We start from the raw sequence: 57,671 nt of genomic DNA on the forward strand, positions 1-57,671 counted from the left end.
AAGCCGTGGATCGGCTCGACAGGTTGGGCACTCGCCTCTACGCGGTGAAGATGCGTGCGGCGAAGCTCACGGCTCGCTTCCGGCCTCTTTTGTCCCAATTGCCTAACTTCGCGCTCGTGATCACGATCGTGCTCGGTGGCCTCACCGCGATTAACGGCGGCATCTCTGTCGGCGAGTTTGTTGCGTTTACGGCCTATTTGACCTCGATGACGTCGCTGATGAGCATGCTCACCAACACCTACGTCACCCTGCAAATGGGCATGAGCAGTGTCGATCGTCTCGACGACGTACTGCGCCTCACGCCCGAGCGCGAGGACCCCACCGACCCCACCCCGCTTGGCGACGAGCCCCTCGGCATCGCGTTTACCAACGTCACCTTTTCTACCGACGGACACCGGGTGCTCAACGATCTCTCGCTGCGCGTCGCCCCGGGCGAAACGGTCGCGGTCGTCGGTGGCCCAGGTGCGGGCAAGTCCATGGCGGTGCAGCTTGCCGGCGGTTTCTACACCCCGGATTCCGGCAGCGTTGCCCTCGTCGGCACGCGCGATTACTCCTTTGACGAGCTGCGCCTGCGCGATGTCCGCGACCGGGTCACCTGCGTCTTTGACGAGGCGTTCCTCTTTTCCAGCTCGATTCGCGACAACATCACCATGGGCCTTGAGGTCTCCGACGAGGAGGTCGCCCGTGTGGCCGGGCTCGCGCGTGCCGACAAGTTCATCGAGAAACTCTCCGATGGCTACGACACCATCGTCGGCGAACGCGGGTTGACGCTGTCAGGCGGTCAGCGCCAGCGCATCGCGATAGCGCGCGCGTTGCTCTCGAAGCCGCAAGTGATGCTTCTCGACGACGCCACCAGCGCCATCGATGCCGAGAACGAGCGCATCATCCTGGCTAATTTGCGCGCCGAGCTGCGCGACACCACAGTCATCGCCGTTGCACACCGTCAATCCACGGTCGATCACGCCGACCGCGTGGTGATCATGGAACAAGGCAGCGTCGTCGCGGATGGTCCGCGTGCGGAAATCGTCGATACGCCTGCATACACGGAGTTGATGAACCCCGCTGAGGACATCGCGGGAGCAGAAGTCCAGTCTGAGAACTTGCCTGAGCCATCGCATGAGGAGTTGTGGCCCGAGATAGCTGAGGTCGATCAGGGCCCGGCGATTCAGACGACGGCCACGGGACCGCGGGGGCACAGTGCGGTGCTGACCGAAACCGAGGACCTGAAGGAGCGCCTAGCCAAGCTCCCTCCCGCCGACGAACAACCGCGCCTCGATTCTGCGCGGTTGAGGGAGGCGAATCGCCCCTTTAAGATTCGCAACCTCTTCGCCGCCGTGAAGTGGCTGATCGTGGGCGTGATCGTGTTGCTCATCATCGGGGTGCTGGCCGACTTGGCCTTCCCCACCCTGATTCGCTTCGCCATCGACAACGGCATCAGCGCCCAGGATTCGACCACGCTGTGGCTTGTCGCAGGTGTCGCCGCGATCGTCGTTCTGATCTCCTGGGCATCGAATGTCGCGATGACCATTTTGAGCTCGCGCTCCGGTGAACGCCTGCTCTACGGGCTGCGTCTGCGCAGTTATGCGCACCTGCAGCGCCTGGGGATGTCCTATTTCGAGTCGAACCTGTCGGGCCGAATCATGACACGCATGACCACCGACATCGATACGCTGTCGAACTTCCTCCAAACCGGGCTGGCCCAGGCCATCGTTTCCATCGGCACCCTTGTTGGTGTCAGCGCCATGCTGGTCGCCACCGATGGTTCGCTAACCCTGCTCGCGTTTATGGCCGTGCCCATCATCGTGGTGGTCACCATCGTCTTCCGCAGGTTATCGAAGCGCTATTACACCGAGGCCCGCCAGCAAGTCTCCGTGGTCAACGGGCAATTCTCCGAGCTCATCGGCGGCATCCGCACGAGCCAGATGCACACCATGGAGTCGGTAGCGCACGATTCCTTCACCGCACAGTCAGAAAAATACCGCTCGCTGCGGATGCGCTCCCAGATTCTGGTGGCGTTCTACTTCCCTGGTATGCAGGCGATCTCGCAGATCATGACGGCCATCGTCGTGGGTGTGGGAGCAACACGCGTTGCAGAGGGTTCGCTCTCAGTTGGTGTCGTCGTCGCGTTCACCATGTACTTAGGCCAGCTCTACGGCCCGATCCAACAGCTCGGCCAGATCTTCGATTCTTGGCAGCAGGCCACCGTCAGCTTCACCCGCATCGCGGAACTGCTGGGCACGAAGACAACGGTGCCCGATCAGGGGGTAGCCCCGGGGGCGAAGCAGGCCGCTGCTGGTGAAGTGAGCCTGCGCAACGTGGACTTTGCTTATGAGGGTACCGAGGACGCCGAAGTCCTGGATAACCTCTCGCTGACCCTCAAGCCACGCGAAACCGTCGCCCTCGTTGGGCCTACGGGTGCTGGAAAATCCACCGTGGTGAAACTGCTCGCCCGCTTCTACGATCCCACCTCGGGACGCATCGAGGCCTCCGCCCACGACATCTCTCAGTTCCCGCTCGCCGAGTGGCGGCGCGCCATCGCCCAGGTCCCCCAGGAGTCCTACTTCTTCCCTGGCACCGTCGCCGAGAACATCGCCTACGGCGTGGATAACGCCTCCGACGAGGATATCGAGCAAGCCGTGCGTGCCATCGATTCCTTCGACGTGATTGCCACCATCCCCGGCGGCTTCAACCACGTCGTCGGCGAACGCGGACGCGGACTCTCCGCCGGACAACGCCAGATCATTGCGCTCGCCCGCGCAGAGATGCTCGACGCACCGATCATGCTTCTCGACGAAGCCACCGCCACACTCGACCCAGCGTCGGAAAAGAAGGTGCTCGATGCATCCTCTCAGGCCACGAGTAAACGCACGTCGGTGATTGTGGCTCACCGCTTAGCAACGGCACGCCGAGCTGATCGGATACTAGTTATTGACGAGGGACGTATCATCGAGGATGGATCCCACGATCTACTTCTTAAAAGCGGTGGAAAATATGCCCGGATGTGGGCAGTCAACCGCTAACGGGGGTAGGTATACTCCGATAAGTGGATTACTTCGATTCAAGTTTACGCTTGAGATTGATAGACAATTAAAGTCGACTAAACACCATTAACAAACGCACCAAGAAATGAGGCGAGCACCTGCCGTGAGCAGCGCAAGTACATTCGGCCAAAACACCTGGCTGGTTGACGAGATGTTCCTGCAGTACCAGAAGGATCCATCTAGCGTGGATCCTGAATGGCGAGAGCTTTTCGAAAAGAAGGGCACTCCGCCAACCGCGAAGGAAGCACCCGCAACAACCGCCGCCTCTACTTCATCCGCACCAGCCGGACAGCAGCGCGAGGCACAGGCCCCTACCCAGTCCACCGCTCAGTCTTCCGCTCAGGCTTCGAAGCCAGAAACACGCCTAGAAGAGGCCGTGCAGAAGGCATCCAAGCCTGCAAAGAAGACCCCGAAGCCAAAGTCGAGCCCACTCGATCGCATCGGGGAAGCCCCAGAGCCAAGCGAAATCCAGCTCAAGGGCACCTTTAAGGCTATTGCCAAGAACATGGACGAGTCCCTGGAAGTCCCAACGGCAACCACCGTTCGTGACATGCCAGTCAAGCTCATGTTCGAAAACCGTGCACAGGTCAATGACCACCTCAAGCGCACCCGTGGCGGCAAGATCTCCTTTACGCACATCCTCGGTTACGCCATTGTGAAGTCTGCAATGATTCACCCAGACCTCAACGTGCGTTACGAGCTGCGCGACGGTAAGCCATTCAAGATCCAGCCTGAGCACATCAACCTGGGCCTAGCTATTGACCTTCCTCAGAAGGACGGCTCTCGTGCTCTCGTCGTTGCTGCGATCAAGGAGTGCGAGAACAAGAACTTCAAGGAGTTCATCGAGGCTTACGAAGACATCGTCGCTCGTGCGCGCGTGAACAAGCTGAAGCTCGATGATTTCTCGGGTGTGACCATGTCGCTGACCAACCCAGGCGGCATCGGTACTCGTCACTCCATCCCACGTCTGACCAAGGGTCAGGGCTCCATCATTGGTGTCGGTGCGATGGATTACCCAGCAGAGTTCGCTGGCGCTTCGGAAGACCGCCTCGCAGACCTTGGTGTGGGCAAGCTGGTGACCCTGACTTCCACCTACGATCACCGCGTGATCCAGGGTGCAGAGTCCGGCGAATTCCTCCGCGATATCTCCCAGTTGCTGATCGACGATAAGTTCTGGGACGAGATCTTCGAAGCAATGGAGATCCCTTACGCTCCAATGCGTTGGGCTCAGGACCAGCCAAACACTGGCCTGGATAAGAACACCCGCGTGATGCAGCTCATCGAGGCATACCGCTCCCGCGGTCACCTCATGGCAGACACCAACCCAATTCGTTGGGATCAGCCTGGCCTGCCTAAGCCTGACTCCCGCGACCTGCAGATGGAAACTCACGGCCTGACCCTGTGGGATCTGGACCGTACCTTCCACGTCGGTGGCTTCGGTGGCAAAGAAACCATGACGCTGCGCGAGGTGCTCACCCGCCTGCGTTCCGCTTACACCCTGCATGTCGGCGCTGAGTACAACCACATCCTAGACCGCGACGAGCGCGAATGGCTCCAGGCTCGCCTCGAGACCGGTATGCCAAAGCCATCCAACGCTGAGCAGAAGTACGTTCTGCAGAAGCTCAACGCTGCTGAAGCGTTCGAGAACTTCCTGCAGACCAAGTACTTGGGCCAGAAGCGCTTCTCGCTTGAGGGCGCCGAGACCCTGATCCCTCTGATGGATTCGGTCATCGACACCGCTGCAGGCCAGGGCCTCGACGAGGTTGTCATCGGCATGCCTCACCGTGGCCGCCTCAACGTGTTGTTCAACATCGTCGGCAAGCCAGCCCGCACCATCTTCACCGAGTTCGAAGGCAACATGCAGTCGGCTCAACAGGGTGGTTCCGGTGACGTGAAGTACCACCTCGGCTTCGAGGGCGAGCACATCCAGATGTTCGGCGACAACGAGATCAAGGTCTCGCTGACCGCTAACCCTTCGCACCTAGAAGCCGTCGACCCAGTCATGGTCGGCATCGCTCGCGCGAAGCAGGACATCCTGGACAAGGGCGCAACCGAGGAAGGCTACTCCGTCGTTCCTCTGATGCTGCACGGCGATGCTTCCTTCGCAGGCCTGGGTATCGTTCAGGAAACCCTGAACATCTCCAAGCTGCGCGGCTACGACGTGGGCGGCACCATCCACGTCGTGGTGAACAACCAGATCGGCTTCACCACCACCCCAGATTCTGGTCGTTCGACCTACTACTCCACTGACTTGGCAAAGGGCTTCGACGCCCCAGTCTTCCACGTCAATGGCGATGACCCTGAGGCTGCTGTCTGGGTGGCAAAGCTTGCTACCGAGTACCGCCGCGAGTTCGGCAAGGACGTCTTCATCGACCTGATCTGTTACCGCCTGCGCGGTCACAACGAGGCGGACGATCCAACCGTGACCCAGCCAAAGATGTACGAGAAGATCCACAACCACCCATCGGTACGTACCAAGTACACCGAAGACCTCATCGGCCGTGGCGACATCACCGACGAGGAAGCCAAGATCGTGGCACAGGACTTCAACGAGCAGTTGGATTCCGTCTTCACCGATGTCAAGGCACACGAAGGTGAGCCTTCGGAGCAGACCGGTATCACCCACTCTCAGGTGCTGACCACTGGCCTGGACACCTCCATCTCCCAGGAGTCCTTCAATGCTCTGGCTAACTCCTACGCGGAGCTGCCAGAAGACTTCACCCCGAACAAGCGCGTGGGTTCTGTGCTGAAGAAGCGCGGCAACTCCGCTACCGACGGTGACATCGACTGGGCATGGGGCGAGCTGCTCGCGTTTGGTTCCCTGGCTGCAGACAACGGCAAGTTCGTTCGTCTGGCCGGCGAGGATTCCCAGCGCGGTACCTTCACCCAGCGCCACGCAGTTCTCTACGATCCAGAGACCGGCGAGGGCTACAACCCGCTGCACCAGAACGCAGTGGACGCCGGCAACGGCGGCAAGTTCCTGGTCTATAACTCGTCCCTGACCGAGTACGCGGGTATGGGCTTCGAGTACGGCTACACCGTGGGCAACGAAGATGCAGTCGTTGCCTGGGAAGCTCAGTTCGGCGACTTCGCCAACGGCGCCCAGACCATCATCGATGAGTACATCGCTTCCGGTGAGACCAAGTGGGGCCAGCTCTCCAGCCTGATCCTGCTGCTGCCTCACGGCTACGAAGGCCAGGGACCAGACCACTCGTCGGCACGCATTGAGCGTTTCCTGCAATTGGTCGCTGAAGGTTCCATGACCATTGCTCAGCCAACCACCCCGGCAAACCACTTCCACTTGATTCGTCGTCAAGGTCTCGGCGAGATGAAGCGTCCTCTGATCGTCTTCACTCCGAAGTCCATGCTGCGTAACAAGGCTGCGGTTTCCCAGGTCTCCGACTTCACCGAGACCAAGTCCTTCGCGTCCGTGATCAACGACCCGAACTTGGTCAACGCTCACAACGAGAAGGTCGGCGACACCGACAAGGTCAAGACCATCATGCTGTGCTCCGGCAAGGTCTACTACGAGCTGGAGAAGCGTCGCGCGAAGGATGGTCGCGACGACGTTGCGATCGTTCGTATCGAGATGCTCCACCCAATCCCATTCAACCGTCTCCGCGAGGCATTCGAGAACTACCCGAATGCTGAAGAGATCCGTTGGGTCCAGGATGAGCCTGCGAACCAGGGTGCATGGCCGTTCTACAACGAACACCTGCGCAACCTGATCCCAGAAATGCCTGAGATGAAGCGCATTTCGCGTCGTGCCCAGTCCACCACCGCTACCGGTGTGGCCAAGGTGCACGCTCAAGAGGAGCAGCAGCTTCTCGACGAGGCCTTTGCTAAGTAGGCTTCGAGCCGGTTAACGCCTGAAAGGAGGCCGACCCCCACTGCGGGGGTCGGCCTCCTTTTTCGCTTGGTAGTTAGTTTTTGTAGCTAGTTGTCGTCGTTTGAGTCATCGCCCTGATTGACGGTGGAATTGTTGGTGCTGCGCCACGTGGACACTGCGTTTTCGACTGTCTCGCCGCTATCAACATCATCGACGATCTCCTGCAGCTCCTCGGCGACGAAACCGCGCGTCCACAAGTTCACGGCACCGCGCTCGCCACGGTCAAACAGTCCTTTGGAGAATACGGGCACGATGCTTTGGGCGAGTTCTGGGTGCTCTGTATCCGCGCATCCCCCTGCTGGCGAGGGGTCGGTTGTTTGCATATCTCCGGGGAGTGATCCCACCAATTCGTCGTAGGTGCGCTGCACTAGGTTAAAGCTAGTGTCGCCGGCTTGCTCCGCGGTGGTGATTTCGGTGGCGAGTTCGCTCGTCCCTGTGGGATTGAGTTCCGCCAGCAAGTCTCCCGTGCAACCAATTACGAAGTTCGCCTCAGTGGTCTTAATCCGTTCCACGGTGTTGGGATCGTCGCCCGGCTCTGGATGAATAACGCGGGTCTTGTGATCCATTTCCTCTAGCTGTTGCCGGTAAATCTCGGCGAGGACCGCCTGCTCTGGCGAGTCGGCGTCAATCGAGATCACCACGGGATAGACCACTTCACCCGATTCAGTGGTGGGGCCTGCCTCCGACGACTGAGACGAGGCTCCATCTGTCGCAGGAGCTGAGCAGCCAGAGAGCACAAAACCCGCGGCCGCCACAAGGGCGATCCCTCGGGATACAGTGCGTCGTGATAAAGCTAATCGATGCATGGCGTATCCAGGAGATCCTTTCGACCGCGGGTTCTGAAGGTAATTAGGGGCTAAGTCTACCCCGAACCAACCCGTGATTAAGCATCATTGGATGGGCGTGGGTCGTTCTCAGGATGAGACTGACCCTGGTTGCCTCGTGGCATCTGGTCCTGTGGACGCGCGGTACCAAGCGAAGCGATGATATCGCGTGCTTCCTCAGCGCGAGCCGGGGTACAGATGACGTCGTAGCGGCCTGCGACAATATTCGTAGTGGAGGTGAAGTCTCGAGCACCGCCCGTGGCACCATACGCGATCGCTGCGAAAATGAGACCGAAGATGGCGCCAATGACGATACTGCTCAAGATGACAGCCCACAGGGCTGGGGTGAACAGGCCGAAGAGCAAGCCGATGAACAGGCCCCACCATGCACCTGCAAAAGCGCCTCCGCCGAGGACGCGACCCCATGTGAGGCGACCGGTAACCTTTTCCACTTGGTACAGGTCAACGCCAACGATGGCGGTTTCTTCGACGGGAAATTCGCGATCAGAGAGTGCATCCACCGCGTTCTGAGCCTCAAGATAAGTATTGAAGCTGCCAACTGGCCATCCATCAGGACGGATTCGCTGGGCGCGGTCGGAATTAGGTGTCATGTCGATTAACTACTCCTTATATTGATGGTCTTTGCGACAATTGAACGTGTACCTAGCGATTGTAACTAGAGAACCTGCAGTTATGCATGATAACTATTAGATATTACCTAGGTGTGGCGCTCAGATATTTCACAGAAAAGGTGCGCCTTAAGAGCTCTTGACTGCGTGAACTATACTGATTTACCACTATGACAACTCTTACCGAAGCTTCTGTTCGCAGCGCGTTGTCCCGCGTAGAGGACCCCGAAATAGGCAAACCCATCACGGAATTAGACATGGTGAAATCCATCGAACTCGATGGCAACAATGTCTCTGTCGAGGTGTTGCTCACCATTGCGGGATGCCCCATGCGCAACACAATCGAGTCCAATACTCGTGCTGTCTTGGAAGAGCTTGAAGGCGTGGGCACCGTCAACGTCACCCTGGGTGCGATGACCGACGAGCAGCGCCGCAACCTCCGCCAGCGACTGCGCGGCGACGCGGAAGAACCAGAAATTCCGTTCGCTAAGCCAGATAGCACCACCCGTGTTTTCGCAGTAGCGTCCGGCAAGGGTGGCGTCGGAAAGTCCTCGACCACAGTTAACCTCGCGGTCTCCATGGCAGCACGCGGACTGAAGGTCGGCATCATCGACGCCGATATTTATGGCCACTCGATTCCCACCCTGATGGGTTCCGTGGGCCAAAGCCCCACCATGGTCGATGACATGATCATGCCTCCAATTGCCCACAATGTGAAACACATTTCCATTGGGCAGTTCGTGGAAGGCAACTCCCCTGTCGTGTGGCGTGGGCCTATGCTCCACCGCGCGATCCAGCAGTTCCTCGCCGACGTATTCTGGGGCGACTTGGACGTCCTCTTCATGGACCTCCCACCCGGAACCGGCGACGTGGCTATCACGGTCGCACAGTTGGTCCCTAACGCGGAGCTGCTGATTGTCACCACGCCACAGTCCGCGGCGGCAGAAGTCGCCGAACGAGCAGGCTCCATCTCCCAGCAGACGCGTCAGCGCGTCGCTGGTGTGATTGAGAATATGTCCGGGATGATCATGCCTGACGGAAGCGTCATGGATATCTTCGGCTCCGGTGGCGGCCAGCAGGTGGCCGAGCGATTGAGTGTTCTGACAGGTGGCAGCGTTCCGCTTCTGGGCTCAATCCCGCTGGACCCTCAGCTGCGTGAGCACGGCGACGACGGTCACCCCGTTGCTCTCTCCGAGCCTGAATCTTCCGCAGCGAAAGCGATCAGCGCCATCGTCGATAAGCTAATCGTGCGGAAGGATTCCCTTGCAGGTAAGTCCTTGAACTTGGGAGTCACCCGCAAGTAGCAATAAAACCCGTCCTGGTGGACGGGTTTTTTCAGTAGCGCTACAGGGCAACTGCTCTAGGTGATGTCTGCCCAAGAGAAGCCACCACCGCTGGAGTAGTCGCCCTTGTCCTTCCGAGCTTCTGGCTGTGGCGCAGGAGGGGTGGCTGGCTGGGCGGCCTGAGGCGCGGAACCACCTTGCTTCGCCTGATTGCGCAGTTGATTCTGACCCGCCGCTGGAGCAGGCTTTTCCTCCATCATGTTTTTTGGATCAAACTGATCGAGGTATTCTTCCTCTTCATCAAAGAGCACCTTGGCAATCGCACGCTTCGGCCCCATCGCCGCATACTCGCTGACGGTATTGATGGGTTTACGGAACTCCTCGAAATCATCTCCGAAGTCTCCGTTGAGTTCTTCCTTTGCGTTATTAATCGCACGACGAGCCGCGAAAATAGCAGCGCGCACGTCTTGGATTACCCCGGGAAGCTTCTCCGGTCCGATAACAATGATGCCGATAACAATGATGAAAAATATTTCGGCCCAGCCAATACTGTCAAACACACCTTCACCTTAGTACGCACGGGCTGAACTGGCTTGCTTGGATGGCAGCCCCGGAAATTTTCGCTGCTAACTCTTCCGGAAAAGTGCTTTCAAACTGTGCTCACGCTGCGCTTCCTTGCCCTCATCAGCAGAGGATTCGTTGTCTGCGTCATGCATGGGCGCGAGATCTGCAATCTGAGAAAGCCGCGCCACCAAATTGCGTGGGGCACGAACGCATTCTTCCAAGTTTGACCCGCGCACGGCTTCGGAAGCATGACGTTGAGTGTGTACTTCATCCCGACATTCTCGGCAATGAACGACGTGCACCCGCGCACGATGTAAAGCACCATCGCTGAGCTCTCCATCAACAAAAGCCGCAATGGCTTCAGGACTCAGGTGTTCAACAATGGCCAGTTCCAAACGCAATTTTCGCCGGAGGGAACGACGTTCCGGAATATGTTTTTTCAGAGTCACGCGTTCTCCTTCCGCTGATAACCGCCGCGACATTTTTACTGAAGTTGCTTCCAGCCTACTCAATTTCTGTGGGTCCGGGCTGGACACCACACCTAGCGCGTTCTCAATAAAAGGCGAACGTCTTCGTCGCTTTTAGCCTGAGATTCCAAAGAAGCACGCAGCTGCGAACGACCCCGGTGGATCCGCGAGCGCACCGTACCCATCTTCACTCCAAGAGTTTCTGCGATTTCTTCGTAGGACATCCCGACGACGTCACACAGAACAACCGCGACACGGAAATCGGGGCTCAGTTCGTCGAGTGCACGCTGGAGTGCTGGGTCTAAATTGGAGACGTTGTAGGCCTGCTCCGGGGTCATGTCAGTGCCGGGAACACGCTCGTAATCTTCCGGCAATGCTTCCATCCGAATCTTGTTACGGTGCCGCACCATGTCCAAGAAGAGGTTCGTGGTGATACGGTGCAGCCAACCCTCGAATGTGCCTGGTTGGTACTTCTTCAGGCTGCGAAAGACCCTCATGAACGTTTCTTGAGTAAGATCTTCGGCATCGTGCGGGTTACCCGAAAGGCGGAAGGCAAGGCGGTAGACGCTGTCCGCGTGTTCTGCGACTAATTCTGACCACGACGGCATTTCAGCTTGTCCTGCATCGAATGCCGCTGTTCCGGAAAGCTCTTCGCTTTCGGAGGCAGGAAGCACGTCATTTTCGTTGGAAATTGCCGATTGTCGCTTCATGCATTCCATTTTCGCTTATTTAGGTTCCGAAAGCCAGAACTTGAACTGGATATACTCTGTGAATGCGAAGCCATACCTCAGCATCTCAACAAAACTTCACCGTGGCTTCCCCACCTGCACGATTTTCCTGCCTAGAATTGACGGCGTGAGTGACACAGCATATTCAGCCATCCAGCGCTACATCGCGGGCAAAACCGAGCTTTCCGAGGCTTTAGCAGCGGCGCGTGCCGATGCCGAAGAATACCGGCTTAACGTCCCAGACGAGGTCTCCGGACAGTTGCTGACCAGCCTCACGGCCTCCTCCGTCCACCCGAATTCAGCAGGAGCAGTAGCTATTACCCCTGCTGCCGGCGTAGTTGGACTCTACTTGCTCGCAGGCCTCGCCGATAAAACAACGGTGACCTGTATTGACCCCGAGGCCGATCACCAAAACCGTGCCCGCCAGGTTTTCCGCGATGCCGGCTATTCCCCTTCGCGGGGTCGCTTCTTGCCGTCGCGCCCGGCAGATGTATTGAGCCGCCTCGCATCCGAGTCTTACCAATTGGTCTACCTCGATGCAGCACCCCTGGATCTGCCGACCTTGATTAAGGCTGCTTATCCGTTGCTGACCGTCGGAGGGTCGCTCTTCATCATCGATGCGCTGCTCGACGGCACGCTTGCCGACGATACCCGCAAGGACCGCGACACCGAGGCTGCACGGGAGGCCGATGCGCTCGTCGATACGCTCGACAACGCGATTGTCACCCGCCTTCCTCTCGGCGCCGGGCTGACGTTGGTAACCCGCAAAGCTTAAAGCCACGCAGCGATAAGACGCGCGAACGGGCTGGTCGAATTCCCTAAAACTAGGGAATTCGACCAGCCCGTTAAAACACTCAGCGCAGTGTGGAACTAAACCACTTCGTTCTTTCCAACGACAACGACGCCACCAGGAGAGACCTTGTAACGGGCCTGATCACGAGGATGATCAACGCCGACGGTCTCTCCGTCTGAGATGTAGACGTTCTTGTCCAAAATCGCGTGGCGCACAACTGCACCGCGCCCCACTCGAACACCTGGAAGCAGAACCGAGCCTTCGACCGTTGCGCCCTCTTCGATGCGCACGTCTGTAGAGAGCACGGAGTTGCGCACCGTTGCGCCAGAGACAATGGAACCCGGGGCCACCATCGACGACTGCGCGATGCCACCCTGGACGAACTTCGCAGGTGGCAGGTTGCTGTCTGCGGTGGAGTGGATCGGCCATGACTTGTTATACAGGTTGAAGATTGGGTGCACCGAAATCAGATCCATGTGTGCTTCATAGAAGGAATCGATGGTACCTACGTCGCGCCAGTAGCCCTTGTCACGCTCGGTGGCACCTGGAACTTCGTTGCCGGAGAAGTCGTAGACGTTGGCTTCACCCTTGCCCACGAAGTACGGAATGATGTCGCCGCCCATGTCATGGTCAGAGTCTTCATTCTGCTCATCTTCGAGCAACGCCTGGACGAGTGCTTCGGTGGAGAAGATGTAGTTGCCCATGGACGCGTAGGCCTGCGTTGGGTCATCTGGGGTACCAGGAGGATCCGCTGGCTTCTCCAGGAACTCGGTGATCGTGCCATCTTCATCCGCCTGGATGACGCCGAAAGCAGTAGCTTCTTCGCGAGGCACGCGAATGCCCGCAACGGTTGCGGACTTGCCGGAAGCAATATGATCGTCCAGCATCTGGGATGGGTCCATCCGGTAAACGTGATCGGCGCCGAAGACGAGGACGTAATCAGGCTTTTCGTCGTAGATCAGGTTCAGTGACTGCACGATGGCATCAGCGGAACCGTTGTACCAGCGCTTGCCGCGGCGCTGCTGAGCTGGCACCGAAGCGACATACTGAGGAGTTGGGCCCGACACGTTCCATGCCGTGGCGATGTGGCGGTCTAGGGAGTGCGACTTATACTGCGTCAACACTGCGATTTTTAAGAAGCCTGCGTTCACCAAGTTTGACAACACAAAGTCGATCAAACGATAGTTGCCACCGAAAGGCACGGCGGGCTTCGCGCGGTCAGCAGTGAGAGGGAAAAGACGCTTTCCTTCACCGCCCGCTAGGACAATTGAGAGTACATTTGGCTGAGTCTTCACACTGCCCAGCATATTGTTTTCCACAACACTTTGCAGGGGAATAATGCTTGGTCACCTAAAACTTAATCTTAAGTTTGCAGAAACTCGGAAGAAATCACGAAAAGCTCTGCCAAGACCGCTTCTGTATGCTTCTCCGGTGCACGCTCAGCGCGTGGATGTGAAGTCCCTGCACAAATTCTGAATCGTGACTAATCTCGTGGTTATGAGAGTCGGAATGATGACAAGAGAGTACCCGCCCGAGGTCTACGGTGGCGCCGGAGTGCACGTCACAGAATTAACTCGCTTTATGCGCGACATCGTTGAGGTCGATGTTCACTGCATGGGCGCGCCCCGCGATATGGACGGCGTGTACGTCCACGGGGTCGACCCAGAACTCGAGGACGCCAATGGCGCAATTAAGACCCTGTCCACTGGCCTGCGGATGGCCAATGCAGCCAACAATATCGACGTGGTGCACTCTCACACGTGGTATGCGGGCCTAGGCGGTCACCTTGCCGCCAGGCTCAACGGCATCCCGCACGTAGTCACCGCTCACTCCCTTGAGCCCGATCGCCCGTGGAAGCGTGAACAGCTCGGTGGCGGCTACGATGTCTCTTCTTGGTCCGAGAAGAACGCCATGGAATACGCCGATGCGGTCATCGCCGTGTCCGCGGGCATGAAGGATTCCATCCTTCAGGCATATCCGCGTATCGACGAGTCAAAGGTCCACGTGGTCCTCAACGGCATTGATACTGAAAAGTGGTACCCCACCGAAGGATCCATCGCGGAAGAGATCGGCGTTGATACCTCCAAGCCGATCGCCGCTTTCGTTGGACGCATTACCCGCCAGAAGGGTGTCGAACACCTAGTCAAGGCTGCTCGCCATTTCGACCCTGAAGTGCAGCTTGTACTGTGTGCCGGTGCCCCTGATACGCCGGAAATTGGTGCGCGCACCAAGGCTCTCGTCGAAGAACTCAAGGCCACCCGCGACGGCGTCTTTTGGGTCCAAGACATGATGCCTTCCGACAAAATCCGCGAGGTGTACTCGATCGCGGACGTGTTTGTATGCCCATCGATCTACGAGCCACTAGGCATTGTCAACCTTGAGGCAATGGCCTGTGGCACCGCGGTAGTTGCCTCCGACGTTGGCGGTATCCCCGAGGTTGTCGTTGACGGTGAAACCGGCACCCTGGTGCACTACGACGAGAATGACACCGAGAGCTTCGAGCGCGATATTGCGACAGCAGTCAACGCTACCGTCTCGGACTTGGACAAGGCACGCGCTTTCGGTCAGGCTGGCCTGACACGCGCTAAAGACAAGTTCTCTTGGGCCACCATCGCTCAGCAAACCGTAGACATCTACAAGTCCTTGGTTTAGGCGAACTTTTAACCAAGGACGCGAACAGCCGACACCAGTATAGAAAGGGTCATATTGTCTTCCCTCCGCCCTGAACTCCACGTCACCGCCGAGTCCGGAATTCTCGAAGCTGCGGCAGGCATGCTCCGCAACGGGGATACCTGGCACATGCTCTACCAATACAGGCCTGCCCCTGACCAACCTTCGCGTTGGGGGCACCAGTTGTCTCAGGATGGGCCTTTTGACTGGGCAATCTACCCTGACGTTCTCGCTGCAAAGGGCGGGGAAACGAAGGTGCTGGCGGGCTCTGTGGTGTCCAACAATGGCGGTGCCGACCTGTTTTTTACGTCCGTGACGGCAGCCGGAACCTCCATCCAGTTCGCCCGGGTGGAAGACATTAACAACTTAGCGGAGATTACCGACGACCCACTCGCGCTCGACCCTTCGGTGCACCGCTCCGGCGTGGTCATCTCGGACACAAAGGAATTCGCGCGATTCCGCTCCCCCTGCGTCGTACCTGACTGGCAGTCCGTTGACGATCGCAACCAGGGCCACGACGGGTGGCTGATGCTCACCAGTACCGGCGAGCCCGACTCCCCAGTCCCTGTGATTCTCGAGTCCGGCGACGGCAAGGATTGGGACTTGCTCGGTCCACTGACGTTTAGTGGTGACACTGGCCTTGACGACGATGCCATCCTGGTCGCGCCACGACTCATTCGCCTTCGCGACGAAGTTGACCAGGAAATTTACGACGTTTTGCTGCTCACCATCGAACGACAAGACGGTCTCGACCGCTCCGGATACATCGTTGGCAAGTTGAAGCAGGCGAACTTCGAGGTGTCCTCCCCGTTCCAGCGCATCGACCACGGCCATGACTTCACTCGTCCGCGCAACACAAACTACACCCGCGACACGGTGGACAACGAAGAGCGCTACTCCAAGGGCTACCTCTTCGGCCTGTTCAATGGTGTCGGGCGTGGCGACGACGCGACAAAGCAGACCAGCTGGAAGAACGAGGGCTGGGCGAATTCCCTGTCGCTTCCGCGCTCAACCACGCTGCAGGGAGGCAAGCTTTTCCAAACTCCAGCCGCAGGACTTCCCGATGCGGTCGAACAATCTGAGAATGCGAAGTTCTGGAGCGCTCTGTGCGAAATTCCGCATGGGTCAAACGTGGTCGCGGAAATCGCCGATAAGTCTGGCGAAGTAATTGCGACCGTGACTCATTCTGGCGACATGATTTCGGTGGATCGCCACATCGACGCTCCAGCCCGGGCGCGTCTCGACGAGGTGGACGAGGACAACATCTCGATCGTCGTCGACGGCAACACACTCGAGGTCTATGCCGGAGGCGGAAGCGTAGTGATGTCGAGTCGCATCATCCCAAAGGAAGGCGTCTCGGAAATCCGCGTCACGGCGAATGAGGACGCGACCATTGAAACGGAATGGCGCCGCGGGCGCTAGCGTTAAGCGCGAGCCAACCTAGTCAGGTGCCCCCGCGCCGTCACGGTCATCGTGTCTGGCAAAGCTTGTAGTTTGGCTGCAAGCTCGCCAGGTTCAATGTGGCGCGCCGACGGGCTCATTCCGACTTGAGCCGCAATGGAGGCGCGGTCAAGCGTAATCGGGAACTCAATGAATTCTGGATCCTGCACCGGGGCGAGGTAGCCCTGAGCTTGCTCAAGCATGCGGTCTACTTTGCCGTCTTCGACTGAGAGAATGCCCAGGGGCTCCCGCAATTCGTCAAGGTGACCCTTGTCAGCCGTTAAGACAATGACCTGACCCGAATCGCTGAGCACTCGGGCGAACTCCGCTGGATTACGGGGAGCAAAAACTACCGTCAGGGCGTCAATGACACCGTCCCGCACGGGCAGATTCTCCCAGGCATCGGCGACAACGGCGCCCAGGCGTGGGTGCGCTTTCGCGAGGAGTTTCGCCGCCGGCACCGAGATATCCATGCCGATACCTCGAGCACCGTCAATAGAGTCGAGGGTGTGCGCTAGGTAGTAACCGGTGCCGGCGCCTACCTCGAGGAGGTTGGGCGCCCGGTTATCGTCGCCAAGCGAGGCGTCGACCGCGTCGTTGACGGCATCGGTGACGGCCTCGACGAACCGTGAGAAGTGTCCTTGAGACAAGAAGGTTTCGCGATCTGCCACCATCTCGGCGCTATCGCCGTGATGTTTAATGCCGGCGCCCGATGCGAGGGTGACGTAGCCTTGGCGGGCAACATCATAAGAATGGCCACTTTCCGAGACAAGACGCGAAAAATCGTCTGCCCCGACGAGCGGGGAACCATCTACGGGATCAGCAAGCAGGTGCACGATATCTGAAAGCATGCCTGAAAGCCTACCCCGTAAATGGCTAAACAGACGATTTACGTGGGTTTATTACATGTATTTTGCAAGTCTCGCCTTGAAGGCAATGAATTAGTCGGCTGCGACGTTGATCAGCAGCTGCCCCAACTCTGCTGCTTCTTCTTTATTCATTTCGACGACCAGACGTCCCCCTCCATCGGAAGGGATCCGCATAACGATCTTTCGGGACTCTTCCACCGCTTCCATAGGGCCGTTACCGGTGCGCGGCTTCATTGCTGCCATTGACCATTCTCCTTCACTGCAAACGATTGACCTTACCTATTTTACCTCTTTTTCGTCGCTACTAGGCGAAAAAAGTTCATTAGTGCTGGTCACAGAGTTTTGGTCTGGGTGGTGCGGATGAGAACCCCGGTCGGATTGTGTGAGCTGCGCAATAATGGCGTCCACCTGATCCTGGCGATACCCGCGGGGCACGACCTCGATCGCGATGTCATTGAAACGCCCATCGCGGATCGCTTCCGCATTCGCTGCGATTACGTCGCGGGATTCTTCCATCGGGGGCAGCATTTCCCCTCGCCCGAAGAGATGGCCAAAAGCCCACGTGCCAACAACAATCAGGGCAAGCAGGACAATGATCAGGAGAATCCAGGACAACATGTGTTCATCCTATCGGTGGTTTAGTATCCGTGGGTTTAGGTGAGTGTGTTCCACGCAGGCCGCTGCGCAATGATGAGTTCCGGGGTCGGCAGTACACCAGCCCTCCCCAGGATCGTACGGGCAACAATGTCGGCCATGGGAGCGAGTTCCGCAAGAGGCCGGTTCCGGTGGACGCGCTGGCCAACGTTGACCTGCTTCAACGCCCCCGGGCCGAAGCGAGTGGCGATATCGATAATCAGACCGGCTTCGACGCCATAGCCTGCGACGAACGGCAGTTCGAGGGCAGTCTTGCGGCGCAATGCGTATTCCCCGCCGAGTGGCTGACGGATGTGGCTTACTTCTGGAAAATACGTGGTCAGAAGCGGTTTTGCGGTCAGCTCGGTGACGCGGCCGCCCCCAGTGGGTTCGCCGTTGAACGTACGAGAATAATCGGCTTTGACCATGTGGACATGAGGGTCCGCGAGTGGAGCGCACAGGCGCGAGACCAAGTTCGCCGGGACGCTGTGTAAATCGGCGTCGACGAAAACGATAACGTCTCCGGATGCGGCACGGACACCACGCCACATGGCCTCGCCCTTGCCTGGGCGCGTGGGGATTTCCGGGGCAATCTCCCGCCACGAGATGACCTGTGCCCCGGCGGCGCGGGCATTGGCGGCCGTCGCGTCGCTGGAGTCGGAATCGATCACGATGATTTCGCTCGGATTGTCTTTCGCTACCGCGTGCACAACTTGTGCAACCGTGGATTCCTCATTCAAGGCAGGAATCACTACCGACACATTCACGCGAGACCTCGCACAGTATTCAGTGGGGCGACCTCGCCCTTGATCGCCGCTGTCATCCGGATGACATCCACCGTTTCTTTCACTTCGTGGACACGGAAGGCCGCGACTCCTTGCGCTGCCGCCCACGCTGTGGCGGCAAGGGTGCCCGAAACTCTCTCCCCGACCGGACGATCAAGGGTTTCCCCAACGAAGTCCTTATTAGACAAAGCCATCAACACCGGCCACCCGGTAGCGACTAGTTCGTCGACGCGGCGCAGCAGCTCTAAACCGTGAAAGGAATTCTTCCCGAAGTCGTGGGCGGGGTCGATGAAGATTTTCTCCTCAGGGACCCCGGCGTTGACGGCACGCTCGGCGAGGGCGGTCGTTTCTGTAATTACGTCGGCGACAACGTCGTCGAAATGCACACGATGCGGCCGTGTCCGTGGTGTCACACCACCGGTGTGCGAGCAAACATAACCCACCTTATGGGCTCCGGCGACCTCGATGAGTTCTGGGTCGAAGCCGGCCCAGGTGTCGTTGATCAAAGTGGCGCCGGCAGCGATGGCTTGCTCGGCGACATCGGCGCGCCAGGTATCCACCGAGATGGTCAATTGCGGGTAGCGCTCACGGACCGCTGAAATCATGGGGACAATCCGGTCGATCTCCTCGGCGGCATCGACGTTGTCGCCGGGGCCAGCTTTGACACCGCCGATATCGACGATCGTCGCGCCCTGGGACACGACTTCGTCGCAACGCGTCAATGCCGCGTCAAGGCCCCAGGTCTTGCCCTTGTCATAAAAGGAATCAGGGGTCCGGTTCACAATGGCCATCACCTGGGCCAAAGGCTGCGTTTGGGAGGGTTGAGAAGGCTGGGACACGGACGCTACTCGTGGTCCTTCGCAGTCTTGCAGGAAAGACGTCCATCCGATAGGACTTTGTGGGCGTCCACGATGTGCGCGATCGCCTCATCGACGGAGTCAGTCACCAGAAATAGATCCATATCTTTCGGCGAAATCAAGCCCTTAGCCTTGAGCTGGGATTCAAGCCAGTCAACGAGGCCGGACCAAAACTCGGTGCCCATGAGCACGATTGGGTAGTTGGTGACCTTGCCGGTTTGCACCATGCACAGAACTTCAAAGAGCTCATCCAAAGTGCCGAAACCGCCGGGCAGGGTAACGAATGCCTGGGAGTACTTCAAGAACATGGTCTTACGCACGAAGAAATAGCGGAAGTTCAAGCCCAAATCGACCCAGGCGTTCAGGCTCTGCTCGTGTGGAAGTTCGATGCCGAGGCCGACGGAGAGGCCTCCTGCCTCGTACGCGCCGCGGTTCGGGCCTTCCATCAGGCCAGGACCGCCGCCCGTGATCACGGCGTAACCGTTGTTGACGAGTGCCTCGCCCACTTGGCGGGACATTTCGTATTCTGGAGTGCCCTCATTCAAGCGTGCTGAGCCGAACACGGTGACGGCCTTAGGGAGATCAGTCAGGGCGTCGAAACCCGAGACAAACTCGGATTGGATGCGCAGGATGCGCCACGGGTCGGCGTGCTTCCAATCGTGATCGGCACCGAGCTCCAGCAGGCGCTGGTCGAAGGTTGATCCACCTTCGCCCTCGTCGTGTCCGCGAACCAGAAGCGGGCCACGGAGCAAGCGGTCTTTTTCAGGCCTAGGTGTAATTTCAGGTGCCACGACTTGTTGCCCTTCCTTATTTCCTTGTTGCTAAGAGGTTTGTACGAGGTTTTTAAGTGGTTTTTTAAGAGGTGAGGTATGCGCGCAAACTCGCCGCTACCTGGTGAATCTGGTCAACCGGACATTGCTCATCAATCTTATGGGCAAACCCTGGATCCCCGGGACCGTAATTCACAGCTGGAACTCCCAGACTAGAGAACCTTGCCACATCCGTCCATCCGAACTTGGCACGCACTTGACCGCCCACAGCTGTAATCAAGCCTTGGGCAACTGGATCGTCGAGGCCGGGAAGGGCGCCGGGCACGGCGTCGTCGTAACGCAGTTCTAAGCCTTTCTCCAATCCAAGGGCCTCCTCGAAATGGGCCTTTGCTTCCTCGAGGCTGCGATCGGGGGCGAAGCGGAAGTTCACTGCAAGCGTGGCCTCGTCGGGAATCGTGTTCGTTGCCACTCCCCCTGAAAGGCCTACGACGTTGAGGCCTTCGCGGTACTCGCATCCGGCAATGGTGACGCGGCGCGGCGCATAGCTGGCGATACGCGAAAGCACTCCTGCGAGGTCGTGTGCGGCATTGTGCCCCAGCCACGCGCGAGCCGAATGGGCGCGCGTGCCCCGCGCAATGATGCTCGCTCGAATGGAGCCTTGGCAACCGGCCTCAACGACTGCGCCGGATGGCTCTCCGAGCAGCGCGATGTCTGCTTCGAGGAGCTCAGGGTGATCGCGCTGCAGGTGGGCCAGACCGTTGTACTCGCTTTCGACTTCCTCTCCCTCATAGGCGATCAATGTGAGATCGAAGGACAGGTCGGGATCATTAGCCAGCTCAGCGAAACACTTGAGGTAACAAGCAAGACCCGATTTCATGTCCACTGAGCCGCAGCCATAGAGCACGCCGTCGCTCAACGTATGAGGCACATTGTCGGCGATGGGCACGGTATCAATGTGTCCTGCCAACACGACGCGTTGGTTTAATCCCCGATTGGTCCTGGCGACGAGAGTGTTGCCGAAGCGGTACTTTTCTACCCCCTCCAACGGCTCCAGGGAACGCTCGATCAAATCGGCCAGTTCGCGCTCCTGGTGGGAGGGACTGGCTACGTCGATAAGCGCTGCGGTGAGTTCGACTGGGTCGGCAGTGAGATCGAGGATGTGCACCCGCCCAATAATACGCATGTCCCGCTTCACCAGATGCTTTAGCAGGGCGGACACAGTAATGTAATCGCTATGACAATCGGAGCGCATGCAATTGGGATTGCCAACATCGGTATGGATGGGTCCGTCCTGGACACTTGGTACCCGGATCCCGAATTGATCGAAGGCGAAGCAGCCGTTGGCCTCGAATCAGGCTCGCATCGCCTCGGAGCCAATCACCTGCCGGCCCGCCTCCTCCAGCTCGTGCGTATCGACGAGGACCGGATGGTCGAGCAGGTGGCGGTTCGTACCACGATCGCCGATCTCAATCAGCCCCCGATTGACGCGCACGACGTCTACTTGCGTCTGCATCTGCTCTCTCACCGCATTGTTCGCCCGCTGGAGCTGAACATGGAAGGCGTTCTCGAGCACTTGCTGCCGGTGGTGTGGACGAACAAGGGACCTTGCTTGCCCGATAACTTCGAATTCGTACGCGCAGCGCTGCGCACTCGCGGCCTGATTCACGTTTACGGTATCGAGCGCCTGCCGCGCATGGTGGACTATGTCGTGCCTTCCGGGGTCTCCATCGCCGAGGCCGAGCGAGTCCGTCTCGGCGCCTACCTGGCACCGGGCACGAGCGTGATGCGCGAGGGATACGTTTCCTATAACGCCGGCACGTTGGGTGCAACGCGGGTGGAGGGGCGCCTGTCGTCGTCAGTGGTCATTGAAGGTGGCACCGATGTCGGTCTCTCGTCGACGATCATGGCTGTGCGCAATGGCGGGCATAACCGTACGCCACTGCACATTGGCGCGAACTGCGTGCTGCGCACGTCCTCGGGTCTGATCGGCATTGAGATGGGCAATAATTGCAACCTGGGTGTCAACGTCATGCTGGAGCCCGACTCCATGATCCATGACCAACACTCCGGCGACGACATTCCGGCGATTGAACTCTCGGGGCGCTCAGGGTGGAGCGTGAAGAACGAACCAGGATTTAGTATTCCGGTACTGCGCTGGGCCTAAGGCCGGGCCAGCTGGCGGGCCTCTAACCGCCCGCCACCTCCTAAAATACTATTTCCTATGAAACTATCTTTTGTCTCCGTAGCACAGGTCAATAGAAACTGTGGAAGTGCTGTTGATTACAGTTGAGAATTGTTCATGTTTTCGATTCAGCATTCACCTTGTGATGAAAGTGACCGCACGTGACAGAGAAAAGTAATACAAACCTTGGCTCGGGGTTGAAGACCCGTCACCTGACCATGATGGGACTCGGCTCCGCCATCGGCGCAGGCCTCTTCCTTGGCACCGGCGTTGGCATCAACGCCGCCGGGCCCGCCATCCTGATTGCCTACGTCATCGCCGGCATCATCGTCGTGCTTGTCATGAGCATGCTCGGCGAGATGGCCGCTGCACGGCCTTCCTCGGGCTCGTTTTCCACCTACGCCCGCCAGGCCTTTGGCCACTGGGCGGGATTCACCACCGGCTGGCTGTACTGGTTCATGCTGGTGATGGTGATGGGCGCCGAAATGACCGGTGCCGCCGCCATCATGGGCTCCTGGTTCGGCGTTGATCCCTGGATCCCCGCGCTGATCGCCGTGGTGTTCTTCGCCGTGGTGAACTTCGCGCGCGTGCGTGGCTTTGGCGAATTCGAGTTCTGGTTCTCCTTCATCAAGGTTGCCGTGATCATCGGCTTTATCATCATCGGTGCACTGCTCTGGCTGGGCCTGCTGCCCGGCCACGACTTCGTGGGGCTGACAAATATCCAGGAATCCGGTTTCGCACCGAACGGCATCACCGGTATTGCAGCCGGCTTGCTCGCTGTTGCCTTTGCTTTCGGCGGCATCGAGATGGTGACCATCGCAGCGGCCGAGTCCGAGAACCCATCGCGCTCCATTGCTACTGCCGTGCGCAGCGTCATCTTCCGTATCTCGGTGTTCTACATCGGTTCCGTTCTCGTGATCATCCTGCTCTTGCCGTACGACCAGATCCAGGGCGCCGACACCGCAGCGGAATCCCCGTTCACCGCCGTGCTCTCCATGGCAAACATCCCAGGTGCCGTCGGCTTCATGGAGGCGGTTATCGTCTTGGCACTGCTCTCCGCCTTCAACGCGCAGATCTACGCCACCTCGCGCCTGTCACATAATCTCGCGCTTTCCGGCGATGCGCCGAAGATTCTGGCCAAGACCAATCGCGATAACGTGCCGATCAACGGCGTGATCTTGTCCATGTTCTTCGCCTTCGTGTCCGTGGGCCTGCAGTGGTGGAACCCAGAGGGCTTGCTCGACTTCTTGCTCAATGCGGTCGGCGGTACCCTGATGGTGATCTGGCTGATGATTGCGTTTAGCTACATCAAGCTCCACCCCATCCTGGTCAAAAACAACGAAATCTCCACGGTGCGCGTCGGCGGTTGGCCATGGCTGCCGTGGGCCTCCGTGATCGCTCTTGTGGCTCTTGTCATACTGATGCTTTTCGACGATGCTTCGCGCGCGCAGGTCATTTCGGTTATTATTTTGACGGCTGTCGTGGCACTTCTTTCACTGACCACGAAATCCAATTCCGCTCGCACGGAACTTAACTCGCAACAATTGAAGGAATCGCACTAAATTCATGACTTCTGCATTCGCCCGCGGCCTCGCAACAGTGACTCACGACGGAACCGTTCTCGATGTGTGGTACCCAGCCCCCAAAATCGATGAAGCCGTCTCGTCCACCGGTACGGAGCGCCTGGATGACACTCCGCAGCAGTTTAAGAATCTGGTTGGTCCTGACGAAGACCGTGGCGTGGCACGCATCGCGGTGGAAACATCGATCGAAGATCTCTCCCACCCGCCTGTCGATGCCTACGACGGCTACCTGCGCCTCCACCTGCTCTCGCACCGCCTGATCAAGCCTCACGGCGCGAACCTCAACGGACTCTTCGGTCTGCTGGCCAACGTTGTGTGGACAAATTACGGTCCCTGCGCCGTCGCCGATTTCCAGATGGTCCGCGGCCGCCTCGCAGGCAAGGGTCCCGTCACCGTGTTTTCGGTGGATAAGTTTCCTCGCATGGTCGACTATGTCGTTCCATCTGGCGTGCGCATCGGCGATGCCGACCGCGTCCGTCTCGGCGCGCACCTCGCTGAAGGCACCACGGTCATGCACGAGGGCTTCGTCAACTTCAATGCCGGCACCCTGGGCGCGGGAATGGTCGAAGGCCGCATCTCCGCGGGTGTCACCGTCGGCGACGGCACCGACATCGGTGGCGGCGCCTCGATTATGGGCACGTTGTCGGGTGGCGGCAAGGAAACCATCACCATCGGCGAGCGCTGCCTGCTCGGCGCTAATGCCGGCGTGGGCATTTCGCTTGGCGACGATTGCGTGGTCGAGGCTGGCCTCTACCTCACCGCGGGTGCGAAGGTCACCGTCTTGGGTGACGTAGCCAAGCAGCTCGAGGTCGGTGACTCCTCACGGCTGAAGGCCGCAGAGCTCTCCGGTCAGAGCGGCATCTTGTACCGCCGTAATTCCGTGACCGGTTCGGTTGAGGCGACTCGCTCCCCTGGAATCTCCTTGAACGCGGAGTTGCACAACAACTAGCGTCGCGCTTTTCCTTAACGCAGCCCTGCACCTACTGCAGGGCTGCGTTTGTTATTGGGTACCGCAGTAGACCTGCCCGCTCCCAGTGGCGCCATCATCGGCCCCATCCCGGTGTGTACCCCGCCTAGGGCTCCGTTTCGTTGTCCGGACGATCCGACTGAAATGCCCGCTGGAACATGTCCCGCGAATTGCGGGGCCATGGCAACTCCCGCACCGAGTGCGCCCACAATCCCCGGCACGTGCCCGAGCGCGCTGGACGGCGCGACAATGCCCCCGGTTAGCCCAGCCGCCCCACCGACACCTGTCAGGGAGGCAGCCCCAGCCCCGCCGACCGACGCCGTATCCGTGGACGCAGTATCGAGGGCAATGGCCTCCGGTTCAGCGCCAGTTCCGTCCACGTCTTGTACGGTTGGTTCGCAGCAGCACATGCGAGCAGCCACGTTCTCGGGCCACACCAATTCAGGCAGCCCCGCCACATCCCACCTGGAACCCACAGCATTCAGCAAACTGGCAAACGGGGCGAGCGCGCGGGAGACCAGTGCTACAAGGTTGTCTGGCACCGCATCCAGGAACGACCGCTCTACGAGTCTGCGCACTTCTTCCGGCAAGCCAGCAAGGCCAGTGTCCAAGAGCCCGAGGGCACCGCGCAGAGCGTTGACGATCCCGGTGACAATTCTGACCAAAAATTCCATTACCTGAGCCGAGGACGCGATCGCTTCGGCGAGGCCCGCGAACTCGCGCAGGGTCTGCGTGCTGGCCTCCACAAGGGTTCCGGACGAGCCTGACTCCAGTGCGCTGGACGTGGTCAGGAAATGATCGGCCACGGAAGAAGATACGCGGGCAAGCTCAGCCCACAGCACAGCGCCTTCTTCCACTTCCGCGAGGGATGTCGCCTCCAGTCCGCTGCGTAGTGAAGCCATAGTGTCAGGAGCAGGAACCCCTGCTGATTGCAGCGCAGTCGCTCCAGTGGGCAGGGTGCCCACCGCCTCGCTGCCGGTGGTTGGGCGCAATGGAAAACTGAACTGCACTGGCTCGTGGGCCAACCCGCGCAGAGCCAGTGCGTGAGCATCGTCCACCCGGTCGATGGCGTGGGCGTCGGCCTCGAAAGACTCGGCGGCAAATCCGACGATCCGGGTCAGAAAATCGATGGCTGCCACCGATGATCCTTCGGCGCCTTTCAAGCATTGTCCGTGGTAGTGGCCGAGCTGGCGAAGTCCGGCAATGGGAGTAAAATTCTCGCCCAGTCCGGCCGCGATTGTCCGGCTCCGGAGAGCCGCAAGCTCGTCGATAAGCAAGCCGGTCGATGCTGCATGCGACCGTACTTCGCTGGTGCTGATGCTCAGATCAACCCCGAGTGTAAGAGCAACCATGTGTCCCCCTAGGTGTCAGGGGTATCGTGTGCAGGCAAAATCGGCGAGGAGAAGTCCCCCGAGCTTCTCCCCTGCCTGCCATTATCCACGGCCTAGTGATGGTTGTCGGCGCAAGTTTGCACACTATATTGCGCAGAGCGGCTAGGCTACTGCGGTTCGCCGGAGGAAACGACCTTGACCTTTGGTTTCGCGAAGGTCCACACCTTATTGATCACGAAGTTCACCGGCATGGCCACAACAATAGAGATGGCCTGTGCCCAGTAGAACTTGGTTCTAAATCCTGTGGAGTTATCGAAAATATCATCCGGCAGACCCACCGGACTGGTCGGATTCATCAGCAGCGTCAAGATGATCTGGGAGACCGCGAAGGCAACGAGGCCGGTCGCCAAAAATGGGAAGAAGCCTCTAATCCAGGACTTCTTCGTAATCCCCTTAAACGTCCAGGACCGGTTGAGCTGGTAGTTCCACGTGTTGGCCACAAGGAAGGCGATGGTGGCGAAGATGTGATACCACCGGATGTTGAACTCGGTGCCCAGCAGATTCATGAAGATGTCGTTTTCGTGGAGGCTCCAGCCCCACTCCGCCGACTTCTTCGACAGATATGTGACCAAGAGGTTGACCAGGGTGCCCGATCCGCCAACGATGCCGAACATGATGAACTGACGCACATTGTTGAGCATCCGCACTGCGGAGACTTTGCGAGGGTCACGCGACTCTTCAGTCTCGCTGGAGACTTCCACCGCCATTAACCCACCTCGTTTCGGAATCGGACTAAATGCAACCACTTAATTTACAGAATCATTAACCTAGATTTCACCGACTTCACCGCGGATTAAACCAGGGATGTCAGACCATTCTAGTGGGTAAGCCCCGCGCAGAGAGAAATTCCCGCGCACTCCCGTCGAGAGGATCACTGAACTCTAAGCTTGTTGCCAGCAAATGCAACGGCTCGGAGTAATCGTAGAGATCCAACTCACGCTCCACTGGGTACATATCATCTCCGAAGATCCCCGCTCCCAGGTGCGCACACACGACGCGAAGCTGGTGAGTGTGCCCCGTCAGCGGACGTAGCTCCACGGTGCGGCGGGTGGGGTCGTCGTCAAGCGTGCGCCACAACGTCACCGTCTGCGTGCCATGCTTATCGACGACCACCCGTCTCCCCTCTTTGCGCATCCCCAGGCGCAACTCCTGCCAGGGCTGCGGGTCCATGGGAAGGCTGAGCCGGGCGAGGTAGGTTTTGCGCACTTCGCGACGAGAAAAGAGCTCGTGGTAGGCTGCCCGGTCCTCTGGATTCTTCACTGCAAGCATGAGGCCGGCGGTCAAGCGGTCGAGGCGGTGGATCACGGTGATCTTGTCGCCGTAGCGGGCCCGCAGCCTCGTCTGCAGGGTCTCGCGGACGATCCTGCCGTTGGGTGTGGCGGGCAAAAAGTGCGGCTTATCCACCACGAGGATGCGGCTGTCTTCGTAGACGACCTGATAGTCAAAAGGGATGACGGGTTCGTGGCCGACCTCGGGAAATTGCCACGCGGGTGTCGGCCGTGCGAGCTCAGTCCCAGGCGCGAGGAGGAAACCTGGAGGAAATGGGCTGTCTCCGCTGCGCGCCGCGAAGTACTCGCCATCAGGTACGACGTCGCGCAGGATAACCTTGGTGGCCACCACCCCTTCTCGGGCCGATGGCCGACCCGTTGGGTTAGGCCTCAAGTCGGCGGCAGGCCTCGTCGATACGCTCGTCGCTTGCGGTCAGCGCGATGCGCACGTAATTTTCGCCTGCGGGGCCATAGAAATCGCCGGGTGCTACCAAGATGCCGAGTTCGGCGAGAGCCTCGACGGTGTCGCGGCCGTTTTCGCCGCGGGTGGCCCAGAGGTACAGGCCCGCCTCGGAATGATCCACGGTGAAACCGGCGCTGACCACGGCCTTCAAGAGCTTGGCTCGGCGCACGGCATAGGTGGCGTGCTGGAGTTCTTCGTGGAGATCATTTTCCAGTGCCGCAACCATCGCGTGCTGGATTGGGCCCGGAACCATCAGACCGGCGTGCTTACGCACTTCGGTCAGCTCAGCAATCACTGCCTTGTCGCCAGCGAGGTAACCCGCGCGGTAGCTGGCCAGGTTGGAGGTCTTCGACAGGGAGTGCACCGCGATGAGGTTGGTGTTGTCACCGCCGGCGACCTCATGACTCAGGATGGACACGGGCGTGTGCTCGTCGTCCCAGCCGAGCCCCAAATAGCACTCGTCGGAGGCGACGATGCAGCCGGTGTCGCGAGCGAAGTCGACCCAGGTCTTGAGTTCAGCCGCGCTAGCTACCTTCCCCGTGGGGTTGGAGGGCGAATTGATGAATGCGAGGGCAGCGCCTTCGACGGGCTCGTCGGAACGCACTGGGGTGCACCCCGCGATGAGCGCCGCCACCTCGTAGGTGGGGTACGCCACGGTCGGGATGATGACCTTCTCGCCACGCAGACCCAAAAGGGTTGGCAGCCAGGCGATGGCTTCCTTCGTGCCAATCACAGGCAGCACAGCGGAGGTATCGAGGCCCTCCATCTGGTAGCGGCGCTCAAGCGCATTGACGATGGCCTCGCGCAGCTCGTCGGTGCCCACAGTGGTGGGATAGCCCGGTTCGGCTGCCGCCTCGGCCAGCGCCAGCTGGATCGACGGATCTACGGGGTCGACGGGAGTGCCCACCGACAGGTTGACGATGCCGCCTGGGTGGGCGTTGGCCTTTTCCTTCGCCTGGGCAAGGGAGTCCCAGGGAAAATCAGGCAGGACAGAGCTCAGCGGCGTGCGAACCACAGGCCTTATTCCTGGTTCTGTGGAGGCAGGGCCGCCACGAATGGGTGATCGAAATCCTGGGGGCCGAGCTTCGCAGCGCCGCCTGGGGAGCCCAGGTCGTCGAAGAAGCCGACGTTGGCATCGTAGTAGTCTGCCCACTCGTCTGGGGTGTCATCTTCGTAGAAGATTGCCTCGACGGGGCAGGCTGGCTCACAGGCTCCACAATCCACGCACTCGTCTGGGTGGATGTACAGCATGCGCTTACCTTCGTAAATGCAATCGACTGGACACTCTTCTACACACGAACGATCGAGGACGTCGACGCATGGCTGGGCAATAACGTATGTCATTGGATTTACTCAAACTCCTGACGCATGAACTATTTGGCTAAATCGTACTCTGGCTTTTCGTTATTATGTCATTTACCCCGGAAAACCGGTAAGAGACCACCCAGAATCCCCAGGAAGAGCAAGAGTACAGTTCGAATATTATTGGCGAGCAACATGTCGCCGGTTACTTCCACCCCGAACATCAGTCCGAAGAACGCCAGGCACCACACGCCGAGTGGGATGAGGGCGACAAACCAGGATTCGGTCCACAGCTTCGCCGTGCGGGTGAGCACCATGTTGAAGAAGAAGGCGATGACGATCGTGTACGGAAACGGCACAGGTCCGATCCAGGTGCCTAGGTACACGACCTCCAGCAGCAGCGAGAACACGGCGCCGAAAGACAGCCATGTCAGACCGGTGACTTGCTCGCTGCGTGAGTAGTCGGTGCGGGTGATTGAACGGGATTCCACGGTGGTTTTCTGCCTACTTTGCAATTCCTACTCAGCAATTCCGCTGAGTAGATCGGCACCGTGCTCAAGAGCGACACCGGCACCGAATTGGTAGTGCTCCCGGTTTAGAATCGGCTGAGCAATCAGGTTCGAGAGGGCGAACACAACATCGGGGCCGTGGCCCCAGGCCGCGTGCGGATTGGTCTCGGACACGGAGCCATCGGCAACCCAGATTTGGGTGGCGTGCGCGCGCATGGCTTCGACTTTTTGGTGGTAGGTGGCATCGTCAAGCTCAACCCAGGTGTCGGTGTGCTCGACAGCTGCCAATTCACCGGGTTCAGGCGCACGCCAGCCCGCAGGAATGGTGGTCGCTGCGTTCTGGTCGAGCTCGTCACGTGGATGCACGGCCCACAGGATTCGGGGGATGTCGACGCGCTCGGCGGCGGCGTGGGTGATTTCATGGGCCCGAATGTGGTCGGGGTGTCCGTAGCCACCGTCGGGACCGTAGGTGAGCACAAGGTGAGGGCGCTCCGCTTCGAAGATGCGGGTGAGTTCTTCGACTGCACGCTCCCCCGAGTTCACAAACGCCCGCGGATTAGCGTGCGCCGGCGAACCGACCATTCCCGAGTCCCGGAAAGCACCGGCACCGCCGAGGAACTCACCGCGCACACCCAAAATGGACAGCGCATGCTTGAGCTCCGCGATACGGAATCCACCGAGCTGGTCGGCGGCTTCATTGACGAGGCCCTGGTAGGTTTCGCCAATCACCTCGCCCTCTTCGCCCAACGTGCAGGTGACCACTAGGACGTCAGCTCCACGACGTGTGAGATCCGCCAAGGCTCCACCGGTCACAATGGATTCGTCGTCGGGGTGCGCATGCACCGCAACCACCCGGTATCCCGTGAGATCACGCGCGCCATTCCGTTTTTGTGCTTCGCTCAAAACTGTTGCTCCTCTTCAGCGATGTTCGGCGGGGTCGTGGTGGTAGTCGTCGCGTCCGCTTCGTCTGGAAGCCGCCACGTGTCCGCCGTTGCCAGCCCGTCGGTCCATTCCTCTAGGTCTGGGTCAGGGCCAATGATACCCGGGCTCAATGCGAGGATTCTTTGCTCCCTCAGTAGGGGAACCCAGGTGGCTTCCCGGGTGCGGAATTCGTCGAGAAGTTCTTGGGCGCGTTCGGGACTGATCTCCCCCGCCAGGACCTGATTGGCCACACCTTCCGTTTCGGGCATACACAGGCCTGAAAGGTTTCCGGAGCGCATGCCTGTTTCCTCATCGGGGCAACGCAGCGCACCGGCAACGTAGTTGGGGCTCCCGTCGATCCATTCGCGCGCAATCACGGCATCGACGTCGCCGCTGGGCAAGCGGTTTTTCGTGAGATCAGTGAGATCGGTGGAGACCACCTCGGCGTTGATCCCGCGCTGCTTCAACAAATCCACCAGCGAGCGCACGGAAGCCGAAGCCGTAGCGTCAGCGGGATCGGCGGCGATGCGCAGCGGACGCCCGGCGGACTCGATCGCGGAACGCAGCAACTCCGGCTCGGCGCTATTGACCGGTTCCGAGTCCGCCACAATCAGGTCGGTGGAGCGCCCGGCACCGAGGCGGGCAATCAAAGGCACATCGACGAGTCCGCTCAGCTCCACACGGGTAGCGTGGTCGCTCAAAATCGGCGAGTTCGTCGACAGAGTCAACCCCAGCTGGCGCTGCGATTGCACGAGACGATTCTGAATGTCCGGGATGAGCTCATAGGTGTCCCGGGTTGTTTCACCGGGCAGTACATCGACGAATTGCAGCTGCCCCGCGCGCAGCTGGTCTGCGCTATGGGTGGTGGAACGGGTTTCTACCAGGGATAAAATATCGATTTGCGCGGGCTCGGGCCCCCAGAATCGATCGTTGCGATTCAAGGTGATCACGCCTCGGGCACGGTCCACGTTATTGACCAGGTAGCGCCCCGCGGACGCCGGAATATTATCGCGCAGGCCCACCAAGAACCCTTGCTCACCGGAATCTAAGAGGTGTGCAGGCAAGAGGTAGCTAAACAGCGACTGCCAATCCGCCACAGGCGCGTGGAAATCCACTTCCACCGTCTTCGCTCCCCCGCCGATGACGCGCACATTGCTAATCGCCCGGTAGCCTTCCGGGTTAATCACACCGGGCGAAGTCGACATTCCCTGCCACAGGTACGCAAAGTCCGAGCCGGTGATTGGGGTGCCATCGGACCACTGTGCCGCGTCTTGGATGACGTAGCGCACGGTCATCACGACCCCGGGAGAGTCGACGGGCTCAATCACTTCCGCCGAGCGCAGCAGGTTGCGGTTCAGTTGGCCCCTGAGAAACGCGCTGGGCAATACTAGGTTCGCCAGCGACCGGACCACAGAGGAATCGTCGCTAAGCAAATGCGGATTGAAACCGTTCCTTAACGGCTCGACGCCGACCGCCGCCTCTGTGCGTGCGGGGCGAGCCTGCGTGGTGGTGGTCTCCGTGGTCGTAGGCTCGGTCGTGGGAGTCGGTTCGACGACCGGCGGCGGGCCCGGATTAGCCGCGCAGCCCGAAACAACCACGCCTGCCGTGAGCAGGGTGGCAACCAGGGTGGAAAAGCGCCGTTTCATTAGTGTTGTTCTACCACGTCTTTTGCTTGTGACCGCGCAGCCCCGGCGCTGAGAGCACCACGGCTAGGCCCGCTAGGGGCAAGATCACAAGGGCGACGCGCAGCGAGGTCGCTTCGGCGAGGGCGCCAATAAGCGGGCTCGTGGCCATGAATCCGACGCGCATGAGCCAACTGACCACGGTCATGCCCGTCGATTGGGCAACGCCCGGCAGCATGGCCGAGGCCGCGTACGCACTTGGCACCAGCGTCGCGCAGCCCCATCCGGCCAGGGCGTAGCCCACGTAGAGAGGTACGGGATTGGTGGCCAGCACGACGGCAAGGCCACCGAGGGCGATGCACACGCCACCAGCGCGTGCCACGGCAACCCGGCCAAAGCGGTTAATCAGGAGGTCGCCCGCGAAGCGGCCGACGGTCTGCGCCGCAAAGAGCACGATGTAGGCACTGCCCGCCGCGGAAATGCTTATCGACGACAGCGTGGACGCCGACAGCGCCGCCCAATTATTGCCGATGTCTTCGACCATGGTGCCTGCGGTGGCCACAATCGCAGCTGGCAGGGCAAGCAAGACGACTCGGCGGGTAATCTTCGACGATGGTTCTGCTGGCTGGGAATCTGCTGGTGCTCTGGTGTTGCTTTGTCCGCTCACGTCGCCCATCAGCCACGCGGCGAGGGCAACGAGTCCAACCTGCAGTACGGCGATGGCGCTGAGGTGGACCAGGATGGGGACTCCCGCAACGGCGGCGGCGGTTCCACCGATACCGCCGAGGACGGCACCGAGCGACCAGCACGCGTGCAGCGAGCTCATGATGGAGCGGCCCATCTCGGTTTGGACGCGCACGGCGGCGACGTTTTGGGAGACGTCGATGATCGCGTCTGTCAGTCCGAAGAAAAGGAGCAGGACGGCCAGCGCCCAGGCACCGGGGGCTAGACCGATGCCCACGAGGTAGAAGGCCGTGATGACGGTGCCGACGATCATCACGCGGCGGGCACCAAAGGTGCGCTCAGCCCAGGCGGGCAGCGTCGTCGACGCAAGGGAGCCAAGCGCCACGGCAGTGACAAGGAGTCCGAAGACTAGATCCGACAGCTCCCAGTTATCTTTGAATGTTGGGTACCACGGCAGCACCGAGGAAATCGAGATTCCGTTGGTGGCAAACATTGTTGCCACCCCGATGGGACGTCGTGGCGATACCTGCATTACTTGTTGAGCTGCTTCTCGCGGGAGCGAGCGCGGCCACGCTCGGTGGCGTTGAGGATGACCTTGCGCACGCGCATGGCCTCAGGAGCAACCTCGACGCACTCATCGGCGCCACAGAACTCGATTGCCTCATCAAGGGAGAGCGTGCGCGCCTTCGCCAAGGTAACGGTGGTGTCTGCGGACGCTGCACGCATGTTGGTGAGCTTCTTTTCCTTGGTGATGTTCACATCCATGTCCTCGTCGCGATTGTTCGCGCCGACGACCATACCTTCGTAAGCTTCTGCGCCAGGCTCCACGAAGAACTCGCCACGGTCAGCCAAGCTGGTCAGCGCGAACGCCGTGATCTTGCCAGTACGGTCTGCAACGAGGGAGCCGGTTGGGCGGCCCTTGATCTCGCCAGCCCAAGGACGAGGGTCGATAGCGTAGGAGTTCGCAATACCTGCGCCATGAGTCTCGGTCATGAAGGTGGTACGGAAACCGATCAGGCCACGGGAAGGAACGTCGAACTCCATGCGGACCCAGTCACCCGCGGCATTACCCATGGCGGTCATCTGACCCTTACGTGCTGCCATGAGCTGGGTGATATTGCCCTGGTACTCAGATGGGGTGTCAATGACCATGTGATCGTATGGCTCGTGGATCTTACCGTCGATCTCGCGGGTCACAACCTGTGGCTTACCCACGGTGAGCTCGAAGCCTTCACGACGCATGGTCTCGATAAGCACGGTAAGTGCCATTTCGCCACGGCCCTGAACTTCCCAAGTGTCTGGGCGCTCGGTCGGAAGTACCTTGAGCGACACGTTACCGATGAGCTCCTGGTCAAGGCGAGCCTTGATCATGCGCGCGGTGAGCTTATCGCCACCGTTACGGCCGGCCATAGGCGAGGTGTTCACACCGATGGTCATGGACAGCGCTGGGTCATCGACCTTGATGCGTGGTAGTGGCTCAACATTATTTGGATCAGTGATGGTGTCACCAATCATGATCTCGTCGATGCCGGAGATGGCCGCGATATCGCCTGCGACAACTTCCCCTTCGGCAGGAACGCGCTGGAAACCGACGGTGCGAAGCAACTCGGCGATCTTCACGTTCTTGACGTGCTGCTCACCCTCGGAATCGTAGTGGATCCAGGTCACCTGCTGACCCTTCTTCACGGAACCACGGTGCACGCGGATGAGTGCAATACGGCCGAGGAAGGAGCTGGAGTCAAGGTTGGTGACCTGAGCCTGGAATGGTGCCTCACTGTCAGCGGCTGGCTCTGGGATCTCGTCGTACATGACCTGGAACAGTGGCTCGAGATCTTCATTATCAGGCAAGTTGCCATTGCCTGGGTTGTTGAAGGACGCGCGACCGGCACGGCCGGACGCATAAAGTACGGGCAGGTCGAGCAGATTCTCTGCGGCTTCCGCCGCGTCCGGGTCTTCAAGGCCTGCGCCGAGCTCGAGGAGGAGGTCTTGCGCTTCTTCCACAACCTCGTCGATACGCGCATCTGGGCGGTCAGTCTTATTCACACAGATGATCACTGGCTTCTTGGATTCCAGTGCCTTGCCCAGCACGAAGCGGGTCTGTGGCAGAGGGCCCTCGGAGGCATCGATGAGCAGGACGACGCCGTCCACCATGGACAGTCCGCGCTCGACCTCGCCACCGAAGTCGGCGTGGCCTGGGGTGTCAATCACGTTGATGACGAGGTCACGGCCGTCCTTGCCCTTACCTGGGCGACGGATTGCGGTGTTCTTCGCAAGAATGGTGATGCCCTTCTCGCGCTCGAGGTCGCCAGAGTCCATGACGCGGTCTGCGACTTCGCCATGGTCGCCGAACACGCCAGATTGCTCTAGCAGTGCGTTGACGAGGGTGGTCTTGCCGTGGTCAACGTGGGCGACGATAGCTACGTTACGGAACTCAGGATGCGACACGTAGGGTGCTCCTCTTTCAAACTGGAAATGTTTCTGAACGGTTAAACCCTACTCGTATATCTATCCGTATGCAGCATTGGAAGGTCTTTTCACTAAGCATAGGTATCCAAAACCAGTTGCAGACGTTTCTATTGTGAGTATTGTTACTGTTGTTACTTGTGTTACCGGAATGGTGGCGGGGTTTCCCTGTGGTATGAACGCGAGCATCGGCGCGACTAAAAGTGCCGGTGAGGGCGCAATTAACCAACACCACAGCCGAATTTTGGGTTTCCCCTTTTGCCTCCAGACTGTGAGACAGTAGACAACTTGCCCACAACAGTTATTCTCAAGTCGAATTCATAAGGACCAGTTCACGTGCGCTTTTCCTCCAAGCTCCGCCGCGCAAGCATCACTGCAAGCGCGGCTGTCATTGCGATGGCGGGTCTCCTTGCACCGCCTGCTTCCGCCTCTGAATCCAGCGCCATCAACGCCAGCTCCGATGTCGCCTCAAGCTATATCGATGGCCTCGGCAGACCCACTGACTACACCGTTGGAAAAGTCAACGAGTTCGCAAGCCAACCGTGGGTCCCAGACGATGTTGAGAACATGCTGCGGGCGGGCGCATCCTTCTTCGCCGGCTCGGGAGACGAGCTGGGCGGCCCCGAGCTTCCCGACGATGCACCACGCTTTACTCAGTTCTACTGGCCAACAGTATCGAGCAATTGCATCGGCGCAGGCATGCATTCCACGGCGAGTGCGCTGGTTGTTCCCGGCCCCGCCGAAAACATCGCACCAGCACCGAAGGCCGGTCAAGCGACATTTGTGTTCACTGCACTGGGCACTCCCCCTGCAGCGGAGCGCCAGGGCGGGATGGACGTTTACTGGTTCAACGTGAACAATCTGCGTTCCGGTGTAACGCCTTTAGATAACAATGGGATAAACAAGACAGGACCGGCAACTTTGTCCGGCGTGGCTAACACCGGCTCCGGCACTGTCATCGCAGTGGTTAATGGCAGCGTCAGAACCGAAACAAATAATTGTTCCTTTGCACCGACGGCTGCCCTATTTAACGTGAGGTAAAAATGAGCGTTGACCTTCACCCTGTGAAGCAAGAAACCTTTGATACCACCGCGAAGACCAACATCGACCCGAAGGGGTACCTGCGCGAAGTTGATACTTACGCTGTGACCGAATTCGGGCTCTACATGGCCCGCGGAGCAAACCACCAACGCTTCGGTTACTTGGAAAGCTGGCTGTTGCCGCAGCTCAATCTGCGCGCCAACATCTTTCATTTCCGCGAAGGACTTACTCCCGAGAACTACCCTGACCAGGAGTTCTACTTCGATATCGCTGAAATCCATGTCAATGGCTGTGTCTGGTCGACCCGTGATCTCTACGTCGATCTCATCTCTACCACTGGTGAACCCGTAGGTGTCGAAGATATTGACGAGCTGGCGGCCGCGACTTCGGCAGGGCTGATTTCCGCTGCGGAAGCTGAGCGCGCGATTGAATCCACCTTGCATGTGGTGGAAGGTATTACCCGCCATAACGACGATGCGATGGCGTGGCTGCGTACCCAAGGCATTGAGCTGACCTGGGCGGACGAGGTCGAACTCGCTCCCGCTAGCTAAGCTCCCACACTTTTAAAAAAGGCGCCGCACCCAGGTACTTCCTGGGTGTGGCGCCTTTGTGCTGTGGGCCTAGCTTTCGAGTTCGATGCCCAATTCTTCGCCTGTTCCCAGTTCGATATTGAGTCCAGGAACGGAGTTGATCAGATTCTGCGTGTACTCTTCCTGCGGGGAATCGAAGATCCGGTCCGCGGAGCCCTGCTCGACGATTGCGCCCTGCTTCATCACCACGATGTCATCGGCGGTCTGTCGGACAACTGCGAGATCGTGCGTAATGAAGAGGTAGGAAAGTTTCAGTTCCTCTTGCATTTCCGCCAGCAACTTAATGATCTGGTTTTGCACAAGCACGTCCAAGGCAGAAACCGCCTCGTCAAGGACGAGGACCTCGGGGTTCAGCGCCATCGCGCGCGCAATTGCGATGCGTTGGCGCTGGCCACCGGACAGCTCATTCGGGTACCTGCGCATCGCGGAGCGAGGCATCTGAACCATGTCTAGAAGCTCCGCCACACGATTCTCGCGCGACTTCCGATCCCCGATCTTATGCAGCTTCAGGGGTTCCTCGATGCAGCGATAGATCGAAAACATTGGATCCAGTGAGCCGTACGGGTTCTGGAAAACGACTTGTACGTTGCGGCGCATCTCGAAGAGCTCCTTGCTGGAAAGCTGCGAGGTGTCGCGCCCCTCATAGAGCACGGTGCCACTTGTTGGTTCCAGCAGGTTGAGCACCATATTCGCCACGGTGGACTTGCCCGAACCAGACTCTCCGACCAATGCGAGTGTGGAGCCTCGTCGTAAATCGAAGCTCACATCGTCGACCGCGCGCAGCACCTTCTTATCGCCGCGGGCACCGCGCACGTCGAATTCCTTGACCAAGTCGCGGACCTCGATCACGTTATCGGAGCTCGCCACGTTCGCGGTCACGCGCTCAGCCGATTCGAGGCCCTGATCGTGGGCCGACTGGATGCGCGCCGACGCCAACGACGGCGCAGCCTTGACCAAACGCTTCGTGTACGGGTGCTGCGGATTACGCAGAATCTGCAGGCTCGGACCCTTCTCCACGATGCGGCCTCGGTGCATCACCACGACGAAATCGGCGCGCTCGGCGGCCAGTCCCAGGTCGTGAGTGATCAGGAGGACGGCGGTGCCCAACTCAGTGGTCAGGGAATCCAGGTGATCCAGGATCTTCTTCTGCACCGTCACGTCAAGTGCCGAGGTCGGCTCGTCGGCGATAAGCAGCTTGGGGCGCGCGGCCAAACCGATGGCAATAAGCGCGCGCTGGCGCATGCCGCCGGAAAACTCGTGCGGGTACTGCTTCGCGCGGCGTTCCGCATCGGGCAGGCCGGCCTCTTCGAGCAGCTCGACGACGCGCGAGTGCATCTCCGAGCCCTTCACCACGTTGTTGGCACGCAAAGACTCCTCGACCTGAGTGCCAATGCGCCACACGGGGTTCAAGTTACTCATTGGATCCTGTGGGACGAGGCCAATGTGGGAACCGCGGTACTTCTGCCAGCCCTTTTTGTCTAGGTTGACCAGCTCTTCGCCGTCGAGTTTGATCGAACCGTTGATGACCTTGCCCGTGCCCGGCAGCAAGCCCAACATGCTCATGGCGGCGGTGGACTTACCGGAGCCGGACTCGCCCACAATCGCTACGGATTGACCGGGGTAAATGGTCAGGTCGAAATCGCGGACGGCTTCGACGGTTCCGGTCGACGATTCGAAGGTGATCTTCAGGTCTTCGACCTCGAGTAATGGTTGATTCATCGTTTCCTCGCCTTCGGGTCGAGTGCGTCGCGGACGACGTCGCCCATCATGATAAAGCTCAGCACTGTCAGCGCTAGGGCGATAGCCGGATAGAACAGGACCATCGGTTGAGTGCGTAGCGACGATTGCGCCGCGGAAATGTCGCCGCCCCAGGACACGACGGTACTTGGCAGACCGATGCCCAGGAAGGATAGCGTCGCCTCGGCCACAATGAACGTACCCAGCGCGACGGTGGCATACACAATGATTGGTGCTGCGGCGTTCGGCAGGATGTGGCTGGTGAGGATGCGCAGATTCGAGGCACCCACGGCCTTGGCCGCGGTGACATATTCCTCGTTCTTCACACTCATCACGGCACCGCGAGTAATGCGGGCGATATTGGTCCAGCCGAAGATGGACAAGGCGATCACCACGGTCCAGATGGTGCGCTGATCCTTAAACATCTGCATCACAACGATGGCTGCCAGAACCAGGGGCACCGCGAAGAAGATGTCGGTCAGGCGTGACAGCAGGGTGTCCCAGATGCCGCCGAAGAATCCCGCGATGGATCCAATGACGGTGCCGATGATGGTCACCGCAATCGTGGTCATCACACCCACTGTCACGGATGCGCGGGCACCGTAGATCACACGCGAGTAGATATCGCAGCCCTGGCGGTCGAAGCCAAATGGGTGGCCTGACTGTGGGCCATCCAGGGAGTTTCCGAGCACGCAGTAGCGCGGGTCCGTGGAGGTGAACAACTGCGGGAAAGCGGCAAGCAGCAAAGCGACGAGAATGAGCACGGCCGCAACCCAAAACATCGGGCGCTTGCGTAAGTTGTGCCAGGCCTCGCCCCACTGGGAGCGCGGCGCGGAGTCGTCGGCAACTGCGTCAACAGCACCGAGTCCCTGCTCGTCGGTCGTGGCTACGAAGTACTGCTGTCCGATCCTAGTGCGGGCATCGTGAATGTCTGCCGGAGGGATCGCATCCGGAGACGTGTTTTCTGGTGTATTAGTCATAACGAATCCTCGGATCGAGCACCGCGTAAACCAGGTCGACGATCAGGTTCGCGATGATATAAACAACGACCAGCACCGTAGTAAACGACACAACGGTGGCCGGTTCGCCCTTCAAGATGGCCTGGTAGATCGCACCGCCGACACCATTGATGCCGAAGATGCCTTCTGTGACAATGGCGCCACCCATCAAGGCACCAAGGTCAGCGCCCAAGAAGGTCACCACGGGAATCATCGAGTTGCGCAACACATGTCGATTCATCACCGTCCCATTTGATAGACCCTTGGCGCGAGCCGTTCGGACATAGTCGGCGCTTAAGTTTTCGCTCACCGACTGCCTGGTTAAGCGCAGCACGTAAGCGAATGAGAGCGCGCCAAGCACCACCGCCGGCATGAGCAGTGAGGTGAAGGTTTCATTGCGCCCGACCGTCACGGGGAGCAGCCCCCATTGCACACCGACGACGTACTGGAGGACAAAGCCGATGACGAAGGAGGGAACGGCGATGACAACCAGGGATAGCACCAGGACGGTGGAGTCGAAGATTCCGCCGCGTCGCACTCCGGCGATGACACCGAAAGTGATGCCGAAGATCGCCTCGAAGGCCAGCGCCATCACGGCCAGCTTGATCGTGACTGGGAAGGCATCCGCCATCACCTGCGCGACTGGCTGACCCGAAAAGGTTGATCCGAAATCGAAGGTGAAAATGCCTTTGATGTAGAGGAGGTATTGAATTATGAAAGGTTGATCCAGGTTGTATTCCGATTCAATGCGGGCACGTGCGGCTTCGGTGAGGCCGCGGTCTCCGCCGAGAGCGGCCACAGGGTCGCCTGGCATCAAGAACACTAGTGAGTAGAGCAACAAGGTCGCACCAAAGAACACGGGGATCATTTGGAGCAGGCGTCGCCCGATATAGCGCAGCATGGAGCAGCGCTCCTTCCTAATTGAGCCTATTGAAGGAAGCAATCGAGGCCACGAGCCTTTGAAGGCTCGTGGCCGGGATGCTTAAGCCTTTAGCGTCGCCTTATTCCTTGGTGATCTCGTAGTAGACAGGGACCGACTTCCAGGAGAACACGACATTGTCGACGTTCTCGGAGTAGCCACCGGTCACGTTCGCGTACCACAGTGGGGTCGCTGGCAGATCCTGCAGCAGGATCTCCTGAGCCTGGTTGTAGATCGGTGCTGCTGCCTCTGCATCGGCTGCGCCGGCTGCATCGGTGAGCAATTGATCAAACTCTGGGTTGGAGTAGTCGCCGTCGTTGGAGCCTGCGCCGGTGCCATAGAGTGGGCCGAGGAAGTTACCCAGCGATGGGTAGTCGGCCTGCCAGCCGGTGCGGAATGCGCCGTCGATGGTGCGTTCGGTGACCTCGTCGCGAAGCGACTTGAAGTCTGGGTACGCGTCGCCGACTGCTTCGATCTCGAGGGTGTTGCGGATGGAGTTCACAACCGCATCGACCCACGCCTGGTGGCCACCGTCAGCGTTGTAAGCCAACTTGAATTCGCCCTCATATGGTGCGATGGCGTCGGCCTCGTCCCACAGCTGCTTCGCCAGCTCTGGGTCGTATTCGAGGACGTCGGCGCCCTCAAGGGTGTCGGAGTGGCCCGGGATAACAGGCGAAGTGAAGTCGGTTGCGGGGGTGCGGGTGCCACCGAAGATGGTGTCGGTGATGCCATCGCGGTCGATCGCATGCGAGATCGCTTGACGACGAAGCTGACCTTCCTCACCGGAGAAGTGCTCAAGTCGCTCTGGGATGGTAAATGACTGGAAGACTGCGGAAGGTTGGTTGACCGCGCGCTCGCCGAGCTCGTCTTCAAAGGTGGCGAAAGCCGAGTCCGGAATCGCGTCGGTGACATCCAGGTTGCCTGCCAAAAGATCCGCGTAGGCAGCATCATCCTGAGCGTAGAACACGAAAGTCACGCCGTCGTTTTGTGGGGTGCGTTCGCCGGAGTACTCCTCGCTTGGCACGATGGTGGCGTCCTGGTTATGGTTCCACTCGGACAAGGTGTACGGGCCGTTGCCGATTGGATTCTCGCCGTAGGCATCGAGGTCATCGAAGGCCGAATCGTGCATTGGGTAGAACGCCGAGTAACCGAGGCGAGTTGGGAAGTCAGCTTCTGGCTGGTTCAGCTCAATGGTGAAGGTCTTGTCGTCGACGACCTTGAGGCCTTCCATCTCGGCGACACCCTCTTCGTAGCCCAGAATGGGCTCGAAGAAGTAGGAAGAAAGCATGGAATCTTCGACGGCCTTGTTCCAGGATCGCACGAAGTTTTCGGAGGTGACGGGGCTGCCATCGGAGAAGGTGATGCCGTCCTTCAAGGTGACCTTGTAAGTCTTCTCGCCCTCAGGTTCGATCGACTCTGCCATCTCGTTGTGAATCTCACCGTCGGCGTCGTAATAGACCAAGCCGGAGTAGATGAGGTCAACGATGTTGCCGCCGCCCACTTCGTTGGTGTTGGCAGGGATCAGCGGGTTCTGTGGTTCGGTGCCCTTGGCGGTGATGTAATTGTCGCCGCCAGTGGAACCGCCGGATGCGTCCGAGCCACTTTCAGAGTCCGAGCAGGCAACGGTTGCAAAGGCCACCGCCCCCACTGTGAGCAGAGCAAGACTTTTCTTGAGGGACACTGTGGTCTCCTTTTCTGTGAGATGGGAAACTTGCACTTCACGATGATGTTTGTGAGTTGCGTTACAGGGAATTACACCACATAGACTCAGCGAAAAACCAGAAATCGGTATTTTCGTCCAGTTAACCATCAAGTTAACCTGCTGTTCACAAAAGTTAACGGGGTTAATCCCCCAAACTTTCGCTTACCCCCGCCCGTTCCACTGCAGCACGACGTCGGCGGCAACGGGTGGCTCTGAGGAATAGAGCTCGCGCTCCTGTTCAGCCCACATATCCCAGAAATCGACATAGCCCGGGTCCCGCTTTAGCGCACGGTCCTTGCGTAACTCATACGGCGCCGTAATCCTCACGGTAAGTACGTCACCGAGACGCTTCGCCGCTTCGTAGGAACTGTGAGTCAGGGCACCGACACCTTCGACGATCAAATCCCGTCCGGGGTCGATGTCTACCCACTCACCGGGCTGGTCCTTTTCCCAATCCCAGCGCACATAACCTGGGGCTACGGGATCGAGCACGGTCTCGGTCACCATAGCGGCAGCCTGACGTAGGCCTGCCCACCCGGGATAAAAATCATCGAGATGAACGAGAGGAATTCCCGTCTCGGCAGCAACCTTGTTTGCGAAGGTTGTTTTGCCAGAACCGGAGGGTCCATCGATCAAGATGGTGAGGTTTCGCATGGTGATAGCTTTCTAGATTGTGCCCAGAAACTGAAAACTGCCCGTGTAGATCGCGACCCCTAGTGCGATCGCCGCACCGGCTGCGCACAGGAACATGAAGATCCAGTCACGGGGAAAAAGTCGGGATTCCCGCGCCCAGGTCCGGGTGGTGCTGCGCGCGAACCCGCGCGCCTCCATGGCCGTGGCCAGCTTGGAGGCTCGGCGCAGCGACATCACCAGTAGGCCGAAGGCGATGGTGAACCAGTACTTGATCCTTCCCGTGTCGGCCAGGCCACGGGAGCGCCGGGACCTGCGCATCGCCTCGACGTCGTCGCGAAGCAATCCCATCATTCGCACCGCGGCGACGGTGCCAAGCACGAACTTCGGCGGAAGTTTGAGGATCTGTGACAACCCGTCGCCGAGGTCGGTGGGGTCGACGTCGGCAGAGAGCACAACTATCGGCAGGCCGACGGCGAGGACGCGCAAGGCGATAGCGCCTGCCAGCGAGAGGGAATTATCGGTGACTTGGAGGAGCCAGAATTCGAAATGCACCTCTCCCCCGGGCCGCCCGTAGAGCGCCATGGGGATTGCCGCCAAAGGTGCCGCGAGAAAGATCGGCCATCCGCGCCGAAGCAAGCGGTAATAGCTCACGCCGAGCAGCGGGGCGACCAAGAGGATGATCGCAATGGCCACCGTTGCAGAGACCCAATCCAGCGTGATCAGCAGCGGGGTTGTAAAAAGCAGCGCGCCCAAGAGACGGCTGACCGGGTTGATACGAGCAATCAAGTTCACGACAGCACGACCTTATGGTCGCCCAGGGAGGCCACGAAATCCGCATCATGGGTAATGGACAAGACGGTGACACCCGTGGTGGTGAGTTCCCGGATCAGGTGAATGAGTTCGACGTAGGTGCGGGAATCCTGCCCGAAGGTGGGCTCGTCGAGGACCACGAAAGCCGGCGCGTTGACCAGTGCCGTCGCCACCGAGAGGCGCCGCTTCTCCCCGCCCGAGAGTGTAAAAGGATTCGCCTCCAATAGGTGGCCGAGTCGCAGCCTGACCACTAACTCGTCGATACGCTCTTGAGCTGCACCGGAGATGGCCAACTCAGCGGCGACGGTGCGGGCAACAAACTGGTGCTCAGGATTTTGGAAAACGTACCCGATGCGCTGCGAAAGATCCTTCGAGCGCCATTCATGGGGCGGCTGACGCAGACCTTGGCGCACGGTTTGGGAGAGCTCGAGGTATCCGGCCTGCGGCTTGTCCAGGCCAGCGAGAACCGTGGCCAGCGTGGTTTTCCCGGTCCCGTTCGGCCCGAGCAGCACACTCGAATGACCTTCGGGCAAGGAAAGGGTGCGAGGCGGGCCCCAATCGGTGAGCAGGTCGGTCGCCCGCAGCAGCGCAGGCGTGCCGGGGGCGACGGGTCGCGCGGCGGGGAGCTGCGGCCGCGGGGGCAGGTCGGATGCCTCGATTTTCTCCATGCCTGCCTCGTCAAGGCGAAAGATCGTATCGACGAGCCTCAGCCACGGCGCCGGATTGTGCTCCACGACCAGCAACGTGGCACCGGTTAAGGCACAGACTTCGGTGACCGCGGCGATGACGGACTTTGCGCCTTCGGGATCGAGGTTGGCGGTCGGCTCATCCAGGATGATGATCTCTGCCCCCATGGCAAGTACGCCGGCGAGCGCGAGGCGCTGCTTTTGCCCACCAGACAAATGAGACGTGGGATGGTCACGAGGTACGTCGAATCCCACCATGGCTAGGGCCTTGTCCACCCGCACCCAAATCTCTTCCCTGGGGAGGCCGAGGTTTTCGCAGCCAAAGGCAACGTCGTCGCCGACGCGGGACGAAATCACCTGGGAATCTGGGTCCTGCAGGACCATGCCGACGGATCCGTTGACAGAAAGTGTTCCTGAGCGGGTGCCCTCTTCGTCGTCGACAAGCAATCCTGCGATGACCCCGAGCAGCGTCGACTTTCCCGCACCCGAGTCACCGGTGAGCAGGACCTTTTCGCCGCGCCCAATCTCAAAGGAGATGCCGGTGAATGCGGGATCGCGTCGAACGGTGTGGTGATACGACAGGTTTGTTGCCGAAATGGCCGGTGAGGTCATCGAGTCCGGCCCGCTGCGAAGCGATCGAGCGCACCTGTCTGTGCTAAAGCCTTGACCAAGTAGTGCCCAAGCAGGCCCGCGAGCAGGGCGCCGGAGACGATAAGCGAGCCCAGGTAGATCATGTTGAACTCAATCGACTTGGCCAGGTTCGCGCTGGTAAACAGCTCGAGAATGAAGGCGCCAACGGCTGCGCCCACGCCGGAAAGCATGGCCACGGGAAGCGAGAACTTCTTATAAGCAAAGGCCAGGAAGATCAGCTCCGCGCCAAGGCCCTGGACAATGCCGGAATAGAGGGTTTCCACGCCCCACTGGCTGCCCAAAATGGCCGAGACCGAGGCCGCAACGACCTCCACGAAAATTGCAGCACCTGGCTTGCGAATAATGAGGCCGCCCAGCACACCGCCGAGGAACCACACGCCGGCGAAGAGGCCACCAAATCCTGGGGTGAGGGCATCAAGGGCGGTGAATCCCGCGTAACCAATCGAGTTCCAGAGCCAAAAAATAAGGCCACAGGCGACACCGAGAACTGCGGCGGTCACGATATCTATGACGCGCCATTGCATGCGAGAACGCATAAATCTATCTTCCTTCCTCACGCCGGTACTAACCGGATCAGGTTCAACGGTTCGCCAGCTTCACCTGGCATCTCAGCCCCGAATCTGCGGGGCACCCGTGGGTACGCGCTCTAGTTAAACAAACTTAAATTACTTTTCCAAGTCCGCCGAGGTAAACCGCGCGGAGCCCTGCCCGCCGCTGCGGGTCCACTCCACCTCGAGCTCATCCTTGGCGCCAAAACGGATCAGGTGCACAGCAACAACACGCTCGAGGCGTTCCACTGCGTCTGACGCACCATCGATGGAAAGCATGAGCACTCCGTCGCCGGCAATCATGTCGCAGGTTGTCGACGGCAGATCAGGACCATCGGGAGATGGGAACGTGAGATGGCCGCGGTCGGAATCTGCGTCCCAATTGGCGGAAATCTTCTTGCCGAAATGCGACGCCAGTTGCTTGCCGTAGCGGCCTGGTCGATCGGTTTTCACGCGGGCGGTAGATGTATATGTCTCGCTCATAGCCTGCCAGCCTACTCCAAATTCCTTAATAGTAGTTTCAGAATTAGCTCATGCATGGGAGCGCGCACATTGCCGCGTTCGGCTTCTCGCACAATGGCACCGACCTGTGCATCCAGCTCACCGACAATCCCGTCCGCCAGATCGCGTTGCATCGAGGTCGTCGAATCCGCGGGCATGCGATCGGCGAAATCCATCGTCCGATCGACAACATCGCCGGTCAGCGGCACTCCCCTCGCCCGGCCTGCAGTTGCCACTTCTTCCATGAGAACACTTAACGACGATCGCCAGAAACCACGCAGCTGCCCCAGGGGCTCGTCGATAAGCGATCCAAGTGCCCCGCAGCACGCGACGAACATCGCCTTCTCCCAGACATCGACGAAAATGTCCTCGCGGACGATGCCGTCAATGGCTGCGCCGTTGAGTGCCTCGGCAAAGTCAGTGAGCACCTGCGACTGCGCTCCGTCCCAGGTGCCAGTGGTAAACGAACAAGGACCGCCGTGGAATTCGACCTGGGCTGGTCCGGTGTGGTGGAAGTAGCCGCGGACCACCCCGGGCAACGTGCGCTCGGTGCCCACGACCTCGGCGACCTGGTGAGCCGACTCCACCGAATTTTGGGTGACGGCAACGAGTGCCTCCCCAGGGGCGCCTCGAAGTACTTCAGCCAGATCCTGGCCCGTGGCCTTCATAGCCAAGATGATCACGTCAGCGTGCTCGACCTCGCTGATATGACTCACGGCTGCAACCTTGATCGGCTCACCGTCATTGAGCACGATGCCGCGGGTCTGGAGGGCGTGCAAGGTCTCACCGCGCGCCACCGCGACAACCTCGTGACCGTTTCTCGCCAGGCTACCGGCATACCAGGCCCCGACCGCGCCGACACCAATACATGCAATCTTCATGCAGTTAATCCTACGTGCGCAACAGATTTGTTCGATTGCGCAGGTAAGATTTTTCTACGTTGAGATCTCTTCACAACCCGAAAGGTGAATTCTCATGGCCGGTGGCCTGCTTGCACTACTTGACGATGTTGCCCTCATCGCAAAAAAGGCAGCTGCAACGATGGACGACGTTGCAGCATTGACCGCAAAGACCTCCGCTAAGGCCGCTGGTGTGGTGATTGATGACGCGGCGGTAACCCCTCAATATGTTGCAGATGCCAGCCCAGCGCGAGAGCTTCCGATGATCTGGCGGATCACCAAGGGGTCGTTCTTCAACAAGTTGATCATCATCTTGCCCATCGCGTTGCTTCTTTCGGAGTACGCACCGTGGGCGCTGACCCCGATTCTCATGCTCGGCGGCACCTACCTGTGCTACGAGGGTGCCCATAAGATCTACGAGAAGTTTGCCCGTGACGAGCACGAGGCTGAGGAGCAGGCACAAAATAAGACTCCGGAAGATGAAGACACCCTGGTCCGTTCCGCGATTACTACGGATCTGATCTTGTCTGCCGAGATTATGGTGATTTCCCTTAACGAAATCGCAGACCAGACCTTCTGGATGCGAGCCCTCATCCTTGCACTGGTTGGTATCGGCATCACGATTGCTGTGTACGGCGCCGTTGCCCTGCTGGTGAAGATGGACGACATTGGTCTCCACATGATCGAGCGCGGCCGCACCCCTAAGCTGGGAACCGCACTGGTCAAGGGCATGCCGGTAGTACTCAATATTATTGGTGTGATTGGCACGATCGCCATGTTGTGGGTCGGCGGACACATCATGATTGTTGGGTTCGAAGAATTCGGCTGGACTTGGCCTTATGACACCATTCACAGTTTGGAAACGGCCGTTGGCGGCGGATTCCTGGGCTGGTTGCTCAACACCGCGGGTTCATTCGTGGCGGGTCTGATCTGGGGCTTTATTATCGTCGGAATTCTTGCCCTGATCAAAGCGCTGACACCAAAGTCGAAGCCTTCTTCTACTTCTTCTGCTGCTTCGGCTGCGAGCTAGATCATGAGCGCCAACGACACGGCCATGACCGCCATGCCGGCGACCATGCCGTAGGTCGACGCGTGGTTCTCGCCCGTCGAGACAGCGGTGGGAATCAACTCATCTAGCGACACGAACACCATGATTCCTGCGACTGCACAAAACGCGATGCCCATGGTGGCAGGCCCCATGATGGGCATGAGAATCAGGAAACCAATCAAGGCGCCGATGGGCTCGGCCAAGCCCGACAAGGTAGCCCAGCCCCACGCCTTCAACCTTGAGCCAGTCGCTTCACGCATGGGTACTGAAACCGCAATGCCCTCGGGAATATTGTGAATCGCGATAGCCACAACGATCGGCACCGCCATCACCGGGTCTTCCAAAGCAGCCACAAACGTGGCAAAGCCCTCAGGGAAATTGTGCAGTGCGAGCGCGAGAGCCGTGAGAACCCCGGCTTTCATCATGCGATTGCGCCGCGCATCTATATGGTCCGGGCGCACCGAATCGGGTTCATGCGGATTGATTTCCTCGGGGACGAACCTGTCGATCAGCGCGATCAGGGCGATGCCGCCAAAGAAGGCCGCAATCCCGATCCAGTGTGACGGCCGCTCACCATATTCTTCCCCGAGGTCGGCGATCCCTTTCGGCAGGATTTCTACGAGTGACACATAAACCATGACACCGGCCGAAAAACCAAGCGCACCCGCCATAAACTTGTCGGTGGGGTTTCGGCGCATCACCCCGATGGCACCGCCGATGCCGGTGGCCAAACCTGCCAACAGGGTCATCCCGAAGGCAAGCAAGACGGTCGAGGCATCGTACATGGCCTCTTATATTAGGCGGTCGGTGACCCTCTTGCAGGGTCTTAAGGTCTTAGGCTGACTCTTCCGCCGACTCTTGATCAGATTCGGTGGTTGTCGTCTTGAGCACCTTGAGCGAGACAATGCGGTTGCCGCTCACCTTGGCAATCTCCAGCTGATACCGCACACCAGGCGAATCGTCATCGGTGTCGTCGGAAAGCTCTGGGTCGATGGTGACTGTGTCGCCGACTTGGCCAAGCCTGCCGAGCTTGGTCAGCATCCATCCGGCGACCGTTTCGTAGGGGCCTTCCGGTAATTCGATGGTGGTCAGGTCATGGAAATCTTCGAGATTGGTTGATCCGTCGAGCAGCTTCGAATCGTGGAGCTTCATGACGGCGGCGTGCTCTTCCCGGTCGTATTCATCCCAGATTTCGCCCACGAGTTCCTCAATCAAGTCCTCGAGGGTGACCATGCCATCGGTGCCACCATATTCATCCACCACGATGGCAATATGGTGACCCGAGGCGCGCATCTGCGACAACGCCTGAGGCAGGCGCACCGTCGATGGGAATTGGACGATGGAACGCTTCAGACTCGTCAGAACTTCCGAATTATCGCCGCGAGCTGAATACTCCAACACATCGCGCACATGGACAAAGCCCACGATGTCATCGATGTCCTCGCCGTAGACCGGGTAGCGGGAATAAGGCTTATCCGAAATTTCCTGGGCAGCCTCCCCCACGGTCATCGTGGCTGGCAAGGTGGCCATGTCGGAACGGTGGCGCATCACTTCGCCGACGAGGCGCTCCCCGGCTTCAAATACGTCGTCGAGCATTGCCCGCTCGGATTCCGCCAGCCCATCATGTGAGGACACGATGTCGCGGACCTCTTCGGTGCTCATCTCCTCGGTGCGCGCGTTCGGGTCAAATCCGAGCAGCCGCAAGAGACCGTTGGAGGAGGTGTTCACGATCCAGATCACGGGACGCATTAGCTTCGCGAACAGATTCAGTGGCGGCGCAACGACGAGTGCAACGCTTTCTGCCTTTTGCATAGCGATGCGTTTCGGCACCAACTCGCCCAGGACGAGAGAAAGGTAGGACACGATCAAGGTCATGACCACGAGCGCGGTGCCGCTGGCCCAAGACTCGCTCATCCCCCACTCAACGAGGTAGGGTGCGAGCTGCGGCGCGATAGTAGAGGCGCCGAATGCCGAGGAGAAGAAACCGGCAAAAGTAACGCCGATTTGGACAGCGGATAGGAACAAGCCCGAGTCTCGCGCGAGACCTGCGACGGTCTTCGCGGCCCCCTTGCCCCGCTCCAGTTTTTTGATCTGCGATTCGCGCAGACTCACCAACGCCATCTCTGTGGCAGCGAAGACGCCACCGATCAGGACGAAGAGCAGGACCAGGAGGAAATTAACAAGAATACTCATGGGCTAGGTCGTACCCGCGTTCTGTCTACTGTCTGGGTCGTCCTCGGACGAACCCTCACCAGCTTCGCTCACTTCGTCAACCTGGTCTACCTGGCCGACAGGTGCGCAGCCATCGGGACCGCACACCAAGGCATCATCGGCGCCAGCGATGCTGACGAGGCCGCTGAAGCCGCTTATTGAAAAATCTTTGGAATCCACACCATTACCAACGATTCATAGATCGAAATTGTTCCGTACTCTCTTTTCTATGAGTTTAGCCTCAGATACCCATGACCAGATTGAAGTTCGTGGAGCGAATGAAAATAACCTGCAGAATATTTCGGTGAGCATCCCGAAGCGTCGACTAACGGTGTTTGCGGGTCTGTCGGGATCCGGTAAATCGTCGTTAGTTTTTTCTACCATCGCGGCCGAATCCCGGCGCCTTGTCAACGAGACTTATTCCTCCTTCGTGCAGGGCTTTATGCCCTCGATGGCTCGGCCGGACGTGGACGCGCTGGAGGGAATCACGGCGGCGATCATCGTCGATCAGGAACCGATGGGCGCCAATATCCGCTCCACGGTAGGCACTGCCACCGATGCCACCGCGATGCTGCGGATCTTGTACTCGCGCATCGCAGAGCCCAATGTGGGCGGGCCCGGCGCGTATTCCTTCAACGTGCCGTCCGTTTCGGGCGGCGGCGCCCTGACCGATGCCCGTGGCAATAAGAAAGTCGTCAAGAATTTCACGCGCACCGGCGGCATGTGCCCGAATTGCGAGGGCACCGGGCGCGTCGGCCAAGTCGATGAGGCAGCAGTTGTCGACGATTCCCTCTCCCTCAACGACGGCGCGATCCTGATCCCCGGATACAAGGTGAACTCCTGGTCCTGGCGCCAATACGCCGAATCCGGCCTCTACCCCCTCGATGTTCCGGTAGGAAAGTTCACCGCCGAGCAGCGCCACGCCCTGCTCTACAAGGACCAGGAGCGCGTCAAGTTCCAGGGAATTAACGTCACCTACGAGGGCCTGATCCCGAAGATTTCCAAGTCCATGCTGTCGAAGGAACGCGAGGGTATGCAGAAGCATATCCGTGCCTTCGTCGACGGCGCCGTCACTTTCGTGGCCTGCCCTGAATGTGGTGGCACCCGCCTGGCGCCTCATGCGCTGGAGGCAAAAATCCTCGGCAAAAACACCGCCGAGCTGTGTGCCATGGAGGTCACCGACCTGACACAGTGGTTTACGCAGGTCACGGACCCGCAGGTCGCTCCACTGATCAATGCGATTCAGGAAACCCTGGACAATTTCGTCGAGATCGGCCTGGGTTATCTCACCCTCGATCGCCCGGCTTCCTCGCTCTCGGGCGGCGAGGCGCAGCGCATCAAGATGATCCGCCACCTCGGCTCAGCGCTCACCGACACCACCTACGTTTTCGACGAGCCCACCGCCGGCCTGCACCCCGAGGATATCGAGCGCATGAACACGCTACTGCTGCGCCTGCGCGACAAGGGCAACACGGTGCTCGTTGTCGAGCACAAACCCCAAACCATCGAGATCGCCGACCACGTCGTCGAGCTCGGTCCCGGCGCGGGCAGCAAAGGTGGCCACGTCGTATTCAAGGGCACGGTCGCCGAGCTCGAGGTCGCCGACACCGTCACCGGCAGGCACATGCACACGCGTTTTTCGCTTATCGACGATGCCCAGGTCCGCCCCGGCTCCGGCACCATCGAAATCGAACACGCTAACTTAAACAACTTGCACGATGTCTCGGTGTCGATCCCACGCGAGGCCCTGACTGTGCTCACGGGTGTGGCCGGGTCGGGTAAATCGTCGTTAGTTTCTTTCGTGCCCCACGACGAGAAAACCGTGTGGGTCGATCAATCCCATATCTCAGGCTCTCGCCGTTCGAACCCGGCTACGTACACCGGCGCGCTGGATTCGATTCGCAAGGCGTTCGCGAAGGAAAATGGCGTCAAACCTGCGCTGTTTTCTCCCAACTCCGAGGGCGCGTGCCAGCATTGTAAGGGTGCGGGTGTGGTCTACATTGACCTCGGCATGATGCAAGGGGTGGATGTGCCCTGTGAGGTGTGTGAGGGCAGGCGTTTCGACGATTCCGTGCTCGGCTACACCCTGGGTGGGAGAAACATCGCGGAAGTACTGGGTATGAGTGCCGAGGCGGCTACCGAATATTTGAAGGAAAATAAGGTCCGTGCCGCGGCCACGATGTGCCAACACTTGGTGGATGTGGGGTTGGGCTACATCACGCTCGGCCAGCCCCTGACCACGCTGTCGGGCGGCGAGCGTCAGCGCCTCAAGCTGGCCAGCCACTTGAATGACAAGGCAACCCTCTACATTCTCGACGAGCCCACCACCGGCCTCCACCTGGCGGACGTGGAGGCGCTGGTCTCGCTGTTTCAGCGGCTGGTGGACAAGGGCGCCACCCTGATCGTCATCGAACACCATCTGGGCGTGATTAGTCGGGCTGACCACGTGATTGATATTGGCCCCGGCGCGGGTTCGGCCGGCGGCACAGTCGTGGCGCAGGGCACGCCACGGGAGATTGCTGCCCACGAGGACAGCGCGACGGGACGGTTCTTAGCGCAATACCTCTAATTGCATTGGGAGGAGCTGGTATCAAATAAGATAGTGACTACTTCATATTCGAGCTGACAAGAAAAGGATCGGGTGCCATGTCTAAAACTCCTCACTACCTCGTGGCTCCGGTCGCTCTGAATGAGTACCGTCGCCTGCCCGTGGACAATATCCTCCAGGCACCGCTGTTCGCGCAATTCACCCCCACCGAAGAGGAAGTGTTCGTCCCCGTTACTCTCGCCTCTGATCCGGTGCAGGGTACGTGGCGAGTTCGTTGGGAGTTCGGGATCTTGGGAGAAGTTGCCAAGGATCTGCGCGAGGAATATCCAGAGATGGTGCGCATTACATCTTCCGGATTTCTGCCTGAGACGATCGCGGGGATTCGCATCGAGGACAATCAACTCCGCGTGGATGTGCTCTTGCCCCCACCCGAGCTGGCGGTGCCTCGGAACAATGTCACGGATGAGACCTGGATCCTCCCCCCGGGTGATTCCTTTGAGGTCGACACCACGACCGGCGAATTCGACGAATCCGAGTTGCAGGTGCTCTCCCCCGGCCAGTGGCTATTAATTTTGACGGAGATGGGAGACCAGCTCATCGCGGTTCTGGACGGCCGGGTCCTGGGCGCAGTGCAGGGAGACGCAGGCGCGAGGCTGTTGTCGTTCGTTCATTTAGTCAACGACGACGATCCCGGTTCCCCTGTCGCGGGGCGTGGATATTTCCAAGATTCGGTAGTCCGCATTGATGCTAGCCAGCCGCGTGGTGATTCCGAACATGTCGCGCCTCTACAAACCCCCGATACGCGTCCCCGCACCGCTTCGCGTGTGAATCAATTAGAAGACGGCACGGTCATGGTGACAGTTGCCCACGTCTTGGCAACGGACCCCGAGGACGAAGCACACCCGCACGAGGGGGCCCGCGTTGTTGTCTCCCCTCATGAAGACGTGCCGCCGGCCGAAGCTCCTGCGCCGGAACCTGAGGTTGAGCAGCTACCCGAGGTAACCCAAGTCGCCGAGGCTGAGATTCCCGTGGACGAGGAACAGCCTCCGGTGGAGTTGGCACCGTCTCCCTACCTCAGCCATTCCGAACAGCTCAATCAGTGGCGGGACCAGCAATCACGGTCGGCGGGCCCTCGGCATTACCGCGAGGATGCGGAAGAATAGCTCGGCAGATTAACTTGGCCGCCAGCGCGAGATCCAGCCACGCTGGCTAAATTGCTGCTTGGGCTGTGGTTGGGCACGGGCTTCGTCGTCAAGCGAATCTTGCGTCTTTGTGCTGACCGGCTGCGGCGCGGGGGCTGCTCCCTGGCCTAATGCGCGGAGGTGAATCCTGACTACCGCCTGCAACATGGAAATTGAGTTGCCCTGGCGACTGGTTGCGACATAGAGGAAGAGGTTGTCCTCGAGCAGGTGGATCAGGTGGTATTGGTCCTCGAGGGTCACCAGCATCTCCTCGAACTCAGACTCTAGGTTGAGCGCCTTGAGCGTCCGCTTCTTGGACTTCAGCATCTCCGAGTTATAGGCGGCGGCAACGTTGAGATCGAAATCGGCGGACCCAGCGCGCGACGCCAAAGCCATGCCCGTGGTTGCATCGACGAGGGACGCACCCAGGAACCCGTCGAGATCATTCGCGATCCCGTCGAGTGCCACTTTGTATTCTTGCTGACGAGACATACCCATCAATCAGTTCCTTTCCCTATCGCGCCAGTGCTGACGGGCGAAATTTCAGGGCTACCTTTGGTATCGTACTAAACCATTGGCGATGGTGACGACCTCTAAAAGAATGACTAATAGTGTGGAGATGTGGGCGAGGAATTTGAGATGACAAACGACATCAATGGGTACTACAAGCTTGACCCGGATCACACCTCGATCAATTTCACTGCCCGGCACGCGATGATCAGCCGAGTCCACGGGACTTTCCAAGAGTGGGATGCCACCCTATATATCAACGACGACAGCCCTGAGGCGTCGACGATCTCCGCCACGATCGATGCGTCCTCGCTGACCACTCGCCAGCCGCAACGCGATGCCCACCTGCGCAGCCCCGATTTTCTTGACGTGCGCGAGCATCCCACGCTGACTTTTGATTCGACGAGCGTCGCGTTCCAGGGCTCGGATACCCTGTATGTCACTGGGGATCTGACCATCAAGGGCACGACGCGCGAGGTGTTGTTCAACGTGGCCGTGTTTGGTGCCGAGCGCGATCAATTCGGCAACTCCCGGGTGGGATTCGAGGCAACCTGCGATATCAACCGCAAGGACTTCGGGGTGGAATGGAATACCGTGTTGGATTCCGGAAACGTCTTGGTGTCGGAGGAGATCCACATTGTCGTTGATGGTTCGGCGTTGCGCTGTGACGAAGAGGGCTGATTTAACCCCGGTTAAATATAGGTGATTTTTATCTTGCGATAGCCGGATTTCCTGAACTATCAGCAATTCCTTGCCATACTGTTTTGCGTGGATAACAACAATAACGACCTCATCGCGCCCATTACTCCCGAAGAAGTTTTCGCAGCCCACCGTGGGGGCAAACTATCCATTAAGTCCTCGCGCCCGCTGACCTCCAAACGCGACCTTTCCATTGCCTACAGCCCCGGTGTCGCGGAGGCATGTTTGGCAATCAAAGAGGACCCTGCTCGAGCGCGTGAACTCACGGGAATTTCGCGGACCGTGGCCGTTGTCTCCGACGGATCCGCAGTACTGGGCCTGGGAAATATCGGCCCGCACGCTGCGCTTCCAGTCATGGAGGGCAAGTGTCAGCTGTTCACCACCTTCGCTGATCTAAACGCGATTCCTATCGTGCTGGACGTGCATTCTGCTGATGAGATCGTCGCGGCAGTGACTGCCATTGCGCCTAGCGTGGGCGCGATCAACCTAGAGGACATCGCGGCGCCGATCTGCTTTGAGGTTGAGCAGCGCCTCGAGGAATCGCTCAACATCCCTGTTTTTCACGATGACCAGCATGGCACCGCGGTCGTCGTCACCGCAGGCCTGGCCAATGCGTGTCGAGTGACGGGGCGCAACCTCGAGGACCTGCGGGTCGTCGTCTCTGGCGCGGGCGCGGCCGGTGTCGCGTGTACCCGCATGCTCTTAGAATCCGGGGTCAAGGACATCGTCGTGCTCGACTCCCGCGGCATTGTTTCCCAGGGCCGCGAGAACCTGAACCCAGTAAAGGAAAAGATTGCCGAAGTGACCAATCCTCGCGGGCTTACGGGCGGGCCAGCGGAGGCCTTCACTGGGGCCGATGCCTTTATCGGAGTCTCCCGTGGTCACGTCGGCGAGGAGTTGCTGCAATTGATGGCACCGGAACCGATCCTGTTCTCGCTGGCTAACCCCGATCCGGAGATCCCAGTCGAGTTAGCCAACAAGTACGGATCGGTGGTGGCCACCGGCCGCTCCGACCTACCCAATCAGGTGAACAACGTGCTGGCCTTCCCAGGTATTTTTGCGGGCGCGCTTGCTGCGGGTGCCACCCACATCGCACCGGCGATGAAGCTGGCGGCATCGAAGGCGATCGCCGCGTGCGTCGGCGATGACCTCGCCGCGGACTTCATTATGCCGTCCCCCTTGGACCCAAAGGTCGAGCCCGCGGTGAGCAAGGCGGTGCAGGAGGCTGCGCGGAAAGAGGGTTAATACCGCAACCCGAATTAGGACACGCAAATGTTTCTAAATTCGGGTACAAATGGTGGTATGACAACAAATCATCATTCAGAAATCAAAGTCCCTGGTGGAAAACTCGTCGTCGCCGATATCGTCTCGGACGACGACGTTATTGTTAGCGCAAAGATCTCCGGCGACTTCTTCCTCGAGCCGGAAGAAGCCTACGAAGCACTTGGCCCAGCCTTGCAGGGAGCATCGCTTAACGACGACACGCAGGCCCTAACTAACCGCCTGGATGCAGCATTGTCAGACATCAACGGTGTAGCCCTGCATGGTTTTTCCACCCTCGATGTCGCACAGGTGGTGCGCCGCGCCATTACCGATGCGGTCGACTTTACCGACCTCGAGTGGGAGATCATCCACCCTGGACCGTTGCCCACGGTGGTGAATGTTGCCCTCGATGAGCTCCTCATGGACCAGGTCGAGGCCGGCACGCGCGGCCCTACCCTGCGCATCTGGGAGTGGGAAGACCGCGCGACGGTGATCGGCTCCTACCAGTCCTATGTCAATGAGCTCAATCCCGATGGCGTGGAGAAGCACGACATTCAGGTGGTGCGTCGCATGTCCGGTGGTGGTGCGATGTTTATGGAGGGCGGCAACTGCATTACCTATTCCCTCTATGTTCCAGACAAGCTCGTCGCGGGATTGTCGTACACGGATTCTTATGAGTTTCTTGACCGCTGGGTCATTGCCGCCCTCGCCGAACACGGTGTGAACGCCTGGTACGTGCCTATCAATGACATCACCTCGGACGGTGGCAAGATCGGTGGCGCTGCTCAGAAGCGAAAAGGCTCCACGGTGTTGCACCACGTGACCATGAGCTACGACATTGACGCCGACAAAATGACCGAAGTACTGCGCATCGGAAAGGCAAAGATTGCCCACAAGGG

54 protein-coding genes and 1 riboswitch (2 of these 55 cut by a window edge) are annotated in these 57,671 nt (G+C 59.4%); of the genes, 17 read left to right on the forward strand and 37 right to left on the reverse strand.

All coding sequences use genetic code 11. The features are described from left to right. Positions 1-3,020 carry the 3' portion of an ABC transporter ATP-binding protein gene (locus A37O_RS0102155; RefSeq protein WP_018295847.1) on the forward strand. The gene continues 661 nt to the left of window position 1, outside the view, so the window shows 3,020 of its 3,681 coding nt (coding positions 662-3,681); its start codon lies beyond the left edge, outside the window; its stop codon occupies positions 3,018-3,020. Between the two features lie 124 nt (positions 3,021-3,144). After that, positions 3,145-6,891, forward strand: a complete 3,747-nt coding sequence (locus A37O_RS0102160; protein WP_018295848.1) for a multifunctional oxoglutarate decarboxylase/oxoglutarate dehydrogenase thiamine pyrophosphate-binding subunit/dihydrolipoyllysine-residue succinyltransferase subunit — start codon at positions 3,145-3,147, stop codon at positions 6,889-6,891. 86 nt (positions 6,892-6,977) lie between these two features. Here the strand turns inward: A37O_RS0102160 and A37O_RS0102165 are convergent, their stop codons facing one another. Together A37O_RS0102165 and A37O_RS0102170 are read right to left on the reverse strand one after the other, a co-directional pair. After that, complete coding sequence (locus A37O_RS0102165) at positions 6,978-7,685, reverse strand: hypothetical protein (RefSeq protein WP_018295849.1); 708 nt, start codon at positions 7,683-7,685, stop codon at positions 6,978-6,980. Positions 7,686-7,813: 128 nt separating this feature from the next. Beyond that, on the reverse strand, positions 7,814-8,365 hold the full coding sequence (locus tag A37O_RS0102170; protein WP_018295850.1) for a YflT domain-containing protein: 552 nt from the start codon (positions 8,363-8,365) through the stop codon (positions 7,814-7,816). A gap of 188 nt (positions 8,366-8,553) precedes the next feature. Here A37O_RS0102170 and A37O_RS0102175 point away from each other — a divergent pair, with 188 nt between their 5' ends. Beyond that, positions 8,554-9,687 (forward strand): Mrp/NBP35 family ATP-binding protein, encoded by a 1,134-nt coding sequence (locus A37O_RS0102175; protein WP_026196052.1) that lies wholly within the window; start codon positions 8,554-8,556, stop codon positions 9,685-9,687. Positions 9,688-9,743: 56 nt separating this feature from the next. Here the strand turns inward: A37O_RS0102175 and tatB are convergent, their stop codons facing one another. From tatB to sigE, 3 genes are all read right to left on the reverse strand, one after another. Further along, a complete protein-coding gene (gene tatB / locus A37O_RS0102180) occupies positions 9,744-10,226 on the reverse strand; it encodes a Sec-independent protein translocase protein TatB (protein ID WP_018295852.1) in 483 nt (160 codons plus the stop codon). 66 nt (positions 10,227-10,292) lie between these two features. Next, positions 10,293-10,679 (reverse strand): anti-sigma factor family protein, encoded by a 387-nt coding sequence (locus A37O_RS0102185; RefSeq protein WP_156802463.1) that lies wholly within the window; start codon positions 10,677-10,679, stop codon positions 10,293-10,295. Between the two features lie 92 nt (positions 10,680-10,771). Then, positions 10,772-11,407: an RNA polymerase sigma factor SigE gene (sigE, locus tag A37O_RS0102190; protein WP_018295854.1), complete on the reverse strand. Its 636-nt coding sequence runs from the start codon at positions 11,405-11,407 to the stop codon at positions 10,772-10,774. Between the two features lie 145 nt (positions 11,408-11,552). Here sigE and A37O_RS0102195 point away from each other — a divergent pair, with 145 nt between their 5' ends. After that, the gene (locus A37O_RS0102195) at positions 11,553-12,200 is read left to right on the forward strand and encodes an O-methyltransferase (protein WP_026196053.1); all 648 of its coding nucleotides are present in this window, start codon (positions 11,553-11,555) and stop codon (positions 12,198-12,200) included. Between the two features lie 95 nt (positions 12,201-12,295). Here A37O_RS0102195 and glgC read toward each other — a convergent pair whose 3' ends face one another. Continuing rightward, positions 12,296-13,525, reverse strand: a complete 1,230-nt coding sequence (gene glgC, locus A37O_RS0102200) for a glucose-1-phosphate adenylyltransferase (protein ID WP_018295856.1) — start codon at positions 13,523-13,525, stop codon at positions 12,296-12,298. A gap of 190 nt (positions 13,526-13,715) precedes the next feature. Here glgC and glgA point away from each other — a divergent pair, with 190 nt between their 5' ends. Both glgA and A37O_RS0102210 read left to right on the forward strand, forming a co-directional pair. Then, positions 13,716-14,870 (forward strand): glycogen synthase, encoded by a 1,155-nt coding sequence (glgA, locus tag A37O_RS0102205; RefSeq protein WP_026196054.1) that lies wholly within the window; start codon positions 13,716-13,718, stop codon positions 14,868-14,870. 54 nt (positions 14,871-14,924) lie between these two features. Beyond that, complete coding sequence (locus A37O_RS0102210; protein WP_018295858.1) at positions 14,925-16,310, forward strand: GH32 C-terminal domain-containing protein; 1,386 nt, start codon at positions 14,925-14,927, stop codon at positions 16,308-16,310. Positions 16,311-16,312: 2 nt separating this feature from the next. Here the strand turns inward: A37O_RS0102210 and A37O_RS0102215 are convergent, their stop codons facing one another. The 7 genes from A37O_RS0102215 to dapE form a co-directional block, all read right to left on the reverse strand. Next, on the reverse strand, positions 16,313-17,179 hold the full coding sequence (locus tag A37O_RS0102215) for a methyltransferase domain-containing protein (RefSeq protein ID WP_018295859.1): 867 nt from the start codon (positions 17,177-17,179) through the stop codon (positions 16,313-16,315). A 90-nt stretch (positions 17,180-17,269) separates the two neighbouring features. Beyond that, positions 17,270-17,440, reverse strand: a complete 171-nt coding sequence (locus A37O_RS16000; RefSeq protein WP_018295860.1) for a DUF3117 domain-containing protein — start codon at positions 17,438-17,440, stop codon at positions 17,270-17,272. A gap of 36 nt (positions 17,441-17,476) precedes the next feature. Beyond that, positions 17,477-17,815, reverse strand: coding sequence for a hypothetical protein (locus tag A37O_RS14440; protein ID WP_018295861.1), 339 nt, complete (start codon positions 17,813-17,815; stop codon positions 17,477-17,479). 35 nt (positions 17,816-17,850) lie between these two features. After that, positions 17,851-18,597, reverse strand: a complete 747-nt coding sequence (locus tag A37O_RS0102230) for a glucosyl-3-phosphoglycerate synthase (RefSeq protein WP_026196055.1) — start codon at positions 18,595-18,597, stop codon at positions 17,851-17,853. Continuing rightward, positions 18,594-19,406, reverse strand: a complete 813-nt coding sequence (gene folP, locus A37O_RS0102235; protein ID WP_033377652.1) for a dihydropteroate synthase — start codon at positions 19,404-19,406, stop codon at positions 18,594-18,596. Before folP ends, A37O_RS0102230 begins: the two co-directional genes overlap by 4 nt. A 53-nt stretch (positions 19,407-19,459) precedes the next feature. After that, on the reverse strand, positions 19,460-20,263 hold the full coding sequence (locus A37O_RS0102240; RefSeq protein ID WP_018295864.1) for an LOG family protein: 804 nt from the start codon (positions 20,261-20,263) through the stop codon (positions 19,460-19,462). A 64-nt stretch (positions 20,264-20,327) separates the two neighbouring features. Continuing rightward, positions 20,328-21,401, reverse strand: a complete 1,074-nt coding sequence (dapE, locus tag A37O_RS0102245) for a succinyl-diaminopimelate desuccinylase (protein ID WP_026196057.1) — start codon at positions 21,399-21,401, stop codon at positions 20,328-20,330. Between the two features lie 75 nt (positions 21,402-21,476). On the opposite strand from dapE, the gene A37O_RS0102250 reads away from it, so the two are divergent. The 3 genes from A37O_RS0102250 to dapD all read left to right on the forward strand — a co-directional run bounded on the left by A37O_RS0102250 (position 21,477) and on the right by dapD (position 24,956). Continuing rightward, positions 21,477-22,406, forward strand: a complete 930-nt coding sequence (locus A37O_RS0102250) for a 2,3,4,5-tetrahydropyridine-2,6-dicarboxylate N-succinyltransferase (RefSeq protein WP_018295866.1) — start codon at positions 21,477-21,479, stop codon at positions 22,404-22,406. A 179-nt stretch (positions 22,407-22,585) separates the two neighbouring features. Continuing rightward, entirely contained in the window at positions 22,586-23,986 is a 1,401-nt protein-coding gene (locus A37O_RS0102255; RefSeq protein WP_018295867.1) for an amino acid permease, read from the forward strand. 4 nt (positions 23,987-23,990) lie between these two features. Beyond that, complete coding sequence (dapD, locus tag A37O_RS0102260; protein WP_018295868.1) at positions 23,991-24,956, forward strand: 2,3,4,5-tetrahydropyridine-2,6-dicarboxylate N-succinyltransferase; 966 nt, start codon at positions 23,991-23,993, stop codon at positions 24,954-24,956. A gap of 14 nt (positions 24,957-24,970) precedes the next feature. Here dapD and A37O_RS0102265 read toward each other — a convergent pair whose 3' ends face one another. The 10 genes from A37O_RS0102265 to typA all read right to left on the reverse strand — a co-directional run bounded on the left by A37O_RS0102265 (position 24,971) and on the right by typA (position 35,579). Beyond that, complete coding sequence (locus A37O_RS0102265; protein ID WP_018295869.1) at positions 24,971-26,326, reverse strand: hypothetical protein; 1,356 nt, start codon at positions 26,324-26,326, stop codon at positions 24,971-24,973. A gap of 146 nt (positions 26,327-26,472) precedes the next feature. Beyond that, the gene (locus A37O_RS0102270; protein WP_018295870.1) at positions 26,473-27,072 is read right to left on the reverse strand and encodes a GtrA family protein; all 600 of its coding nucleotides are present in this window, start codon (positions 27,070-27,072) and stop codon (positions 26,473-26,475) included. Between the two features lie 100 nt (positions 27,073-27,172). Next, on the reverse strand, positions 27,173-27,982 hold the full coding sequence (locus A37O_RS0102275; protein WP_018295871.1) for a pseudouridine synthase: 810 nt from the start codon (positions 27,980-27,982) through the stop codon (positions 27,173-27,175). 34 nt (positions 27,983-28,016) lie between these two features. Continuing rightward, a complete protein-coding gene (gene dapC / locus A37O_RS0102280; RefSeq protein WP_018295872.1) occupies positions 28,017-29,111 on the reverse strand; it encodes a succinyldiaminopimelate transaminase in 1,095 nt (364 codons plus the stop codon). A gap of 5 nt (positions 29,112-29,116) precedes the next feature. Continuing rightward, on the reverse strand, positions 29,117-29,440 hold the full coding sequence (fdxA, locus tag A37O_RS0102285) for a ferredoxin (protein ID WP_018295873.1): 324 nt from the start codon (positions 29,438-29,440) through the stop codon (positions 29,117-29,119). A 68-nt stretch (positions 29,441-29,508) separates the two neighbouring features. Continuing rightward, complete coding sequence (locus A37O_RS0102290) at positions 29,509-29,889, reverse strand: hypothetical protein (protein ID WP_018295874.1); 381 nt, start codon at positions 29,887-29,889, stop codon at positions 29,509-29,511. A 27-nt stretch (positions 29,890-29,916) separates the two neighbouring features. Then, the gene (gene mshB / locus A37O_RS0102295) at positions 29,917-30,810 is read right to left on the reverse strand and encodes an N-acetyl-1-D-myo-inositol-2-amino-2-deoxy-alpha-D-glucopyranoside deacetylase (protein WP_026196061.1); all 894 of its coding nucleotides are present in this window, start codon (positions 30,808-30,810) and stop codon (positions 29,917-29,919) included. Next, complete coding sequence (locus tag A37O_RS0102300; RefSeq protein WP_018295876.1) at positions 30,807-32,474, reverse strand: ABC transporter family substrate-binding protein; 1,668 nt, start codon at positions 32,472-32,474, stop codon at positions 30,807-30,809. Before A37O_RS0102300 ends, mshB begins: the two co-directional genes overlap by 4 nt. 10 nt (positions 32,475-32,484) lie before the next feature. Continuing rightward, complete coding sequence (locus A37O_RS0102305) at positions 32,485-33,666, reverse strand: MFS transporter (RefSeq protein ID WP_245533770.1); 1,182 nt, start codon at positions 33,664-33,666, stop codon at positions 32,485-32,487. Continuing rightward, positions 33,666-35,579 (reverse strand): translational GTPase TypA, encoded by a 1,914-nt coding sequence (gene typA, locus A37O_RS0102310; RefSeq protein WP_018295878.1) that lies wholly within the window; start codon positions 35,577-35,579, stop codon positions 33,666-33,668. Before typA ends, A37O_RS0102305 begins: the two co-directional genes overlap by 1 nt. Positions 35,580-35,933: 354 nt before the next feature. On the opposite strand from typA, the gene A37O_RS0102315 reads away from it, so the two are divergent. Continuing rightward, positions 35,934-36,638, forward strand: coding sequence for an Rv1157c family protein (locus A37O_RS0102315; RefSeq protein ID WP_018295879.1), 705 nt, complete (start codon positions 35,934-35,936; stop codon positions 36,636-36,638). Between the two features lie 2 nt (positions 36,639-36,640). Further along, positions 36,641-37,189: a ribonuclease FAU-1 family protein gene (locus tag A37O_RS0102320; RefSeq protein WP_018295880.1), complete on the forward strand. Its 549-nt coding sequence runs from the start codon at positions 36,641-36,643 to the stop codon at positions 37,187-37,189. Between the two features lie 69 nt (positions 37,190-37,258). Here A37O_RS0102320 and A37O_RS0102325 read toward each other — a convergent pair whose 3' ends face one another. From A37O_RS0102325 to A37O_RS0102370, 10 genes are all read right to left on the reverse strand, one after another. Further along, entirely contained in the window at positions 37,259-38,947 is a 1,689-nt protein-coding gene (locus A37O_RS0102325) for a dipeptide ABC transporter ATP-binding protein (protein WP_018295881.1), read from the reverse strand. Next, the gene (locus tag A37O_RS0102330; protein WP_018295882.1) at positions 38,944-39,945 is read right to left on the reverse strand and encodes an ABC transporter permease; all 1,002 of its coding nucleotides are present in this window, start codon (positions 39,943-39,945) and stop codon (positions 38,944-38,946) included. The genes A37O_RS0102325 and A37O_RS0102330 overlap by 4 nt, the downstream gene beginning before the upstream one ends. Beyond that, entirely contained in the window at positions 39,938-40,864 is a 927-nt protein-coding gene (locus A37O_RS0102335) for an ABC transporter permease (RefSeq protein ID WP_018295883.1), read from the reverse strand. The genes A37O_RS0102330 and A37O_RS0102335 overlap by 8 nt, the downstream gene beginning before the upstream one ends. Positions 40,865-40,964: 100 nt before the next feature. Beyond that, the gene (locus tag A37O_RS0102340) at positions 40,965-42,563 is read right to left on the reverse strand and encodes a peptide ABC transporter substrate-binding protein (RefSeq protein ID WP_018295884.1); all 1,599 of its coding nucleotides are present in this window, start codon (positions 42,561-42,563) and stop codon (positions 40,965-40,967) included. 183 nt (positions 42,564-42,746) lie between these two features. After that, positions 42,747-43,238 carry a nucleoside/nucleotide kinase family protein gene (locus A37O_RS0102345; RefSeq protein ID WP_018295885.1) on the reverse strand — a complete coding sequence of 164 codons (492 nt, stop codon included), beginning with the start codon at positions 43,236-43,238 and terminating at the stop codon, positions 42,747-42,749. 12 nt (positions 43,239-43,250) lie between these two features. Continuing rightward, positions 43,251-44,009, reverse strand: coding sequence for an energy-coupling factor transporter transmembrane component T family protein (locus A37O_RS0102350; RefSeq protein ID WP_018295886.1), 759 nt, complete (start codon positions 44,007-44,009; stop codon positions 43,251-43,253). Continuing rightward, the gene (locus A37O_RS0102355; RefSeq protein ID WP_018295887.1) at positions 44,006-45,325 is read right to left on the reverse strand and encodes an ABC transporter ATP-binding protein; all 1,320 of its coding nucleotides are present in this window, start codon (positions 45,323-45,325) and stop codon (positions 44,006-44,008) included. Before A37O_RS0102355 ends, A37O_RS0102350 begins: the two co-directional genes overlap by 4 nt. Beyond that, positions 45,322-45,900, reverse strand: a complete 579-nt coding sequence (locus A37O_RS0102360) for an ECF transporter S component (protein WP_018295888.1) — start codon at positions 45,898-45,900, stop codon at positions 45,322-45,324. The genes A37O_RS0102355 and A37O_RS0102360 overlap by 4 nt, the downstream gene beginning before the upstream one ends. Next, positions 45,898-46,009: riboswitch (TPP riboswitch) on the reverse strand. It overlaps the preceding gene by 3 nt. A 20-nt stretch (positions 46,010-46,029) precedes the next feature. Further along, on the reverse strand, positions 46,030-46,395 hold the full coding sequence (locus tag A37O_RS0102365) for a DUF2218 domain-containing protein (RefSeq protein WP_018295889.1): 366 nt from the start codon (positions 46,393-46,395) through the stop codon (positions 46,030-46,032). A gap of 11 nt (positions 46,396-46,406) precedes the next feature. Next, a complete protein-coding gene (locus A37O_RS0102370) occupies positions 46,407-47,294 on the reverse strand; it encodes a 2-dehydropantoate 2-reductase (RefSeq protein ID WP_018295890.1) in 888 nt (295 codons plus the stop codon). A 94-nt stretch (positions 47,295-47,388) separates the two neighbouring features. Between A37O_RS0102370 and A37O_RS0102375 the strand changes: the two genes are divergently transcribed. After that, positions 47,389-48,342, forward strand: a complete 954-nt coding sequence (locus tag A37O_RS0102375) for a DUF808 domain-containing protein (protein WP_018295891.1) — start codon at positions 47,389-47,391, stop codon at positions 48,340-48,342. On the opposite strand, the gene zupT is transcribed toward A37O_RS0102375, so the two are convergent. The 3 genes from zupT to A37O_RS0102390 are packed head-to-tail and all read right to left on the reverse strand — an operon-like array spanning position 48,339 to position 50,751. Continuing rightward, a complete protein-coding gene (gene zupT / locus A37O_RS0102380; protein WP_018295892.1) occupies positions 48,339-49,145 on the reverse strand; it encodes a zinc transporter ZupT in 807 nt (268 codons plus the stop codon). The genes A37O_RS0102375 and zupT overlap by 4 nt on opposite strands. A 49-nt stretch (positions 49,146-49,194) precedes the next feature. After that, positions 49,195-50,553 carry a hemolysin family protein gene (locus A37O_RS0102385; RefSeq protein ID WP_018295893.1) on the reverse strand — a complete coding sequence of 453 codons (1,359 nt, stop codon included), beginning with the start codon at positions 50,551-50,553 and terminating at the stop codon, positions 49,195-49,197. A 3-nt stretch (positions 50,554-50,556) separates the two neighbouring features. Next, on the reverse strand, positions 50,557-50,751 hold the full coding sequence (locus A37O_RS0102390) for a hypothetical protein (protein WP_018295894.1): 195 nt from the start codon (positions 50,749-50,751) through the stop codon (positions 50,557-50,559). 49 nt (positions 50,752-50,800) lie between these two features. Here A37O_RS0102390 and A37O_RS0102395 point away from each other — a divergent pair, with 49 nt between their 5' ends. Then, complete coding sequence (locus A37O_RS0102395; RefSeq protein ID WP_018295895.1) at positions 50,801-53,140, forward strand: ATP-binding cassette domain-containing protein; 2,340 nt, start codon at positions 50,801-50,803, stop codon at positions 53,138-53,140. 77 nt (positions 53,141-53,217) lie between these two features. After that, complete coding sequence (locus A37O_RS0102400; protein WP_018295896.1) at positions 53,218-54,282, forward strand: hypothetical protein; 1,065 nt, start codon at positions 53,218-53,220, stop codon at positions 54,280-54,282. 9 nt (positions 54,283-54,291) lie between these two features. Here the strand turns inward: A37O_RS0102400 and A37O_RS14445 are convergent, their stop codons facing one another. Further along, positions 54,292-54,792, reverse strand: coding sequence for a roadblock/LC7 domain-containing protein (locus A37O_RS14445; protein ID WP_211208345.1), 501 nt, complete (start codon positions 54,790-54,792; stop codon positions 54,292-54,294). Positions 54,793-54,939: 147 nt separating this feature from the next. Between A37O_RS14445 and A37O_RS0102410 the strand changes: the two genes are divergently transcribed. The 3 genes from A37O_RS0102410 to A37O_RS0102420 all read left to right on the forward strand — a co-directional run. Next, on the forward strand, positions 54,940-55,491 hold the full coding sequence (locus tag A37O_RS0102410) for a YceI family protein (RefSeq protein WP_033377685.1): 552 nt from the start codon (positions 54,940-54,942) through the stop codon (positions 55,489-55,491). A gap of 87 nt (positions 55,492-55,578) precedes the next feature. Further along, positions 55,579-56,754: an NAD(P)-dependent malic enzyme gene (locus A37O_RS0102415; RefSeq protein WP_018295899.1), complete on the forward strand. Its 1,176-nt coding sequence runs from the start codon at positions 55,579-55,581 to the stop codon at positions 56,752-56,754. 57 nt (positions 56,755-56,811) lie between these two features. Next, positions 56,812-57,671, forward strand: partial view of a lipoate--protein ligase family protein gene (locus A37O_RS0102420; RefSeq protein ID WP_018295900.1) — the 5' portion only. Its footprint extends 205 nt past the window's final position; the window shows 860 of its 1,065 coding nt (coding positions 1-860); the start codon lies at positions 56,812-56,814; its stop codon lies beyond the right edge, outside the window.

This window comes from Corynebacterium lubricantis DSM 45231 (assembly GCF_000379425.1).
Classification (GTDB): Bacteria; Actinomycetota; Actinomycetes; order Mycobacteriales; family Mycobacteriaceae; genus Corynebacterium; species Corynebacterium lubricantis.

Bases quoted from the DNA above. Each gene is read 5' to 3' on its own strand.
- A37O_RS0102170 (WP_018295850.1), bottom strand. From the start codon at position 8,365: ATGACACCTAATTCCGACCGCGCCCAGCGAATCCGTCCTGATGGATGG.
- A37O_RS0102175 (WP_026196052.1), top strand. From the start codon at position 8,554: ATGACAACTCTTACCGAAGCTTCTGTTCGCAGCGCGTTGTCCCGCGTA.
- sigE (WP_018295854.1), bottom strand. From the start codon at position 11,407: ATGAAGCGACAATCGGCAATTTCCAACGAAAATGACGTGCTTCCTGCC.
- glgC (WP_018295856.1), bottom strand. From the start codon at position 13,525: ATGCTGGGCAGTGTGAAGACTCAGCCAAATGTACTCTCAATTGTCCTA.
- glgA (WP_026196054.1), top strand. From the start codon at position 13,716: ATGAGAGTCGGAATGATGACAAGAGAGTACCCGCCCGAGGTCTACGGT.
- A37O_RS0102215 (WP_018295859.1), bottom strand. From the start codon at position 17,179: ATGCTTTCAGATATCGTGCACCTGCTTGCTGATCCCGTAGATGGTTCC.
- A37O_RS16000 (WP_018295860.1), bottom strand. From the start codon at position 17,440: ATGGCAGCAATGAAGCCGCGCACCGGTAACGGCCCTATGGAAGCGGTG.
- A37O_RS14440 (WP_018295861.1), bottom strand. From the start codon at position 17,815: ATGTTGTCCTGGATTCTCCTGATCATTGTCCTGCTTGCCCTGATTGTT.
- folP (WP_033377652.1), bottom strand. From the start codon at position 19,406: ATGGCCATTGTGAACCGGACCCCTGATTCCTTTTATGACAAGGGCAAG.
- A37O_RS0102250 (WP_018295866.1), top strand. From the start codon at position 21,477: ATGACAATCGGAGCGCATGCAATTGGGATTGCCAACATCGGTATGGAT.
- dapD (WP_018295868.1), top strand. From the start codon at position 23,991: ATGACTTCTGCATTCGCCCGCGGCCTCGCAACAGTGACTCACGACGGA.
- A37O_RS0102265 (WP_018295869.1), bottom strand. From the start codon at position 26,326: ATGGTTGCTCTTACACTCGGGGTTGATCTGAGCATCAGCACCAGCGAA.
- A37O_RS0102270 (WP_018295870.1), bottom strand. From the start codon at position 27,072: ATGGCGGTGGAAGTCTCCAGCGAGACTGAAGAGTCGCGTGACCCTCGC.
- fdxA (WP_018295873.1), bottom strand. From the start codon at position 29,440: ATGACATACGTTATTGCCCAGCCATGCGTCGACGTCCTCGATCGTTCG.
- A37O_RS0102300 (WP_018295876.1), bottom strand. From the start codon at position 32,474: ATGAAACGGCGCTTTTCCACCCTGGTTGCCACCCTGCTCACGGCAGGC.
- A37O_RS0102305 (WP_245533770.1), bottom strand. From the start codon at position 33,666: ATGCAGGTATCGCCACGACGTCCCATCGGGGTGGCAACAATGTTTGCC.
- A37O_RS0102320 (WP_018295880.1), top strand. From the start codon at position 36,641: ATGAGCGTTGACCTTCACCCTGTGAAGCAAGAAACCTTTGATACCACC.
- A37O_RS0102325 (WP_018295881.1), bottom strand. From the start codon at position 38,947: ATGAATCAACCATTACTCGAGGTCGAAGACCTGAAGATCACCTTCGAA.
- A37O_RS0102330 (WP_018295882.1), bottom strand. From the start codon at position 39,945: ATGACTAATACACCAGAAAACACGTCTCCGGATGCGATCCCTCCGGCA.
- A37O_RS0102335 (WP_018295883.1), bottom strand. From the start codon at position 40,864: ATGCTGCGCTATATCGGGCGACGCCTGCTCCAAATGATCCCCGTGTTC.
- A37O_RS0102345 (WP_018295885.1), bottom strand. From the start codon at position 43,238: ATGCGAAACCTCACCATCTTGATCGATGGACCCTCCGGTTCTGGCAAA.
- A37O_RS0102355 (WP_018295887.1), bottom strand. From the start codon at position 45,325: ATGACCTCACCGGCCATTTCGGCAACAAACCTGTCGTATCACCACACC.
- A37O_RS0102360 (WP_018295888.1), bottom strand. From the start codon at position 45,900: ATGCGTTCTCGCATGCAATGGCGCGTCATAGATATCGTGACCGCCGCA.
- A37O_RS0102365 (WP_018295889.1), bottom strand. From the start codon at position 46,395: ATGAGCGAGACATATACATCTACCGCCCGCGTGAAAACCGATCGACCA.
- A37O_RS0102370 (WP_018295890.1), bottom strand. From the start codon at position 47,294: ATGAAGATTGCATGTATTGGTGTCGGCGCGGTCGGGGCCTGGTATGCC.
- A37O_RS0102375 (WP_018295891.1), top strand. From the start codon at position 47,389: ATGGCCGGTGGCCTGCTTGCACTACTTGACGATGTTGCCCTCATCGCA.
- zupT (WP_018295892.1), bottom strand. From the start codon at position 49,145: ATGTACGATGCCTCGACCGTCTTGCTTGCCTTCGGGATGACCCTGTTG.
- A37O_RS0102385 (WP_018295893.1), bottom strand. From the start codon at position 50,553: ATGAGTATTCTTGTTAATTTCCTCCTGGTCCTGCTCTTCGTCCTGATC.
- A37O_RS0102395 (WP_018295895.1), top strand. From the start codon at position 50,801: ATGAGTTTAGCCTCAGATACCCATGACCAGATTGAAGTTCGTGGAGCG.
- A37O_RS0102400 (WP_018295896.1), top strand. From the start codon at position 53,218: ATGTCTAAAACTCCTCACTACCTCGTGGCTCCGGTCGCTCTGAATGAG.
- A37O_RS14445 (WP_211208345.1), bottom strand. From the start codon at position 54,792: ATGTCTCGTCAGCAAGAATACAAAGTGGCACTCGACGGGATCGCGAAT.
- A37O_RS0102410 (WP_033377685.1), top strand. From the start codon at position 54,940: ATGACAAACGACATCAATGGGTACTACAAGCTTGACCCGGATCACACC.